Annotated in this window: 47 protein-coding genes (1 of these 47 running past the window's edge); 18 read left to right on the forward strand and 29 right to left on the reverse strand. The window is 73.0% G+C overall.

The window, feature by feature from the left end; translation table 11 throughout:
* Nucleotides 1-383: 383 nt before the first annotated feature.
* Nucleotides 384-2,693 carry a DNA helicase PcrA gene (gene pcrA / locus ABZ249_RS15020; RefSeq protein WP_355262463.1) on the reverse strand — a complete coding sequence of 770 codons (2,310 nt, stop codon included), beginning with the start codon at nucleotides 2,691-2,693 and terminating at the stop codon, nucleotides 384-386.
* 150 nt (nucleotides 2,694-2,843) lie between these two features.
* On the opposite strand from pcrA, the gene ABZ249_RS15025 reads away from it, so the two are divergent.
* Nucleotides 2,844-3,773, forward strand: a complete 930-nt coding sequence (locus tag ABZ249_RS15025; RefSeq protein WP_355262466.1) for a nucleoside hydrolase — start codon at nucleotides 2,844-2,846, stop codon at nucleotides 3,771-3,773.
* Nucleotides 3,774-3,805: 32 nt separating this feature from the next.
* Here ABZ249_RS15025 and ABZ249_RS15030 read toward each other — a convergent pair whose 3' ends face one another.
* Nucleotides 3,806-4,480, reverse strand: a complete 675-nt coding sequence (locus ABZ249_RS15030) for a response regulator transcription factor (protein ID WP_220563287.1) — start codon at nucleotides 4,478-4,480, stop codon at nucleotides 3,806-3,808.
* 82 nt (nucleotides 4,481-4,562) lie between these two features.
* On the reverse strand, nucleotides 4,563-5,792 hold the full coding sequence (locus ABZ249_RS15035) for a PspC domain-containing protein (RefSeq protein WP_355262469.1): 1,230 nt from the start codon (nucleotides 5,790-5,792) through the stop codon (nucleotides 4,563-4,565).
* Nucleotides 5,793-6,001: 209 nt separating this feature from the next.
* Here ABZ249_RS15035 and ABZ249_RS15040 point away from each other — a divergent pair, with 209 nt between their 5' ends.
* Nucleotides 6,002-7,387, forward strand: coding sequence for a PspC domain-containing protein (locus ABZ249_RS15040; RefSeq protein ID WP_355262472.1), 1,386 nt, complete (start codon nucleotides 6,002-6,004; stop codon nucleotides 7,385-7,387).
* Nucleotides 7,374-7,652, forward strand: coding sequence for a hypothetical protein (locus tag ABZ249_RS15045; RefSeq protein WP_355262475.1), 279 nt, complete (start codon nucleotides 7,374-7,376; stop codon nucleotides 7,650-7,652). Before ABZ249_RS15040 ends, ABZ249_RS15045 begins: the two co-directional genes overlap by 14 nt.
* Before the next feature lie 58 nt (nucleotides 7,653-7,710).
* Here ABZ249_RS15045 and rsmA read toward each other — a convergent pair whose 3' ends face one another.
* Nucleotides 7,711-8,598, reverse strand: coding sequence for a 16S rRNA (adenine(1518)-N(6)/adenine(1519)-N(6))-dimethyltransferase RsmA (gene rsmA, locus ABZ249_RS15050; RefSeq protein WP_355262478.1), 888 nt, complete (start codon nucleotides 8,596-8,598; stop codon nucleotides 7,711-7,713).
* A 46-nt stretch (nucleotides 8,599-8,644) separates the two neighbouring features.
* Complete coding sequence (locus ABZ249_RS15055) at nucleotides 8,645-9,808, reverse strand: ubiquitin-like domain-containing protein (RefSeq protein ID WP_355262481.1); 1,164 nt, start codon at nucleotides 9,806-9,808, stop codon at nucleotides 8,645-8,647.
* Nucleotides 9,809-10,139: 331 nt separating this feature from the next.
* Here ABZ249_RS15055 and ABZ249_RS15060 point away from each other — a divergent pair, with 331 nt between their 5' ends.
* The 3 genes from ABZ249_RS15060 to ABZ249_RS15070 all read left to right on the forward strand — a co-directional run bounded on the left by ABZ249_RS15060 (nucleotide 10,140) and on the right by ABZ249_RS15070 (nucleotide 14,632).
* A complete protein-coding gene (locus ABZ249_RS15060) occupies nucleotides 10,140-11,234 on the forward strand; it encodes a CaiB/BaiF CoA-transferase family protein (RefSeq protein WP_355262484.1) in 1,095 nt (364 codons plus the stop codon).
* A 246-nt stretch (nucleotides 11,235-11,480) separates the two neighbouring features.
* Nucleotides 11,481-13,718, forward strand: a complete 2,238-nt coding sequence (locus ABZ249_RS15065; RefSeq protein ID WP_355262487.1) for a hypothetical protein — start codon at nucleotides 11,481-11,483, stop codon at nucleotides 13,716-13,718.
* Between the two features lie 554 nt (nucleotides 13,719-14,272).
* On the forward strand, nucleotides 14,273-14,632 hold the full coding sequence (locus ABZ249_RS15070) for an STAS domain-containing protein (RefSeq protein WP_220563294.1): 360 nt from the start codon (nucleotides 14,273-14,275) through the stop codon (nucleotides 14,630-14,632).
* A 96-nt stretch (nucleotides 14,633-14,728) separates the two neighbouring features.
* Here the strand turns inward: ABZ249_RS15070 and ABZ249_RS15075 are convergent, their stop codons facing one another.
* Nucleotides 14,729-15,439: a M50 family metallopeptidase gene (locus ABZ249_RS15075; RefSeq protein ID WP_355262491.1), complete on the reverse strand. Its 711-nt coding sequence runs from the start codon at nucleotides 15,437-15,439 to the stop codon at nucleotides 14,729-14,731.
* 299 nt (nucleotides 15,440-15,738) lie between these two features.
* On the opposite strand from ABZ249_RS15075, the gene ABZ249_RS15080 reads away from it, so the two are divergent.
* Nucleotides 15,739-16,011, forward strand: coding sequence for a hypothetical protein (locus tag ABZ249_RS15080; RefSeq protein WP_355262494.1), 273 nt, complete (start codon nucleotides 15,739-15,741; stop codon nucleotides 16,009-16,011).
* A gap of 56 nt (nucleotides 16,012-16,067) precedes the next feature.
* Here the strand turns inward: ABZ249_RS15080 and ABZ249_RS15085 are convergent, their stop codons facing one another.
* The 11 genes from ABZ249_RS15085 to ectA all read right to left on the reverse strand — a co-directional run bounded on the left by ABZ249_RS15085 (nucleotide 16,068) and on the right by ectA (nucleotide 26,760).
* A complete protein-coding gene (locus ABZ249_RS15085) occupies nucleotides 16,068-16,505 on the reverse strand; it encodes an SRPBCC family protein (RefSeq protein ID WP_355262497.1) in 438 nt (145 codons plus the stop codon).
* Nucleotides 16,506-16,560: 55 nt separating this feature from the next.
* Nucleotides 16,561-17,550: an NUDIX hydrolase gene (locus ABZ249_RS15090; RefSeq protein WP_355262500.1), complete on the reverse strand. Its 990-nt coding sequence runs from the start codon at nucleotides 17,548-17,550 to the stop codon at nucleotides 16,561-16,563.
* On the reverse strand, nucleotides 17,547-19,661 hold the full coding sequence (locus ABZ249_RS15095) for an RNA degradosome polyphosphate kinase (protein WP_355262503.1): 2,115 nt from the start codon (nucleotides 19,659-19,661) through the stop codon (nucleotides 17,547-17,549). Before ABZ249_RS15095 ends, ABZ249_RS15090 begins: the two co-directional genes overlap by 4 nt.
* Nucleotides 19,662-19,909: 248 nt before the next feature.
* Complete coding sequence (locus ABZ249_RS15100) at nucleotides 19,910-20,839, reverse strand: CPBP family intramembrane glutamic endopeptidase (RefSeq protein ID WP_355262506.1); 930 nt, start codon at nucleotides 20,837-20,839, stop codon at nucleotides 19,910-19,912.
* Between the two features lie 146 nt (nucleotides 20,840-20,985).
* Nucleotides 20,986-21,777 carry an ectoine/hydroxyectoine ABC transporter ATP-binding protein EhuA gene (ehuA, locus tag ABZ249_RS15105; RefSeq protein WP_355262509.1) on the reverse strand — a complete coding sequence of 264 codons (792 nt, stop codon included), beginning with the start codon at nucleotides 21,775-21,777 and terminating at the stop codon, nucleotides 20,986-20,988.
* Nucleotides 21,764-22,402 carry an ectoine/hydroxyectoine ABC transporter permease subunit EhuD gene (gene ehuD / locus ABZ249_RS15110; protein WP_220563302.1) on the reverse strand — a complete coding sequence of 213 codons (639 nt, stop codon included), beginning with the start codon at nucleotides 22,400-22,402 and terminating at the stop codon, nucleotides 21,764-21,766. The genes ehuA and ehuD overlap by 14 nt, the downstream gene beginning before the upstream one ends.
* Complete coding sequence (gene ehuC, locus ABZ249_RS15115; RefSeq protein WP_355262513.1) at nucleotides 22,403-23,128, reverse strand: ectoine/hydroxyectoine ABC transporter permease subunit EhuC; 726 nt, start codon at nucleotides 23,126-23,128, stop codon at nucleotides 22,403-22,405.
* 6 nt (nucleotides 23,129-23,134) lie between these two features.
* Nucleotides 23,135-24,001 (reverse strand): ectoine/hydroxyectoine ABC transporter substrate-binding protein EhuB, encoded by an 867-nt coding sequence (ehuB, locus tag ABZ249_RS15120; protein ID WP_355262938.1) that lies wholly within the window; start codon nucleotides 23,999-24,001, stop codon nucleotides 23,135-23,137.
* A 394-nt stretch (nucleotides 24,002-24,395) separates the two neighbouring features.
* Nucleotides 24,396-24,788 (reverse strand): ectoine synthase, encoded by a 393-nt coding sequence (locus tag ABZ249_RS15125; RefSeq protein ID WP_220563305.1) that lies wholly within the window; start codon nucleotides 24,786-24,788, stop codon nucleotides 24,396-24,398.
* Between the two features lie 113 nt (nucleotides 24,789-24,901).
* Nucleotides 24,902-26,167: a diaminobutyrate--2-oxoglutarate transaminase gene (gene ectB, locus ABZ249_RS15130; protein ID WP_355262517.1), complete on the reverse strand. Its 1,266-nt coding sequence runs from the start codon at nucleotides 26,165-26,167 to the stop codon at nucleotides 24,902-24,904.
* Between the two features lie 86 nt (nucleotides 26,168-26,253).
* Nucleotides 26,254-26,760, reverse strand: coding sequence for a diaminobutyrate acetyltransferase (gene ectA, locus ABZ249_RS15135; RefSeq protein WP_355262520.1), 507 nt, complete (start codon nucleotides 26,758-26,760; stop codon nucleotides 26,254-26,256).
* An 870-nt stretch (nucleotides 26,761-27,630) separates the two neighbouring features.
* On the opposite strand from ectA, the gene ABZ249_RS15140 reads away from it, so the two are divergent.
* From ABZ249_RS15140 to ABZ249_RS15150, 3 genes are all read left to right on the forward strand, one after another.
* Nucleotides 27,631-27,894, forward strand: coding sequence for a WhiB family transcriptional regulator (locus ABZ249_RS15140; RefSeq protein WP_220563308.1), 264 nt, complete (start codon nucleotides 27,631-27,633; stop codon nucleotides 27,892-27,894).
* A 120-nt stretch (nucleotides 27,895-28,014) separates the two neighbouring features.
* Nucleotides 28,015-28,629 (forward strand): copper resistance protein, encoded by a 615-nt coding sequence (locus ABZ249_RS15145; RefSeq protein ID WP_355262524.1) that lies wholly within the window; start codon nucleotides 28,015-28,017, stop codon nucleotides 28,627-28,629.
* 70 nt (nucleotides 28,630-28,699) lie between these two features.
* Nucleotides 28,700-29,329 (forward strand): copper resistance CopC family protein, encoded by a 630-nt coding sequence (locus ABZ249_RS15150; protein WP_355262527.1) that lies wholly within the window; start codon nucleotides 28,700-28,702, stop codon nucleotides 29,327-29,329.
* Between the two features lie 77 nt (nucleotides 29,330-29,406).
* Here ABZ249_RS15150 and ABZ249_RS15155 read toward each other — a convergent pair whose 3' ends face one another.
* On the reverse strand, nucleotides 29,407-30,168 hold the full coding sequence (locus tag ABZ249_RS15155; protein ID WP_220563310.1) for a protein phosphatase 2C domain-containing protein: 762 nt from the start codon (nucleotides 30,166-30,168) through the stop codon (nucleotides 29,407-29,409).
* A gap of 707 nt (nucleotides 30,169-30,875) precedes the next feature.
* Between ABZ249_RS15155 and ABZ249_RS15160 the strand changes: the two genes are divergently transcribed.
* Nucleotides 30,876-32,150 carry a glycosyltransferase gene (locus tag ABZ249_RS15160; protein WP_220563311.1) on the forward strand — a complete coding sequence of 425 codons (1,275 nt, stop codon included), beginning with the start codon at nucleotides 30,876-30,878 and terminating at the stop codon, nucleotides 32,148-32,150.
* A gap of 136 nt (nucleotides 32,151-32,286) precedes the next feature.
* Nucleotides 32,287-33,255, forward strand: a complete 969-nt coding sequence (locus ABZ249_RS15165) for an anti-sigma factor RsbA family regulatory protein (protein ID WP_355262531.1) — start codon at nucleotides 32,287-32,289, stop codon at nucleotides 33,253-33,255.
* Nucleotides 33,256-33,264: 9 nt separating this feature from the next.
* On the opposite strand, the gene ABZ249_RS15170 is transcribed toward ABZ249_RS15165, so the two are convergent.
* The gene (locus ABZ249_RS15170) at nucleotides 33,265-33,615 is read right to left on the reverse strand and encodes an STAS domain-containing protein (RefSeq protein WP_355262534.1); all 351 of its coding nucleotides are present in this window, start codon (nucleotides 33,613-33,615) and stop codon (nucleotides 33,265-33,267) included.
* Between the two features lie 131 nt (nucleotides 33,616-33,746).
* On the reverse strand, nucleotides 33,747-34,511 hold the full coding sequence (locus ABZ249_RS15175) for an ANTAR domain-containing protein (RefSeq protein WP_355262537.1): 765 nt from the start codon (nucleotides 34,509-34,511) through the stop codon (nucleotides 33,747-33,749).
* 188 nt (nucleotides 34,512-34,699) lie between these two features.
* On the opposite strand from ABZ249_RS15175, the gene ABZ249_RS15180 reads away from it, so the two are divergent.
* The gene (locus tag ABZ249_RS15180; protein ID WP_355262941.1) at nucleotides 34,700-35,785 is read left to right on the forward strand and encodes a GAF domain-containing protein; all 1,086 of its coding nucleotides are present in this window, start codon (nucleotides 34,700-34,702) and stop codon (nucleotides 35,783-35,785) included.
* Nucleotides 35,786-35,803: 18 nt separating this feature from the next.
* Here ABZ249_RS15180 and ABZ249_RS15185 read toward each other — a convergent pair whose 3' ends face one another.
* Together ABZ249_RS15185 and ABZ249_RS15190 are read right to left on the reverse strand one after the other, a co-directional pair.
* A complete protein-coding gene (locus tag ABZ249_RS15185; protein ID WP_220565350.1) occupies nucleotides 35,804-36,445 on the reverse strand; it encodes a response regulator in 642 nt (213 codons plus the stop codon).
* Between the two features lie 5 nt (nucleotides 36,446-36,450).
* Nucleotides 36,451-40,836, reverse strand: a complete 4,386-nt coding sequence (locus ABZ249_RS15190; RefSeq protein ID WP_355262540.1) for a HAMP domain-containing protein — start codon at nucleotides 40,834-40,836, stop codon at nucleotides 36,451-36,453.
* Between the two features lie 262 nt (nucleotides 40,837-41,098).
* On the opposite strand from ABZ249_RS15190, the gene ABZ249_RS15195 reads away from it, so the two are divergent.
* Complete coding sequence (locus tag ABZ249_RS15195; protein WP_355262543.1) at nucleotides 41,099-43,279, forward strand: SpoIIE family protein phosphatase; 2,181 nt, start codon at nucleotides 41,099-41,101, stop codon at nucleotides 43,277-43,279.
* 51 nt (nucleotides 43,280-43,330) lie between these two features.
* Here the strand turns inward: ABZ249_RS15195 and ABZ249_RS15200 are convergent, their stop codons facing one another.
* Nucleotides 43,331-43,936 carry a response regulator transcription factor gene (locus tag ABZ249_RS15200; RefSeq protein WP_220563318.1) on the reverse strand — a complete coding sequence of 202 codons (606 nt, stop codon included), beginning with the start codon at nucleotides 43,934-43,936 and terminating at the stop codon, nucleotides 43,331-43,333.
* Between the two features lie 233 nt (nucleotides 43,937-44,169).
* Here ABZ249_RS15200 and ABZ249_RS15205 point away from each other — a divergent pair, with 233 nt between their 5' ends.
* Both ABZ249_RS15205 and ABZ249_RS15210 read left to right on the forward strand, forming a co-directional pair.
* Nucleotides 44,170-45,846, forward strand: coding sequence for a trypsin-like peptidase domain-containing protein (locus ABZ249_RS15205; protein WP_355262546.1), 1,677 nt, complete (start codon nucleotides 44,170-44,172; stop codon nucleotides 45,844-45,846).
* A gap of 443 nt (nucleotides 45,847-46,289) precedes the next feature.
* Nucleotides 46,290-47,570, forward strand: coding sequence for a glycosyltransferase (locus ABZ249_RS15210; protein ID WP_355262549.1), 1,281 nt, complete (start codon nucleotides 46,290-46,292; stop codon nucleotides 47,568-47,570).
* Here the strand turns inward: ABZ249_RS15210 and ABZ249_RS15215 are convergent.
* From ABZ249_RS15215 to ABZ249_RS15225, 3 genes are all read right to left on the reverse strand, one after another.
* Complete coding sequence (locus ABZ249_RS15215) at nucleotides 47,560-49,047, reverse strand: ATP-binding protein (protein WP_355262552.1); 1,488 nt, start codon at nucleotides 49,045-49,047, stop codon at nucleotides 47,560-47,562. The two genes, ABZ249_RS15210 and ABZ249_RS15215, sit on opposite strands and share 11 nt — an antisense overlap.
* Nucleotides 49,048-49,079: 32 nt before the next feature.
* A complete protein-coding gene (locus ABZ249_RS15220; protein ID WP_220563322.1) occupies nucleotides 49,080-49,778 on the reverse strand; it encodes a response regulator transcription factor in 699 nt (232 codons plus the stop codon).
* A gap of 139 nt (nucleotides 49,779-49,917) precedes the next feature.
* Nucleotides 49,918-50,865 carry a CoA ester lyase gene (locus tag ABZ249_RS15225; RefSeq protein ID WP_355262555.1) on the reverse strand — a complete coding sequence of 316 codons (948 nt, stop codon included), beginning with the start codon at nucleotides 50,863-50,865 and terminating at the stop codon, nucleotides 49,918-49,920.
* 115 nt (nucleotides 50,866-50,980) lie between these two features.
* Here ABZ249_RS15225 and ABZ249_RS15230 point away from each other — a divergent pair, with 115 nt between their 5' ends.
* Entirely contained in the window at nucleotides 50,981-53,308 is a 2,328-nt protein-coding gene (locus ABZ249_RS15230) for a molybdopterin-dependent oxidoreductase (protein ID WP_355262558.1), read from the forward strand.
* Between the two features lie 69 nt (nucleotides 53,309-53,377).
* Nucleotides 53,378-53,914, forward strand: a complete 537-nt coding sequence (locus ABZ249_RS15235) for a GNAT family N-acetyltransferase (protein ID WP_355262561.1) — start codon at nucleotides 53,378-53,380, stop codon at nucleotides 53,912-53,914.
* Nucleotides 53,915-53,999: 85 nt separating this feature from the next.
* Here the strand turns inward: ABZ249_RS15235 and ABZ249_RS15240 are convergent, their stop codons facing one another.
* The 3 genes from ABZ249_RS15240 to ABZ249_RS15250 form a co-directional block, all read right to left on the reverse strand.
* On the reverse strand, nucleotides 54,000-55,049 hold the full coding sequence (locus ABZ249_RS15240; RefSeq protein WP_355262564.1) for an acyl-CoA desaturase: 1,050 nt from the start codon (nucleotides 55,047-55,049) through the stop codon (nucleotides 54,000-54,002).
* The gene (locus tag ABZ249_RS15245) at nucleotides 55,046-55,927 is read right to left on the reverse strand and encodes an STAS domain-containing protein (RefSeq protein ID WP_355262567.1); all 882 of its coding nucleotides are present in this window, start codon (nucleotides 55,925-55,927) and stop codon (nucleotides 55,046-55,048) included. Before ABZ249_RS15245 ends, ABZ249_RS15240 begins: the two co-directional genes overlap by 4 nt.
* 280 nt (nucleotides 55,928-56,207) lie before the next feature.
* A protein-coding gene (locus tag ABZ249_RS15250; protein ID WP_355262570.1) for a PrsW family intramembrane metalloprotease crosses the window boundary here: on the reverse strand, nucleotides 56,208-57,671 show its 3' portion. It continues 687 nt past the right edge of the window; only the last 1,464 of its 2,151 coding nucleotides appear in the window; its start codon lies off the right edge, out of view; it ends in the stop codon at nucleotides 56,208-56,210.

Consider the following 57,671-nt stretch of genomic DNA (forward strand, 5'->3'; position numbering starts at 1 on the left):
CGTGGAAGGCGTCTGCGTTTCCGCTTTGTTGTGTCTTCACTTTATCAGTGTTCCCGTTCCCCGCCAAATCGGCGTTTTCCGGGTCCTTCTGATTTGGGTGAAGGCGTGTGCCTCTTTCGAGGCGACCCGACCGAGTTTACATGGTCGAAGCAGTGCTTCGAACTGCTCACTTCGGAAGGGAGGTTTCGACCGGCCCGTCCGCCCTGATCCCTGGGGATCGGCGTCCGTCTCGCTCGGTCTTGGACAACACTACCCCCGTCCGGGAGTGCTCGTGACGTGTTTGCCGATCCTTGCCCGTGTCGTGTCTTACAGGCGACGGACAAAAACGACGAAGGCCCACAGAACACCGTCTGTGGGCCCTCCGGGCCGGTGTCAGGTCGCGGTCACAGCTTCTCGATCGGCGCGTACTTGACCATCAGGTCCTTCTCCCCGATGTCCGCGCCGAAGTCGATGCGGGCCTTGGTGCGGTCGCCCGTCCCGTCGACCAGTTGGACGCGGCCCATGCCGAACTTGTCGTGGTTGACCAGGTCCCCCACGCTCAGGGTCGGCGCCTCGGCCTTCTGCCGGCTCCGGCCGAAGGTGCCGCCGAAGCCCTCGCCGCCGAAGGAGCGGCCCGACGGGCCGCGGCGCAGGGCGGGCGGGGCGCTCAGTACCGGGGACTCCCCGCGGCGCCAGTCGACGAGGGACGAGGGGACCTCGTCCAGGAAGCGGGAGGGCGGGTTGTACGACGGGCTCCCCCACGCGCTGCGCACCGCGGCGCGGCTCACGTAGAGCAGGCGCTCGGCGCGGGTCAGCCCCACGTACGCCAGCCGGCGCTCCTCCTCCAGCTGGGTCTTGTCGCCCAGGGTGCGCATGTGCGGGAACACCCCGTCCTCCAGCCCCGTCAGGAACACCACCGGGAACTCCAGCCCCTTCGCCGAGTGCAGGGTCATCAGCGTGACCACCCCGCCCTCGTCGTCGGCGTCCGGGAGCTGGTCGGTGTCGGCGACCAGGGAGATCCGCTCCAGGAAGTCCACCAGCGTGGGCTCGGCGCCCTCCTCGACGACCTCCTCCCCCTCCAGGGCCGCCTCGTCCTCCAGCAGGGCCGTGAAGGTGTTCTCGAACTCCCGCGCCACGTCCACGAACTCCTCCAGGTTCTCCACCCGGCTCTCGTCCTGGATGTCCTTGGACTCGGCGAGCTCGGACAGGTACCCGGTCTTGTCGAGGACGGCCTCCACCAGCTGCGACGGGCTGGACGCCTCCACCAGCGCCGCCAGCTCGTCGAGCAGGGCGGTGAAGTTGCGGACGGCGTTCACCGAGCGGGTCGCCATCGCCGGGACCTCGTCGACCCGGCGCAGCGCCTGGGCGAACGTGATGCGCTCGCGGGCGGCGAACAGCTCCAGGGACTCCTCGGCCCGGGCTCCGATACCGCGCTTGGGCACGTTGATGATGCGCCGCAGGCTGACGGTGTCCTCGGGGTTGGCGAGCACGCGCAGGTAGGCCAGGACGTCGCGGATCTCCTTGCGCTCGTAGAAGCGCACCCCGCCGACGATCTTGTACGGCAGGCCCATCCGGATGAACACGTCCTCGAACACCCGGGACTGGGCGTTGGTCCGGTAGAACACCGCCACCTCGCCCGGGGTGATCGCCCCGTCGTCGGTGAGCTTGTCGATCTCCCCCACCACGAACGCGGCCTCGTCGTGCTCGTTGTCGGCGACGTAGCCGACGATGGGCGTCCCCTCGCCCTGCTCCGACCACAGGTTCTTGGCGGGCCGGCCCTCGTTGCGCTCGATGACGGCGTTGGCGGCCGACAGGATCGTCTGGGTGGAGCGGTAGTTCTGCTCCAGCAGGATCGTGCGCGCGTCGGGGAAGTCGCGCTCGAACTCCAGGATGTTGCGGATGGTCGCGCCGCGGAACGCGTAGATGGACTGGTCGGCGTCGCCGACCACGCACAGCTCCGAGGGCGGGACGACCGGCGCCTCCTGCTCCGCCCCGACGAGTTCGCGGATGAACACGTACTGGGCGTGGTTGGTGTCCTGGTACTCGTCGACCATGACGTGCCGGAAGCGGCGCCGGTAGTGCTCCGCGACGTCGGGGAACATCTGGAGCAGGTTGACGGTGACCATGATCAGGTCGTCGAAGTCCATGGCGCCGGCCTCGTGCAGGCGGCGCTGGTACAGCCGGTACGCCTCGGCGAGCTTCTTCTCCTGCTCGGTCTGGGCCTGCTCGGCGAACGTGTCGTAGTCGACCAGCTCGTTCTTGAGGTTGGAGATCTGGGCGGAGAAGGACTTGGGCGGGAACCGCTTGGGGTCCAGGTCCATCTCCTTGCAGACCAGCTGCATGAGCCGTGCGGAGTCGGCGGAGTCGTAGATGGTGAAGCCGCTCGGGTACCCGAGGCGGTGGGCCTCCCGTCGCAGGATGCGCACGCACGCCGAGTGGAACGTCATGATCCACATGCTGGCGGCGGCGCGCGCGCCGAGCAGGGCCTGGATGCGTTCGCGCATCTCGGCGGCGGCCTTGTTGGTGAACGTGATCGCGAGGATCTCCCCGGGGCGCACCCCCCGCGCGGCCATCAGGTACGCGATGCGGTGGGTGAGGACACGGGTCTTGCCCGAACCGGCTCCCGCGACGATGAGGAGCGGGCCGCCGCCGTGGGTGACCGCCTCGCGCTGGGGACCGTTCAGACCTTCGAGAAGCTGCTCTTGGGAGGACACGGATCCAGGTTACGGCCGGTCGGAGACAGGGCCCGCCGGGCGCGGTGCTTCACAACCCGATCGGATGTTCGTCCCGTTTAGGCTGTTCCTCTGATGACTCTGGGCCTCCGCACGGGCGGGGGCCGTCGCTCGTGTTCGGGGGTTCTTGTCATGCGCGTGTTCGTCGACTGCGATCCGGGGATCGACGACGCGGTCGCGCTCGCCTATCTGGCGGCGCGGCCGGAGGTGGAGATCGTCGGGGTCGGCGCGGTCTTCGGCAACGGCGGTGTGGACGTGACGGCGGACAACGCCCTGCGTCTGCTGGAGCTGTACGGGCGGCCGGAGGTGCCCGTGGCGGTGGGCGCGTCCCGGCCGCTGGTGCAGGAGCCGAGGCTGGCCCCGCACGTCCACGGCGACAACGGGCTGGGCGGGGTGGAGCTGCCCGAGCCGGCCGGGGCCCCGGTGGACGGGAGCGCCGCGGAGCTGCTGGTGCGGCTGGCCCGCGAGTACCCCGGCGAGCTGGACGTGCTGGCGGTGGGCCCGCTGACCAACCTGGCGATCGCCCTGGGCCTGGAGCCGCGGCTGCCGGAGCTGGTGCGCAGACTCGTGGTGATGGGCGGCGCGGTGCGGGTGCCGGGCAACGTGTCCTCGCACGCCGAGGCCAACATCAACAACGACCCGGAGGCGGCCGAGGCCGTGTTCGGCGCCGGGTTCGACCTGGACCTGGTGGCGCTGGACATCACCATGGAGACGGTGGCCACCGGCGGGTGGCTGGAGGAGCTGAAGGCGGTGCCGGGTGTGCGGGCCGCGCGCACCTCGGAGTTCCTGGACTTCTACGCCGACTTCTACAAGGGCATCTTCGGGGTGCGCCAGTGCGCGATGCACGACCCGCTGGCGGCGGCGGTGCTGGTGGACCCGCACCTGGTGACGGAGGCCGTCGAGGTGCCGGTGCGGGTGGAGCTGTCCGGGTCGCTGACCCGCGGCATGACGGTGGCGGACCTGCGGCTGCGCCCCGGCGGGGACGGCCGGCGGCCGGTGCGGGTGGTCACGGCCGTGGCCGGCGAGGAGTTCCTCGGCCGGATGCTCGACGCGCTGCGCTGATCCCGCCCCCGGGTCCGCCGGGCCCGGGGGCGTCAGACGAGCCGGCGGGCGGTGGCCCAGCGGCTGAGCTCGTGCCGGTTGGAGAGCTGGAGCTTGCGCAGCACCGACGACACGTGGGTCTCCACGGTCTTGACGGAGATGAACAGCTCCTTGGCGACCTCCTTGTAGGCGTAGCCCCGGGCGATGTGCCGCAGCACCTCGCGTTCGCGCTGGGTGAGGCGGTCCAGCTCGGGGTCCACGGGCGGGGCGTCGGTCGCCGAGAAGGCGTCCAGGACGAACCCGGCCAGGCGCGGGGAGAACACGGCGTCGCCGTCGGCGACGCGCACGATGGCGTCGGCGAGCTCCTTGCCGGAGATGGTCTTGGTGACGTAGCCGCGGGCTCCGCCGCGGACCACGCCGATCACGTCCTCGGCGGCGTCGGACACCGACAGCGCCAGGAAGCGGATCTGCGGGTGGCGGGCCAGGACGCGGCGCAGGACCTCCACACCGCCGCCGCCGGGCAGGTGGACGTCGAGCAGGACGAGGTCGGGCTGCGCCCGCTCGATCACCTGCACGGCGGAGTCCACGTCGCCCGCCTCGCCGACCACGTCGACGGCGTCGCCGAGTTCTCCCCGGACCCCGCTGCGGAACAGGCGGTGGTCGTCCACGATCACGACGCGGGGTGGCGCGCCGCCGTCACTGAAGGTCGTGCTGCTGTCGTCTCCCACAACGGGAACTCTACCCACGGCCCGGCCCGCTCCACATCCCGGTCCCTCCTCCGCCGTGCCTTTCCGGTGCGTCCGCAACGCCCTACACCTCGGGGATGCGCGGCATGCGCAGCTGGACCTCGGTGCCCTCGCCCGGGGCGGTGCGGATGCGCGCGGAGCCGCCGTGGCGGTCCATGCGGCCCAGGATGGAGCCGCGCACGCCCATGCGGTCCTCGGGGATGGAGTCGAGGTCGAACCCGGCGCCCCGGTCGCGCACGAACACCAGCACCTCCTCGGGCTCGACCTCCCCGAACACGGAGATGGCGTCGGTGCCCGCGTACTTGGACGCGTTGACCATGGCCTCGCGGGCGGAGCGCAGCATGGCGTGCAGGCCGTCGTCCACCGGGCAGTCGCCGACGCAGACCACCTCGATGGGGATGCCGTGCTCCTCCTCGACCTCGGCGGCGACGCGCTCCAGGGCCGGGGAGACGGTGGTCTCGGCGTCGGCGGGGCGCTGGTAGAGCCAGCTGCGCAGGGCGCGCTCCTGCACCCGGGCCAGGCGCTGCACCTCGCGGGGGTCCTCGGCGCGGCGCTGGATGAGGGTGAGGGTGTGCAGCACGGAGTCGTGGATGTGGGCGGCAAGTTCGGCGCGCTCGGCGTTGCGGATGCGCTCGCGGCGCTCGGCGTCGCGTTCGCGGACCAGGCCGACGATCCACGGGGCGACGATCAGTGCGACGCCCGCGAGCAGGGTGAACGCGAAGGTCAGCCCGGCGCGGGCGTTCTGGAGCTGCTCCTGGAAGACGAGGAACCCGATGACCCCGACGACGACCAGGAGGACGCCGGCCAGGGCGCGCATGAGCCCCTTGCCGCGGCCGACCGTGCTGGTCATCCACTCGTCGCGCTGGCCGGGGTTGGCCTGCTGCCACAGGATGACGGCGCCCAGGGTGCCGAACACCACGAACCACAGCAACGGGTCGAAGACGCCGCCGAACAGCAGGAACAGGAAGCCGAGTCCGGCGGCCAGGCCGACGTAGGCGACGAGCTGGGAGATGTCGCGGCCCTTGCGGCGGCCGTCGGCGGCGCGCGCCTCGTCGTCCTCCCCGCGTCCGGTGTCCTCGGCGGGGACGAAGAAGAAGAGGGCGACGTACACGGCGATCCCGATGCCGCCGACGGAGAGCGCCATGAAGGCGAGGCGGACCACGACGGGGTCCACCCCCAGGTGGCGGGCGAGCCCCGCGGCGACACCGCCCAGCAGTCTCCCGTCGGCCGCCCGGGTGAGCCTGGGGGTGTCGTCCGCGACCGGTGTCACCCGGTCGCCGCTTGCTTTGTCCATGTCTTCCGTCCGTGCGCGTTGCCGGTCCGGGGCGCACGGGTGCCCCCCGTCGACTCCAGCATGCACCGGGCCGCGGGCATCGGGCATCGGGGTGGAGCCCCCGGATGTGCCGGGGCGGGCGGTCAGGGTGGGGTCAGGGTCGTCCCGGATTCCCCTGATCACCGCCGGCGGGTGACCATGGGTGTGTGAGGAGAGTGCGGTGAGCGACCATGAGTGAGGATTCGGCCCCCACGGGATCCGACGCGCCCGCGGCCGGGACGGTTCCCGTCCCGGAACGGGAGCTGCGCAAGGCGGACGACGACCGGGTCCTGGCCGGCGTGTGCTCCGGGCTGGGGCGCTACACGCGGACCGACCCGGTGGTGTGGCGGGCGGCCTTCGCGCTGACCTCGTTCGCCGGGGGCACCGGACTGCTGCTGTACCTGGTCGCGTGGATGCTCATGCGGGACGCGCGGGGCGGGCCGGCGACGATCGAGCAGATGCTGAACCGGAGCATCCCGCCGCGGACGGTGCTGAAGCTGCTCGCGGTGGGGCTGGCGGTGGCGACGGCGTTCAGCCTGGTCGGTGGTTTCGGCTGGTCGACTCTGGTGCTGGCGGTGCCGCTGGTGCTGGGGGTGCTGGCCGCGCGCGGCCGCGGGGTGGACCTGCGGTCCGCGTTCACCGGTCTGGGCGAGGAGCTGCGGGCCAAGGCGCCGCCGCCGGAGACGCCGGTCGCGGGTCCGAGCCCGAGCTACTACAACCCGGCGCAGCCGTGGGCGTCGGCCCCCACCGGGCCGGTGGACCTGGCGGTGGTGGCCGAGCGGACGATGGGCGGCGACCGCTCGGACGGCGGGGACGGGGACGAGGGCCCCGGCCACGGGGACCATGACGGCGGGGACCGCGGTCCCGGCGGGGGCCGTGGGAAGGCGAAGTCCCGGCGCGGGGCGCCGTTGGCGGTCATGGCGCTGTGGACGCTGCTGGCCGTCGCGGTGGTGGCGCCGGTCGTGGCGTTCGGCGGGGACTCGTCGGTGTGGAGCGCCGACACGGCGCGGCTGCTGCTGGGCCCCGAGACCGGCGTGTACTTCCTGGCCGGCGCGCTGGGGCTGGTCGGGCTGCTCGCGGTGGTGGGCACCTGGGCGGGGAACCCGCGGGGGCTGGGCTTCCTGGGCCTGGTGCTGACAATGGCCCTGGTGCTGGTGTCCGCGGTGGACGTGACCCGGGTGCGGATCGGCGAGGACGTGTGGCGGCCGACCACGGTCGCGCAGGCGGAGGCCGGGGGCGCCCCCCGGTTCACGGTGGGCGACCTCACGGTGGACCTGACCGCGATCGGGGACCTGGAGCCCGGGGAGGCCGTGGACGTGCGGGCGGGGATCGGCCGGGGGAGGCTGGTCCTGCTGCTGCCCGAACAGGCCCGGGCCCAGGTGCGGGCGGACGTCGGCCTCGGGGCCCTGGTACCGCTCGGCGGGAACGGGGAGAAGGAGGAGCAGTTCGGCATCACCCGGGAGTTGAGCGAGGTGTTCGAGCCGGTCGGCGGGGCCGGGGACGACGAGGTCCCCCTGATCAGAGTGGACACCGACATCCGCGTCGGGACTGTGGAGGTACGGCATGGCGAAGCGTAGAACGGACTGGGGGTCGCTGGTCGCGGGGCTGCTGTTCCTCGGACTCGCCGTCGCGTTCGTCGTGCGGGGCACCGGGGAGTGGGAGTTCGGTGTCTGGTGGGCGGTGCCGGTGGTGCTGGCGGGGCTGGTGCTGGCCGGGGTGGTCCGCGCGGTACAGCGTTCGCGGGCCCGCGCCAGGGAACGGGCCCGGGACCGCGCCGAGGCGGCCGGGACGGCCGTCTCCGACGGGGGCGGGGACAGGGACGACGGCCCGCCCCGGGGGTGAGGCCGGGGACAACGAGGGGGCGCGGCGGATGCCGCGCCCCCTCGTGCGTGTCCGCCGGTCAGCCGTCCGCGGCCGGGCGGTGCTCGGCGATGGCCGCGAAGTCCTCCACCCGCAGGGACTCCCCGCGGGCGCCGGGGTCGACCCCGGCGGCGCGCAGCGCCCGCTCGGCGGCCGGGGCCGAGCCGGCCCAGCCGGCCAGGGCGGCGCGCAGGGTCTTGCGGCGCTGGGCGAAGGCCGCGTCGATCACCCGGAAGACCTCCTCGCGGGTGGCCCGCGTCTCGGGCGGGGTGCGGCGGACCAGCTCCACCAGCCCGGAGTCGACGTTGGGGGCGGGCCAGAACACGTTGCGGCCCACCGCCCCGGCCCGGCGGGCCGCGGCGTACCAGGCGACCTTGGCCGAGGGCACCCCGTAGATGCGGCCGCCCGGGGCGGCGGTGATCCGGTCGGCGACCTCCGACTGGACCATCACCAGGACCCGTTCCAGGCTCGGCAGCAGTTCGAGCAGGTGGAGCAGGACGGGGACGGACACGTTGTAGGGCAGGTTGGCGACCAGCGCGGTGGGGGCCGGACCGGGCACCTCGGCGACGCGCATCGCGTCGTCGCGGACGACCGTGAGCCGGTCGGCGAGCCCGGGCGCGTGCTCGGCGACGGTGCCGGGCAGCGCCTCGGCGAGCACCGGGTCGATCTCGATGGCGGTGACACGGCGCACGTGCGGGAGCAGCGCCAGGGTCAGGGAGCCCAGGCCCGGCCCGACCTCGACCACGACGTCGTCCTCGCCGACCCCCGCGACCCGGACGATGCGGCGCACGGTGCCGTGGTCGATCACGAAGTTCTGCCCGAGGGTCTTGGTGGGCCGGACTCCGAGCCGCTCGGCGAGGACCCGCACGTCGGCGGGGGTGAGCAGGCGGGATCGGTCATCGGGTGCGGGTGTCTGTGTCACCCCCACATCTTGCCAGCCCGGCGGGGGTGGGGGCCGCGGCCGCGGGGCCCGCTCACTCGAAGAGGTGGACGCCGCAGTGCGGCCACTGGCTCTGCCAGTTCCCCCCGACCGCGTCGTAGAGCCGCTGGGCGCGCTGTGTCTGCTCCTGGGCGCTGGCCTCGGAGGGCAGCCCGGTGCCGCCGACCGAGTTCCAGGTCGGGACGCTGAACTGGTAGAGGCCGTAGTAGCCGCCCGCGGAGTTGACGGCGGCCGGGTTCCCGCCGGACTCGCACTGGGCGAGGCCGGCCCAGTTGAGGCCGGCGGCCGCGCCGCCGCCCGCCGGGGCGGGGTCCTCGGGCGCCTTGGTGCCGATCTCCACCACTCCCTCGACGGGCTCGGTGACGACCTCCTCCTCCAGGACCTTCTCGACCTCCTCTCCGTGGTGCAGGACGGTGGCGGTGGTCACCCGTTTGACGCCGTCCTCGGGCTCGGTGACGACCTCGCGCTCCCCCTCGGGCAGGTCGGGGTTCTCGCGTTCGGTGGTCCCGGCCTCGATGGGGACCTCCTCGGTGACGGGTTCGCCGATGACCGGGGTGATCCGGACGGTCATGTCGGGGACGGCGGGCTCGTCGGGGGCCGGGGAGACGAGGTCGTGCTCGCCGGGGTCGACCCCGGCGGCGGCCAGGACGTCGGCGACGGTCTCACCGGTGGAACGGGTCTCGGTGCGGACGGTGTCGCGCAGGACGACCATGCGCGGGGCGCGTTCGGCGGTGACGGTGAGCCCGTCGGCGGGGATGGGGGTGTCGTGCCCTGCGGAGAGGGAGACCCCGTCGGGGTCGAGGCCGAGCTGGTGCAGGGCCTCGCCCAGGGTGGCGGCGTTGACGCTGCGGGCCAGCGGGTGGCCGTCGAGTTCGACGGTGATGTCGCGCGGGGAGCGGACCAGGACGTGCTCGCCGGAGGCGACGGGGGCGTCCGGCGCGGGGGCCACGAGGTCGCCGTCGGCGAGGGTGACGCCCGCGGCGTCGAGGGCGTCGGCGACGGTGCCTCCGAAGGTGTGGACGGTGCGCTCGGTGCCGTTGACGTCCACGACGACGGCCCGGTGGGCGGCCAGGGCGGTGCCGCCCGCGGTGAGGGCGAGGAGTCCGGCGGCGGCCGCGGCGAGCAGGGGCAGCGGGGCCCGGCGCCGCGCGCGGCGCCGGCCGCGGGAACGGCGGGGGGAGGTGGTCCTACGGGGCATGGCGGTTCCTGGGATCACACGGAGGAAAGGGGATGCCCGGGGCGCGGTCGGGCACTCCCCGCTTTTCCGGCACCGGCATAGCGGCAGGTCGCCGCGGGTGCGCGGCCCGTCGGGCATCGGACACATTAGCACCGGGCCATTGTTCAATTTTTGGACTCGCCGAAAAAGGAGGTATCCGAAAACGGAAAGGCGGTCTTTTTCCGCATTATCCTTTTCGACCCGCGAGCACCCCGGGCACCGCCCCCGGAGCGCCGCCCTGGTGCCGCACCGCCCGACCCGGCACAATGAACCCGAACGTCGTTCTAATCCACCCCTCCTGGAGGCCTTGCACATGGGACCCCTCAACGGAATCCGCGTCGTCGAGTTCACCGGCATCGGGCCGGCGCCGATGGCCGCCATGCTCCTGGCCGACCTGGGCGCCGACGTCGTCCGCCTCGACCGCCCGCAGGCCGCCGAGGCGATGAACGCCGGGCTCCCCGGCCCGCACATGAGCGAGGGCCGCACCGTGCTGGGCGCCGACCTGAAGTCCGAGGAGGGCCGCGCCCTGGCCCGCGACCTCGTCGAGCGCGCCGACGTCCTGCTGGAGGGATTCCGCCCCGGGGTCATGGAGCGGCTGGGCCTGGGCCCCGACACGTGCCTGGAGCTCAACCCCCGGCTGGTCTACGCCCGCGTCACCGGCTGGGGCCAGGACGGCCCCCTGGCGAGGACCGCCGGGCACGACATGAACTACATCTCCGTCAACGGCGCCCTGCACGCCATCGGCCGCGCGGACGGCCCGCCGGTACCGCCGGCCAACCTGCTCGGGGACTTCGCGGGCGGCACCATGTTCACGGTCACCGGCATCCTGGCCGCCCTGGTGGAGCGCGGCGCCTCCGGGCGCGGACAGGTCGTGGACGCCGCCATGGTCGACGGGTCGGCGCTGCTGATGTCGATGATCCACGAGGACCGGGCGCGCGGGTCCTGGAGCGACGAGCGCGGCACCAACTACCTGGACACCGGCGCCCCCTGGTACGACGTCTACGAGTGCGCCGACGGCCGGTACGTGTCCGTGGGCTGCATCGAGCCGCAGTTCTACGCCGCCTTCCTGGCGGGCACCGGCCTCGACGGGGAGGACCTGCCCGATCAGTGGGACCGCTCGGGCTGGCCGGTGCTGCGGGAGCGGTTCGCCGAGGTGCTGCGCACCCGCGGCCGCGACGAGTGGGCGGCGGTGTTCGAGGGTGTGGACGCCTGCGTGATGCCGGTCCTGTCCCTGGAGGAGGCGCCCGACCACCCGCACGTGCGCGCGCGGGGCACGCTGGTCCGCGAGGGCGGCCGCGTGGTCCCGGGCCCGGCGCCCCGCTTCTCGCGCACCCCGGGCGGGGTGACCCGGGGGCGGCCGCAGCCGGACACCGCCGAGGTCCTCAAGGGATGGGGCCTGGGCACCTGAACCGGTCCGTCCGATACCCGGCTCCCGGGCCCGCGGGAACGGAGATCCGAAGGGGGATCCCCGGACGGATTCGGACGGGTCGGGCGAGTATCCCCCGATGGGCGCTCCGGGGTCGCTAGGGTGGCGAGCTCAGGTCGAGCGCGCGACGGGGGGTCCGCGATGCCACGACGGTTCGTCAGTGCGGTATCGGCGCTTCGGGGGGCGGCCGGAGCCGCGGGGGCGGCGCACCGGAGGGCGGCCGGCACGGTGCCGGCGCGCTGGTGCGCAGTGGTGGTGGCGGTCGCCGCCCTGCTGTGCGCCGCCCCGTCCTCGTGGGCGGACCCGGGCCCGACCGGCTCGGGGGCGCCCGTCCGGCAGCCGGACGTGCCGGTCCCGGCCGGGGAGCCCCTGGTGCTGGTCGGGGTGCCGGGCCTGCTGTGGGAGGACATCACCCCCGGGCACACGCCCACCCTGTGGGAGATGGCGGAGCGGTCGGCCATCGGGAACATGTCGATCCGCACCGCGACCTCGCGCACCTGCCCCACCGACGGATGGCTGTCGGTGTCGGCGGGCGACCGCGCCCTGGCCGCACGGGAGGACTTCGGGGTCTGCGAGCCCGCGCCCCGGCCCGAGCGCACCGGGTCCGGCGCCGTCGTCCCCGGGTTCGACTCGTACGTGCGCCAGAACGCCGAGTCGCAGTTCGCGGCGCGGGTGGGGCTGCTCGGCGACACCGTGCAGCGGTACGGCGGGTCCACGCTGGCCGTGGGCCCGGGGGCGGCGCTGGGCGTCGCCGACGGTCAGGGGCGGGTCGACCACTACCTGGCGGGGGTGGGCGACCTCGACACCGAACGCCTGGAGGGCGTGGCCCTGGCCGCGGTGGAGCTGCCCGACCTCACCCGCCTGTACCCCGAGGACGACCCCTTCTCGACCGACCCCGACGGCCCCGACCGGGACGACGTCCCGCAGGTGGACCGCGAGGAGGCGCTGGAGATGCTGGACGGGCGGCTGCGCACGCTCGTCTCGATGCTGCCCACCGGGTCCTCGCTCATGGTGGTGGGCGTGTCCATGGACAGCGCGCCCTCCCAGCTCACCGCGGCGCTGAGCGCGCAGGTGGCGCAGGAGGGCCCGGCCGGGCCCATCGGGTTCCTGGCCTCGGAGTCGACCCGGCGGCGGGGGCTGGTGGTGCTCACCGACGTCACCGCCACCGTCCTGGCCGAACTGCGGATGGACCCGCAGGCGGCGGTCGCCGGGCGGGCCTGGCACGTGACGAACCGCCCCGCGGACACCGGGGAGTCCGTGCAGCGGCTGATGGACTTCAACACGGCCGCCGTGGTGGTCGGGGCGGCCATCCCCGGATTCTTCAGCGGGCTGGTGGCGGTCCAGCTGCTGATCTACGCGGCCGCCGCCTACGCCCTGCACCGCTACTCCGACGGGCAGCGCGGCAAGCGGGTCCTCGTGCTGTCGGTGACCCGGATCGTGGCCCTGGCCGGGGCGGCGTTCCCGGTCGCCAGCTACCTGGCCAACCTCATCCCGTGGTGGGCGGCCGAATCACCGCCCACGGCGCTGCTGCTGTGCGTGCTGGCGGCGGACGCGCTGGTGGTGGTGCTGGCGGTGGCCGGCCCCTGGCGGCGCACGGTCCTGGGACCGATGACGGTGGTGGCGGGGGCGACCACGGCGGTGCTGTTCCTCGACCTGTGCTTCGGCGCGCACCTGCAGATGAACTCGCCCACCGGGTACTCGCCGATCGTCGGCGGCCGGTTCTACGGGATCGGCAACATCGCCTTCGCCACCTTCGCCACCGGCATGCTCATGGCGGTGGCCGGGATCGCCCACGGGCTCATCGTGCGGGGGCGCCGGCGCGCCGCCGTGGCGGTGGCCCTGGTGGTGGGGGCGGCGTCGGTGGCGATCATCGGCTGGCCCGGCCTGGGCACCGACTTCGGCGGGGTGATCGCGCTGGTGCCGGGCCTGGCGGTGACGACGATGATGATCGCCGGGGTGCGGGTGACGTTCCTGCGGCTGTCGGCCGTGGTCGCGGCGGCGGTCGCGGCGATCACGCTGCTGTCGTGGCTGGACTACCTGCGCCCGCCCCAGGAGCGCAGCCACTTCGGGGCGTTCGCCGCCCAGGTGCTCAACGGGGAGGCGGGCACGGTGGTGGCCCGCAAGCTCGGGGCGATGCTGGGCACGCTCGGCAACTGGCAGCTGACCCTGCTCGCGGCCTGCGCCCTGGTGTTCCTGTTCGCGGTGCTCTACCGGCCCACCAACTGGCGGATCGGCGCGCTCCAGCGGGCCTACGAGTACGCGCCGACGCTGCGGGCCGGCCTGACCGGGTCCCTGGTGACCGCGCTGGTGGGGTTCGCCGTCAACGACTCGGGCGTGGCGATCCCGGCGATCGCGCTGACGGTCGCGGTACCGCTCACGCTGTCGGCGTGCGTGTGGGCGCTCGAGCAGGAGGACGAGGCCCCGGCGCCGGACCCCGAACCCACCGAGAACGCCCACTGCCTGTGACGCTTACCTCATCGACGCCACGCGGTGCAAACGGCAACGAACACGACCTTGCGTCGCTCACGTCACGAAACGGCCACGGCACTGTGGTAAAGTCCGAGGCTGAGCGGCTGATGCGAGGGACAGCCGGGACCCCGAGGGGGCCGGGCGGTCACCGTCTCCCGAAGATCCCGGCCACCGATCCGGCCGCCGCACCTCCCCCAGGGAGGGAATGACCGCCCCCAGGGGCGGGTTCTTGTTGTCGTGAAGGGTGCGGGAGTCACCCGGCACGGCACGCCGCCGATCTCCGGTCCCGGTGACCCGCGGACCGCCGGGGAACTTCCGACCCGCACTCGGACGTTCCCAGGGTGGCCGCGCTCCGCGCAGGCCCCGTTGCGGAGGAGAAGGCGTCACATCCCCGGCCCCGTACCACCGGGGCGGCACGCGAGGACATGATGAACCATCAGCTTGGCTACCGCGGTAACGCACTGAACGTACCGGTCGACGCCCGCGCCCGGCGCGGGATGCGGCCCGCCTCGCCTGCGCGGCGGGCACGTCCCGACTACGCCGGAGTCGCCATGCCCGCACTCACCATCTCGTCCACCCTGCACGACAGCGGCCGGGTGCTGGCGCTGGACGGCGAGATCGACCTGGCCACCGAGGGCCGGTTCCAGGACGCGGTCACCGAGGCGCTCGTCACGCAGCCGCGCGGGCGCGTCGTCCTGGACTGCACCGACCTGCGCTTCATCGACTCCAGCGGGCTGCGCGTGCTCATCCGCGCGCACAAGACCGCCCGGGAGCAGCGCGCGGTGCTGGCGATCGCCGCGCCGGCCCAGCGGATCATGCAGACCCTGCGGATCACCGCGCTGGACACCCGCATCCCGGTGTTCGGCACCGTCCCCGAGGCGCTGGCCGCGCCCCGGGCCGACAACGGCTGAGGCCGCGGGCCGGGCACGGCCACGACGGACACAAGGAAGGGGCGCGACCGCACGGGTCGCGCCCCTTCTTCCGTGCGCCGGGGGCCGGGGGCGGCGTCAGGCCAGGAGCAGCATCCACACGCCCAGGCCGGTGACGGCGAGGTTGACCAGGCCGAACACGACCACCCACAGGGTGCCGGGCAGGCCGGTGAGCCGGGCCAGCTGGTCGGCGTCGGAGTGCGGGGAGGGCTGGCGCACGCGCTGGCGCTGGAGCTCGAACACCGGGCGGATGCCGGCGAACAGCAGGAACCAGATGAACAGGTAGGCGAAGGCCGCCTGGACCTCGCTGGGGGTGAACCAGCTGATCCCGAACACGACCGCGCCGGTGCCCACCACCGAGAGCACGCCGTAGAGGTTGCGGATCATCAGGAGCATCGCGGCCAGCACCACCAGGCTCAGCCACAGCAGCGCGGTGATGTGGTCGGTCATGAGCACGACGATGCCGAGCAGGCCGATGACCGACGAGGCGACGTACCCGGCGAAGACCGTCAGGATCATGCCGACGCCGGTCGGCTTGCCGCGCGAGACGGTGACACCCGAGGTGTCGGAGTGCAGGCGGATCGCCGTGAGCTGGCGTCCGCTGAGCAGCGCCACCAGGGCGTGGCCGCCCTCGTGGGCGATGGTGACGACGTTGCGGGCCACCCGCCACACGGGGTTGAACAGCACGGCCGCCAGGGCGAGCACCGCGGCGCCGATGACGATCCACTGCTCCGGCTCGGGTTGGGTGGTCAGCACCTCCTGCCAGACGTCACCGAAGGTCGTTTCCACCAGTGGTCCCCCAACTGCGTCTCGACGGCTCTCCCGGCCCGGACGGGCCGGGGCACTGCCCGAACTCTAGCGATCCGCCGGGACGGGCCCGAACGGCGCGGATCGGTGCGGAATGTGAGACGACCGCGGCGGGTCGGCGGTTCGTCCGGACGCCCGAAAGCGGCGGACGGGAACGGACGCGTGCCACGCTTCGTCGGAGATGTGTCCCGAACCGGGGCGATGAACTGGCCAAACCACTCCGCGCGACCTACAGTCGCAACCGTTGGCTATTGACCAACTACTAAGAGTGAGGATCTTCCGTGAAACGGATCGCTGGAATCGCCCTGATGACGCTCACCGCCGGTGCGGCCCTCGGCCTCGCCGCGGCGCCCGCCTCGGCCGGCGGCCACGACGGCTACGGGTACGACCACGAGCGTCCCGCCCTGGTCCAGGGCCACGAGGGCTACGGCTACGACCTCGAGCGCCCCGCCCGGGCCCAGGGCCACGGCCACGAGGGCTACCCCGGCTACGGCGACATGCGTCCCGCCCTGCTCCAGGGCCACGGCCACGAGGGCTACCCCGGCTACTACTAGCCGCACCGGTGGCAGAAGGCGCGGCCCGGCTCCGGCCGGGACCGCGCCCCCTCCGGTCATCCGCGCTCGGCCAGGTCCTTCAGGCGCACCAGGGTCGCCTCGATGCCCCGGGCGTTGCGCGCGGGCATCCCGCCCAGCACGTAGAACAGCGGGAACCCCCTGGAGTAGTCGAAGGTCTCGGTCACCCGCGTCCCGCCCCCGGGCAGCTCCTCCAGCTCGTAGCGCCACCGGTGCGGGCCGAAGTGCCGCCAGGCGATGAGGCGGTCCTTCTCGTACTCCACCACCCGGTTGGTCATCCTGTACGGCAGGCCGAACATCTTCATGTCCATGCCGAACCGCGCGTCCTGGACCAGCTCCGGCGGACCGAAGAGGCTGCCGCGCACGGTCCCCGATCCGTCGATCTCCGGGTGCCGGGCGGGCGACGCGAGGATCTCGAAGATCCGGGCGGCGGGAGCGTCGACCACCACGCTCCGGGAAACCTTGTATTCAGCCATGCGGCCATCATGGCAGCACGCCCTGAAGGGATCCTTCCCGCCTCCCGGGCCACACCTATCCCCGGACCGCGTGCCTCTCCACGCCGGCCAGCTCCCCGGCGGCCACGTGGACCACCCAGAACGACCCCTTGCGCAGTCCCAGCTGCTGGGTGATCGGCGCCCCCAGCCGGGTGAGCGCCTCCTCCATCAGGTCCGGGATCAGCTCCCCGTGCGTGCACACCACCGTGGGCCGTCCGGCTCCGAGGATCTCGGCGAACGCCTCGCGGGCGCCCTTGACGTCGTAGGGCGGGGTGCCCTCCCGGACCGTGAAGGCCCGTTCGGTGCGCATCTGCACGTCCGCCTCCACCGTGTACGGCAGCATCGACTCGGTGCAGCGGGCCGCCGCCGACGACACCACTTCGGGCCGCCCGTAGGCGCTCAGCACCCGCGGCAGGGCCAGGGCGTCGGCCCGGCCGACCTCGTCCAGGGGGCGCAGCAGGTCGCTGTCGTCCCAGGTGCGCTTCTCCCCCGCCGACAGGTGCCGGAGCAGGATGACCGGGAAGGTCGCCGCGGGTCCGGCCCGGAAGTTGTCCAGGACCTCCACGTCGTGGTCGTAGGTGAGGCGTTCGCGCGCCTCCCCCACCGGGACCCACTCGACCCGGTCGACCTCCTCGTTGGCCTGGTAGTCGATGGCCCCGCCGGCTTCGGCGGGGGTCGCCGCCCACCACTCGACCTGCTTGGGCCAGCCGTCCTTGAGGTAGCGCTGCGGGGGCAGGCGGCGGCCCAGCACGGGGTTCAGGCCGGTCTCCTCCTGCACCTCGCGGACCGCGCCGATGATGGGGTGCTCGCCGTTCTTGAGCTTGCCCTTGGGCAGGGTCCAGTCGTCGCGGGCGGGCCGCCGGATGAGGACGACCTCGGTCCCGGCCTCCCCCTCGCGCCACAGCAGGGTGCCGCCCGCCCGGATGGGCTCCAGGTAGCCGCCGACCGCCGCGGTGCGGGGCGGGAAGGCGCTGGTCACCCTGACCTCGCCGGCCCCCTCCGCGGGGGTGTCGCCCTCCGCGCTCATCCGCCCTCCACCACTCGCAGGTGGCGGTCGCCGCGCAGGCTGTCCTGGAGGTCCACCAGGGGCTGCCCGTCGGGGGCGTGGGTGACCCGGTCCCAGATGCCGTCGGGCTGCAGGCGCCACGAGGACGTGTCGTCGGACATCGCCAGGTCCATCAGGCCGATGAGCCTGCGGCACTGCTCCCCGTCGGAGATGCGGACCAGCGCCTCCACCCGGCGGTCGAGGTTGCGGGGCATGAGGTCGGCGCTGCCGATCCACACCTGGGGGCGCCAGCCGTTGGCGAACACGAAGATCCGCGAGTGCTCCAGGAAGCGGCCCAGGATGCTGCGGACCCGGATGTTGTCCGAGAGGCCGGGCACCCCGGCGCGCAGGACGCAGCTGCCGCGCACCCACAGGTCGACGCTGACCCCGGCCTGGGAGGCGCGGTAGAGGGCGTCGATGATCTCCTCGTCGACCAGCGAGTTGACCTTGATGCGGATGTGCGCGGGCTCGCCCTTGAGGGCGTTGTCGGTCTCGACGGAGATCTGCTGGAGCAGGCCCTCGCGCAGGGCCGCGGGCGCCACCAGCAGCCTGCGGTAGTGCTTCTTGCGGGAGAACCCGGTGAGGCTGTTGAACAGGTCGCTGACGTCCTCGCCCACCTCGGAGGAGGCGCTGAACAGGCCGAAGTCCTCGTAGATGCGGGCGGTGCTGGGGTTGTAGTTGCCGGTGCCGACGTGGCAGTAGCGGCGCAGCAGCCCGTCGTCGTCCTTGCGGATGACCATGGACAGCTTGCAGTGGGTCTTGAGGCCGACCACGCCGTAGACGACGTGGCAGCCCGCGTGTTCGAGCTTGCGGGCCCACTGGATGTTGTTCTGCTCGTCGAAGCGGGCCTTGATCTCGACCAGGACCACGACCTCCTTGCCCTCGCGGGCCGCCTCGATGAGCGACTCCACGATGGGCGAGTCGCCGCTGGTGCGGTAGAGGGTCTGCTTGATCGCGACGACCTTGGGGTCGCCGGCGGCCAGGGCGAGGAACCGCTCCGTGGTGGTGGCGAAGGACTCGTAGGGGTGGTGGACCAGCACCTCGCGCTCGCGGATGGTGGCGAACAGGTCCCCGGAGGTGAGCGCGCGCGGCTCGACCGGGACCATCGGCGTGTAGTGCAGCTCGGGGCGGTCCAGGTCGGCGATCTGGGCCAGGCCCGCCAGGTTCAGCGGGCCGGGGACCCGGTAGATCTCCTCCTCCTCGGCGCCCAGTTCCTCGACGAGGATCGCCAGCGTGTCGTCGCTGATGTCCTCCTCGACCTCCAGGCGCACCAGCGGCCCGAAGCGGCGGCGCAGCAGCTCGTTCTCCAGGGAGGTGACGAGGTCGTCGGTCTCGTCCTCGTCGACCTCCAGGTCGGAGTTGCGGGTGACCCGGAAGGCGTGGTGGTCCACGACCTCCATGCCCTCGAAGAGCTGGGGCAGGTGGGCGGCGATGATGTCCTCGACCGGCACGAAGCGGCCGCCGCCCTTGGTGCTCAGCTCGATGAACCGGGGCAGCGAGCCGGGCACCTTGACGCGGGCGAACATGCGGCGCTCGTCGCGCGGGTCGCGGACGGTCACGGCCAGGTTGAGCGACCGGCCGGAGATGTAGGGGAAGGGGTGGGCCGAGTCCACCGCGAACGGCGTGACCAGCGGGTAGATGGAGCGGCGGAAGTACCCGTGCAGGTACTCGCGTTCGGCGGCGTCGAGGTCGTTCCAGCGCACGATGCGGATCCCGACCTCGCGCAGGGCGGGGGCGACGCTGTTCTGGAAGCAGGCGGTCTGCCGCAGCATGAGGTCGTGGGTGAACTCGGAGATCCGTTCGAGCAGGTCGCGGGGGTGGTGTCCGCTCGACGAGGCGACGGAGAGCCCGGTGGCGAGCCGGCGCTTGAGGCCGGCGACGCGGACCATGAAGAACTCGTCGAGGTTGCTGGAGAAGATGGCCAGGAAGCGGGCGCGCTCCAGCAGGGGGATGTCCTTGTCCTCCGCCAGTTCGAGGACCCGCTGGTTGAAGCGGAGCCAACCCTCCTCGCGGTCCATGAAACGATCGGCGGGGAGGCCTCGGGGCTCGGTGGTGCTGGGACCGGCTGGCGTCGATACGGGTTCCGTGCTCACAGCTGGCAGACTCCCCCCTTTTCATGACCGGCCGGTGACATCCCCGTGAGGGGGAAATGACCGCGACACGACCGCTATGGACCTTCTGTACCCAGATGCACACGAACACCTGCACTTACCGAGCATAGATTGCGCAGGTTTCGGCCCATGCACGTGACAACGGCCGGAATAGGGAAGAAAAGGCGAGCCGACACACCGGACCGCCGACCGGGCATTCGGACTTTTCAGACCTCAGGGGTGATTTCGCCCTACACCATCATGGGCTCCAAGTCGGGGGGCGTGAGGATGAGGAACACGCCGATCCGCAGCAGCACGTTGAGCCAGGTGTTGCGGAAGCACAGCCACAGGTAGCCGTAGAGCAGGCTCGCCGTGCCGTAGGTGAGCAGGGCCAGGCCCAGGTCGTAGACCAGGCCGTCCCCGGGGAGCTGGGCCACCGGGTCGTAGGGCTGGATGATCGCGTACATGAGGGCGAAGAGGATCGAGGTGGCCACGATCCCTCCCCACGGCCCCATGATGATCTCCAGCCTCGTCTGCACCATCCCGCGGAAGAAGATCTCCTCGCACACGGAGATCAGCGCGAACGCCAGCACGAACCCGAAGAGCGGGAACGACGGCTCGGGCAGGCCGTTGGCGGGCACCAGGATGTAGCCGACCAGCGCCAGCACGAGGACGACCGGGACCAGGCCCAGCCACCGCCAGGGCTGCTCGACCTTGAGGGCGATGGAGGGCATGGCGGTCCCGCGGCCGTCCAGGACCACCCCCGAACGGTCCATGACCAGCAACGGCAGCGTGAACAGGAACAGCAGCCGCGACACCAGGGACGACGACATCTCGAGGTCGGCCCCGATCTCCGACCCGTACAGGTGCAGGATGGTGCTGAGCACGACCATGCACAGCACGAACCCCACCAGGAAGAGGGCCAGCCAGCCGAGTTCGCGGTTGATGGGGTGGGTCTGCATGGCGGCGGCGATGCGCCGGTCCAGTTCCGCCCGCCGGCCGAACGCCCCGACCAGCCCCCAGGCCACCAGGCCCCCCAGGAGCATCGGCCCCCAGGAGATCAGGAACACGACCGGGGTTCCGAAGGTGTCGTGGCGCAGGCCGGGGTCGACGGCCATGGTCACCGCGATGACCAGGAGGGCCGCCGCCGTCCACCCGGCCAGCCCCCATCTTCGCACCATGGTCACAAGAGTCCCCCCTGCCTCAGAACACCCATTCTGCCCAGGAGGAAACTAAAAGCTACTTTACGACTACGGTATGTCGCCATCGAAGACCCCGGGGGCGGGCGGGCCCGCGGCCCGCCCGCCCCCGGGGAACGGCGCTCCGGTCAGTGCCCGTTGTCCAGCACCGAACGGAGGAACTCCTTGGTGCGGTCCTCCCTGGGGTCGCCGAAGATCTCGTCCGGCGTCCCCTCCTCGGCGATCCGGCCCTTGTCGAACATGAGCACCCGGTGCGACACGTCCCGCGCGAACCCCATCTCGTGGGTCACGCACAGCATCGTGATGTCCGTGGTCTCGGCGACCGTGCGCAGCACGTCGAGCACCCCGGCCACCAGCTCCGGGTCCAGCGCCGAGGTCACCTCGTCCAGCAGCAGGATCTCCGGCCGCATCGCCAGCGCGCGGGCGATCGCCACCCGCTGCTGCTGGCCGCCGGAGAGCTGGGAGGGGTGGGCGTCGATCTTGTCCGAGAGCCCCACCAGGTCCAGCAGCTCCTCGGCCCGGGCGTCCGCCTCCCCTCGGGACAGGCCCAGCACGTGGACCGGGGCCTCGGTGAGGTTCTTGCGGACCGTCATGTTCGGGAACAGGTTGAACTGCTGGAACACCATCCCGATCCGCTTGCGGCGCGGGCGCAGGTAGGCCTCGTTGGCCGGGACCAGCCGGCCCCCGCGGGACATGTGGCTGAACGGCTCGCCGTCCACCTCGATCAGGCCGTCGGTCACCTTCTCCAGGGTCATGAGCAGGCGCAGGATGGTCGTCTTCCCCGAGCCGCTCGGCCCGATCAGGGTGACCCTCTCGCCGGGGGCGACCGAGAAGTCCAGGTGGTCCAGCACGGTGAGGTCGCCGAAGCGCTTGACCACCTGGTCGAAGTTGATCAGCGCCGAAGTGTCAGACGGCGGCATAACGTCGCTCCAGTCGTCGGATGATGATCGCGGAGGGGATGCTGACCAGGAGGAACAGGAACCCGACCACGGTGTAGGCCTCCACGATGCGGAAGTCCGCGCTGCCGACCTGGCGCGCGGTGGCGAGCAGCTCGACCACGGTGATCGCCAGCAGCAGCGGGGTGTCCTTGAACATGGCGATGAGGTAGTTGCCCAGCGCCGGGATGACCTTGCGGATCGCCTGGGGCAGCACCACCGCGCCCCAGGTGCGCGAGGCGGGCAGGCTGAGCGCCCGGGCCGCCTCCCACTGGCCCTTGGCCACGCCCTCGATCCCGGAGCGGTACACCTCGGCGGTGTAGGCCGCGTAGTGCACGCCCAGTACCACGATGCCCACGGTCAGCGCCGACACCGTGGAGGGCGCCAGCGCGAACACGAACACCAGCTGGACCAGCAGCGGGGTGGTGCGGACGAACTCCATGACGGCGTGCACGGCGGTCCCGACCACCGGCACCCGGCGGACCATCGCGATGGCCAGCCCCAGCACCAGGGCGATGAGGTAGCCCAGCAGGGTCGCCTGGACGGTGACCGCCAGGCCCCGCATGAGGTCGGGCAGGACCCGGAAGGTCCATTCGAAGTCCCAGAACATCTACTTCGCACCCCCCGACGCGGTCAGCGCGGGCGGCCGCAGCAGGCCCAGGACCCCCCGGCCACCCGGCGGGACGCGCCCCAGCCGGTGGTTGGCCCGGCGCTCCAGCAGGCGCACGCCGAAGATGAGCACCTGGGCGATGAGGAAGTACAGGACCAGCGCGCCGCTGAAGGCGAGCACCGTCTCCCCCGTCGCCTGGCGCATCCGCTCGGCGATGGCGCTGATGTCGGCGACACCGATGAGGTAGGACACGGCGGTGGCCTTCATCAGCTCGATGGACAGGTTGCCGAAGGTCGGCAGCATCTGCGCCCAGGCCTGCGGCAGGATCACCAGGCGCATGCGCTGGAACCAGGTCATGTCCAGGGCGACGGTCGCCTCGAACTGGGCCTTGGGCACGGCCTTGATCGCACCGCGCACGACCTCGGCGCCGTAGGCGCCGACGTTGAGGCCCACCGCGACGATCGCCGCGAACCGGCCGTCCAGCTGGTAGCCGGTGAGGACGGGCAGCGCGTACGCCATCCAGAACATCAGCACCAGCGCGGAGACCCCGCGGAAGACCTCGACGTAGGTCGTGGCCACGGCCCGCGGCAGCCACTCGGGGCGGGTGCCCAGGATGCCGAAGAACATGGCGAGGACGAACGCCAGCGCGATTCCGCCGGCGGTCAGCTGGATGGTGACCCAGGCGCCGTCCAGGTAGATCGGCAACCGCTCGATGAGGAAATCCACGAGGGATCAGCCCTCACAGAGCTCGGCGGTGGTGGTGCCGTCGGGCAGGTCGGCCTCGGTGAAGCCCCACTCCTCGCCCAGCTCCAGCAGGCGGCCGCTCTCGGTGAACTCGGCGATGACCCGGTTCATCTCCTCCAGCAGCCCCTGCTCGGCGGGGCGCACGCACAGGCCGCCCCAGCCCTTCTCCTCGCGGCCGTCGATCTCCGGGAAGAAGGGCTCGGTGACGTCGAAGTCGCCGCCCCGGTCCTGGAGCAGGTAGTGGTGGGAGACGCTCAGCATGGAGACGGCGTCGACCCGGCCCGACTCCAGCAGCTCGTAGCCGGTGGTCTGGTCGGGGATCAGCTCCATCTGGCCCGCCGGGACGCCGAAGTGCTCCGCGTAGCCCTGCTCCACCGAGGCGTTGAGCACCGCGAGCCGCAGGTCGGAGTTGTCCACGAAGTCCGTGAAGTGGCTGATGTCGTGCGGGTTGCCGGACTCCACCATGAACGCCTCGGGCGAGGTGGCGGTGGGCTCGGTGAAGGCGACCTGTTCGCAGCGCTCCGGGGTGATGAACATGCCCGCGGCGATCACGTCGAACTGGCTGGCCTGGAGGCCCGGGATGAGCCCGTCCCAGGCGACCGGGTTGGCCCGGATCTCGGGGACGCCCAGCTCCTCGAAGACCGCCTGGGCGACCGCCGGGGACTGGCCCGCCGGGTTGTTGTCGCCGTCCACGAAGCCGAACGGGATCTCGTTGGCCAGCCCGACGTTGACGAAGCCCTGCTCGCGCAGCCTGTCCAGGAGTCCGGTGTCGGCCTGTCCGCCGCCGCCGGCGCCCCCTCCTCCGCCGTTCTCGACGCGTGTGCACGCGGCGAGCCCGAGGGTGATCGCCCCCACGCCGGCCAGGCGGAACGCGTCCCGGCGCCCGGGGGCCCGTCGACTGTTCGCTGATACCTGCATCTTCACTCTCACTCCTCGCATCGCTCGCGCGGTCCGTCGCGCTCCGCGGGTGGTCCCGCTCGGCGCCGCGCCGTGGAGTCGCGGCCCCGCCGCTGGTCGGCGGCCGGACCGGCTCCGGTACGGGGGTCTCCCTCCCCGAGGCCCTCCGGAGGTAACGACCCCCGGGTGGTCCGTTATGTACTGGTTATTCAATGGGCGGTACAACGATCGCGGATGCACCGGTATCTACCCCGTCGCAGCACACCCGTCACCCCGGGTGACGGAAAGCGGGAGCGGTCCCGGGCGGACCCGGGACCGCTCCCGCGGGGGCCTCCCTGCCGGGAGGGCCCGGTCAGTCCGTTTCCACGACCAGCGGGTAGACGCCGTTCTCATCGTGAACCTCGCGGCCGGTCACCGGCGGGTTGAACACGCACAGCACCCGGAAGTCGGTCTTGGGGCGAACGGTGTGCCGCTCGTGGCCGTTGAGGAGGTAGAGGGTGCCGGGGGTGATGATGTGCTTCTCCCCCGTCTCCTCGTTGGTCAGCTCGGCCTCGCCCTCGATGCAGTGGACCAGCTCGACGTGGTTGGCGTACCAGAACGTCGACTCGGTACCGGCGTAGAGCACGGTCTCGTGGAAGGAGAAGCCGACCTTTTCCTTGGCCAGGACGATGCGGCGACTGCGCCAGTTCTCCGTCTTGATGTCCGCCTCGGTGTCGGTGATCTCGTCCAGGCTGCGAACGATCACGGGATTCTCCTCCTCATCGGTGCGCTCGTGTGCGCACATGGCTGTCGTGTACGGCACGGGGCCGGTCGGCCACCCCCACGGGCGGCCGACCGGCCCCGAGCGGTGTCCGTGTGTCAGGCGGGCTGGGCGACCTTGACGGCGGCGCGCGCCGCGTCGGCCATGATGTCCAGGCCCGCCGTCAGCTCCTCCTCCGTCATGGTGAGCGGGGGCAGGAGCTTGGCGACCTCGTCCTCGGGACCGGAGGTCTCCAGCAGCAGGCCGCGCTCGAAGGACTCGGCGGCGACCCGCTTGGCCACGGAGGTGTCGGTGAACGCCAGCCCCCGGGCCAGGCCCCGGCCGCGCACGTGCGCGCCCAGGTCGACGTGCTCGGCGGCCATCTCGTCCAGGCGGGCGGCCACGAGGTCGCCCTTGGCCTTGGTCGCGGCGCTGAAGGCGTCGTCCGTCCAGAAGCGGCGCAGCGCCTCGGTGCCGGTGACCATGGCCGGGTTGAAGCCGCGGAAGGTGCCGTTGTGCTCCCCGGGCTCCCAGACGTCGAGCTCGCGCTTGAACAGCGTCAGGGCCATGGGGAGACCGTAACCGCTGATGGACTTCGACAGGGTGACGATGTCCGGAACGATGCCGGCCTCTTCGAAGCTGAAGAAGTCGCCGGTGCGCCCGCAGCCCATCTGGATGTCGTCGACGATCATGAGCATGTCGTGCTCGCGGCACAGCTCCGAGAGCTCGCGCAGCCACTGGGCGCCGGCCACGTTGATGCCGCCCTCGCCCTGGACGGTCTCGACGATCACCGCGGCGGGCTTGTCCAGGCCGCTGCCGCTGTCCTCCAGCAGGCTGCGCAACCACAGGAAGTCCGGGGTGCGCCCGTCCATGTAGTTGTCGAACGGCATGGTGGCCACGTGGCCCAGCGGCACGCCCGCGCCGCCGCGCTTCATCGAGTTCCCGGTGACGGCCAGGGCCCCCAGGGTCATGCCGTGGAAGCCGTTGGTGAAGTTGACGATCGTCTCGCGGCCGGTGTACTTGCGGGCCAGCTTGAGCGCGGCCTCGACGGCGTTGTTGCCCGCCGGGCCGGGGAACTGGACCTTGTAGTCCAGGCCGCGCGGCCGGAGGACGACCTCCTCGAAGGTCGCGAGGAAGTCGCGTTTGGCGACGCTGTAGGCGTCCAGGCTGTGGACGATGCGGTCCTCGGTCAGGTAGCGGATGAGCGCGGTCTTCAGCTCCGGGTTGTTGTGCCCGTAGTTGAGCGATCCGGCTCCCGCGAAGAAGTCCAGGTAGGGACGGCCCGACTCGTCGTAGACATGGCTTCCGACGGCCCGGTCGAAGACCGCCGGCCAGTTCCGGCAGTATCCGCGGACTTCGGATTCCAGGCGCTCGAAGGTCTCCATCGTGGGTTCCTCGGTTCCTTTCCCCAGGTTCGTGGGCTCATGGCGTGGCCGCTCGATGGGTTGGTCGACGCGGTGCGGATGGCCGGTCACACGTGTGCTTCGTCGGGGAGACCCAGGGGTCCGATGCGCACGAGGTCTTCGGGCTCGTGTGAGTCTCCATTCTCCTTCGGGAAGTGCTCCTCGGAGAAGAGTGCGGACCATGTGATCCGGGCCCGGCGGTCGCGCGCGAACGATGCGAAGAGCGCTCGCGACGCGGTGTTGTCCGGGGTGACGGTCGCCTCCAGGTGGTCGATGCCCCGTTCGACGATCCGGTCACCGATGAAGTCGAGCATGAGTCGGGCCAGTCGGCGGCCCCGGTGGGCCGGGTCCACGGCGACCTGCCACAGGAAGTAGGTGTCCGGGCTGTCAGGTCGCACGTAACCGGTGACGTAGGCGATGGGACGACCGGCCTCGTCGCGGGCGACGACGCTGGTCGCGGCGAAATCCCGGCACCAGAGGGCGTAGGCGTACGGGGAGTTGACGTCCATCCCCGCCTCCCGCGCCAGGGCCCACATGTGCGGGCCGTCCTCGGGGCCGGGATGTGCCAGGCGCACGTCCCCACGGCCCGCGGCCCCGGCGCTCTGCGCGGAGCCGTGGGCTCCCTCGTCGGTTCGGTCGCGGGCTTGGAGATTCGTTCGTAGATGCGGCACGTCGATTGAAACTAGCGAACGAAAGTCAATGGGATGACGAGATGGTCCGCCGCGGATGTTTCATCGAAAGGCGACCGGGTAGGGCTTGTTTCTTTAACCCGATTCCAAGGCCGTGACCAGGGCTTTCGCGGACCGCGCGATGGAGCGCGCAAAGTCGGCGCACACGCCGCCCAGCAGGGGATTCGGTACCACCTCCGCGCGGCGGCCGCGTGTCGGCGCCGTGCCGGGGCGCCGCGGGCGGAAGAATGCGCGTGGTGGTCGTCAGGGTCAAACATAGAGCCTGGACGAGCAATATTAAGCGTGCGTTAAGTCACATCAATTCGGTGGAAACCTCGCGACATAACGTCTTCCCGGCGCGGGGGAGGCGACGCCCGGATGTCACGCCCCCGTAACGCGGATGTCACGGAGACCGCCCCGGGTTCGGCGAAAGCCGCTCTGCGCAGGGGGTTCGCCCCGGCGCGGGAACGGGGCCGCCGCGCCCCGGCCGTGACCCTGACCCGGCCGCCGCCGGGCCCCGTGCGCCCCGGAATCCGACCAAGGTCCCTGGAGAAAAGGCGGAGTTCCAGGAAGACCCCCTGTAGTACGACCCGATGTAGTACTACACTTAGTCGCATCGCTTCGCCGCAGTTCCGGAGCGGCCGGACACCCTACGGCCGTCCCCGGTGCTCCGACCTTCGGAGCCGCGGCACGGCGCGAGACTTCCGCCGACCCGGCCGTGGAGGACACGGCGCGGGCCGCCGGCCACGGACCGACAGCCACGGATCGGAGGCGCCCGTGAACCGCCTGTACCACGAGAGCGAGGACTGGGTCACGCAGGGACGTTGCCGTGCGTACGACCCCGAGATCTTCTTCCCGGTGAGCTCCACCGGTATCGGCAGGGCCGATACCGAGCAGGCCCTCGCCGTCTGCCGCAGCTGTACTGTTCGCCCGGAATGCCTGCGGTGGGCGCTGCGATCCGGGGAGGCCCACGGAGTCTGGGGTGGGACCACCCCGGAGGAGCGGCGCTACATGCGCCGCGAGTTGGCCCCCGCGGTCTGAGACCGGCCCGGGAAGAAGGACCCGTCCCACGACGGGGAGGCCGCCGGATGCGCGGGGGATCGCATCCGGCGGCCCGTCGTGCCCTTGCGGGCGAATCGGACAGGATCTAGGTTTTCTCACGTGCGACCCGCCCATGGCACACTCCGTCTGCTGCGCACGGCCTCCCTGGCCGGTGCGTGCACGGGGCTCGCCTGGGTCGGGCACAACCTGTGGGCCGCCGAGCCCGCGGGGGCGGCCGGGTTCGCCCTGGCGACCGCCTTCCTCACCCCCGTGCTGTGGCACTTCACCCGCATGATGCGCGGCTTCGGCGAGATCCTCGCCGTCATGGCCTGCGCCCAGGTCGTCCTGCACCTGATCCTCCAGGGGTCGGCCGACCCCGCCTTCGCGACCTTCGACACCGGCGCCGACCATTCCGGCCACGGGGTGCTCGCGCACGCCTTCGGCCTCGCCCCCGGCATGCTGCTGGCGCACCTGTGGGCGGCGCTGCTGGCATCGGCGCTGCTGGCGCGCGGGGAGGCGGCGCTGTGGTTCCTGGCCGCCCTGCTCTCGCGCGCGCTGCCCCCGGCGAGCGCCCGCGACCTCTCCCTTCCTCCCGCTCCCGCGGCCGTCGCACCCGTCCCCGCGGCGGCGCCGGCCGCACCCGCGCTCACGGCGCACCCGCCGCGCGGCCCGCCCGCCCCTCCCCCGCCGCACGAGTCCCGGGGTCCCGCGTCCCGCGGGCTCCGGGCGGCATAGGAGACGAGACCGGGAGGCGCCGCCGCGCGGCCGCCCCGGTGCGGAACGAGCCCGAGAGAAGAAGAGAAGAATGACCCGCAACCACACCTCCCCCCTGCGGCGCGCCCTGGTCCCGGCCGCCGTGCTGGCCGCCGCCCTGGTCGCGGCGCCCGCGCCCGCGCTGGCCCACGACGTTCTGACCGGGTCGAACCCGGAGGACGGCGCGACCCTGGACACCGCTCCCGAGGAGGTCGTGCTCTCGTTCAACAACGCGCCCATGGAGGGCGGCTCCGGCAGCGCCGTGGTCGTCACCGGCCCGGACGGGGAGACCACCTACGAGGACGGCGACCTGGTGTTCGACGGGCTGGACGTGTCCGTGGGCCTGTCGCCGCTGGACGAGGCGGGCGAGTACACGATCGGGTACCGGGTGGTGTCCTCCGACGGCCACCCGATCCAGGGCAGCCTGACCTTCACGGCGACCGAGGAGGCCGTCGCGGCCGCCGCCCCGGCCGAGGAGTCCGCGGAGCCGACCGAGGACGCCGGCGCGTCCGCCGCGGAGGAGTCCCCCGCCGAGGTCGAGGCCTCCGAGGCCGCGGCCGAGGACGAGGGCGGGAGCTCCCTGCCGGTGGGCCTCATCGCCATCGTCGCGGTGGGAGTGATCGCGATCGCCGCCGTCGCGGTGGTCGCCCTGCGCCTGCGCAAGGGCTCCTCCTCCCAGTAGGGGTCGGAACCGGAAGGGCCCGCACACCGGTCGGTGTGCGGGCCCTTCCGGCGTTGCGGGATACGGGGCGGCGGCCGTCAGACGCGGCGGGCGAGCAGGATGCTGATGTTGTCCTTGCCGCCCGCCTCCATGGCGGCCTGCCACAGGGCGTGGACGGCGGCCTCGTCGCTGCCGGCCTCGGCGATCATCCGCTCCATCTCCTCCGGGAGCACCAGGTCGGAGAGGCCGTCGCTGCACATCAGCCAGGCGCTGGGGTCGGCGGCGTCGTCGCGGCCCACGTGCGGGACCATGCTGCCGCCCGAGCTCCCGCCCAGGGACTGGGTGATGAAGTTGGTGGTGACGGGGCGGCCGTCCTCGGAGGGGGGCAGCGCCGGGGAGTCGTCCTCGGAGAGCTGCACCAGGCGGCGCCCGTCCAGGCGGTAGGTGCGGGAGTCGCCGACGTTGAACCAGAAGTTGCCGTCGCTGTTGAGCAGCACGCCCGCGACGGTGGTCCCCATCCCGGCGAACTCGGTGTGCTGGAGCGCGTGGTCCTTGATCTCCTCGTCGATGTTGCTCAGCAGCTGGGCGATCTCGTCCGGGCCGCCGAGCCGCGGCCCCATCTCCGCCATGCGGTGCACGGCGTGCTCGGAGGCGATCTCACCGGCCGCCTGGCCGCCGATGCCGTCGGCGACCGCCAGGATGACGGGTTCGCTCACCGGCAGCACGCAGCGGACCGGAGAGGTCATGTTCGCACTGGCGACGGTCAGGGCCCCCATGACGATGGCGTCCTCGTTGGCGGGACGGATAGCGCCCCGGTGCGTGAGGGCCGTGACGATGACTTCCCCACCAGCGACACCCATACGCCCTTCCTCCCGTTTCGTCGGCCGTGGCCGCTGCCCGACTCGTGCGCCGGACCCTTGGTCGAATCCCGTTCAACGTCTGGATTCTGCAACCGTACCGAGCCACTGCCGGGGTAGGTCAAAATCCGGGTACATCATGACGGAAAACACCCGGATATGCAGTTCCAGCACGGGATTCGAGTGCCGAAAGCGCTGCCCGGAGTACGTGTTGCTCCGCATTGACAGTAGCGGCCGCGGCGGGTGTCCGGCAGGGCCCCCCGTACCCTGCTTCACGGGCGGCCGCGATCCTTCGGTTCGCGGTGTCCGACAGCGGCCGGGAGCCCTCCTCCGGTTGTCCCCGGCGGCGGAGTCTGGCACAATGACCTCGTTGGGTGTCTAAGACGCAGACACACACGACCACCACTGTGCATCCACATACGGTCACGCACGGTGGCGAACGGTATCCCTTCGAACAGGTCGTCTGGTGTGGTTCCCGTGCGTCTGCCCTTCTCCTTCCTTTCTCTTTTCCCCCTCCCCTTCGACGGGTGCCCCGCACCCGTCCCCCGGGCCGTCGGGCATCCACCGCCGGGCGCCCTCCTTCGGCGTGCCCGCCGACGGTGAGCCGACCGCCCTTCGAACCATCCGCCCGTCCCGGGGGACTCCGACCCCGCTCCGGAGTCCCCCGGGCATCCCGACGGGCACCCGCCCTCGCCTAGGAGTTCAGCCTCGTGAAGATCGCGATGATCGCCGAACACGCCAATCCTCTCCCCGCCCACCGGGGCGAACCGGCCTGCCCCGCGAGCCTGCACCTGTGCGCCCTCACCCGACAGCTGGCCAAACGCGGCCACAAGGTCACCGTCTACGTCCGCCGCAGCGACCCGGACCAGCCCGAGGGGCGCACCCGGATGGCGCGCGGCGTCTCCGTGACCCACCTCGACGCGGGCCCGGCCAGGCCGCTGCACGAGCAGGAGCACGCCGAGCACACCGGCGCGTTCGGGACCGCCCTCGCCGCCGTCCTCGACGAGGACCGTCCCGACGTCCTGCACGCCATCGGCTGGACCAGCGGCCTGGCCGCCCTGCACGCCCAGGCGCACAGCGAGCGCGACCAGAGCTCGATCCCCCTGGTGCAGACCTTCCACTCGCTCAACGCCGGGGAGCAGCGCTCCGGCCTGGACAGCGACCCCCAGCGCGCCCGGATGGAGTCCATCCTGGCGTCCCGCGCCGACCGTGTGCTGGTCGGCTCCACCGACCAGCAGAACGAGCTGGCCCGCCTGGGCGTGCCCCGCCACCACGTGAGCGTCGTGCCGTTCGGCGTGGACACCGACCACTTCACCGTGGAGGGCGGCACCTCCTCCGAGCACTGGCGGTCCTCGCGCGGCGAGCGCCCCCGCCTGGTGGCGGTCACCTCCCCGGACCGCGCCGGCGGAGCCGAGCGCCTGGTGGACTCCCTGCTGCGGCTCCCCGAGGCCGAGCTGCTGCTGGTCTCCACCACCGCCCACACGAACGTCTCCCTGGACGAGGACGCCCGACGACTCGAACTCCGGGCCAAGGAGGCGGGCGTCGACGACCGCCTGCACCTGGTCGGCCCGGTGGAGCGCAAGGAGCTCCCGCGCCTGCTGCGCTCGGCGGACGTGTACGTGTCCGCCTCCTCCTACGACCCCTACGGAGGGGCCGTCCTGGAGGCCATGGCGTGCGGCCTGCCCGTGGTGGCCACCGCGACCGGAGCCGTCCCCGGCGCGGTCCTGCACCGCACCAGCGGCGTACTGATGCGGTTCGGCCACCCCGACGAGGTCGCCCGGGCCGTGCGCTCGGTGCTCGGCACCCCCACCATGAGCACCGCGTACGGCATCGCCGCGGTGGACCGAGCCCGTTCCCGGTTCACCTGGCAACGGATCGCGATCGAGACCGAGATCGCCTACGACCGCGCCCGGCCCCGTCCTGCCGAGCGCGACGAACTCGACGGGGAAGCGGACGGCCTCGTGCTGTCCGCCGCCGCGCACTGACCCTCGTGGCCCGCCTCGCTCCGCGTCCGCGTTACCGGCCCCCCGGTGTTCTCCCCGGGGGGCCGCAGCGGGTACATCTCGGACGGCGGTTCCCGCGCCCGGGAGCCGTGACCCCCGACCCGCCGACCACGGACCCATGACCTTCGAACACCAGGGCCTCCTCTTCCGCCGCGACCGGTGGTTCCGCGAAACGGTGACCGGGCTGCTCCGCGACGCCGGGGACGCCCGCACCCTCCTCGCCGTCTCCGACGAGCGCGCCGACGCGCTGCTGTCCGCGCTGCCGGAGGACGCCCGCGCGCGCGTGCGCGCCGTGGACCGCGCCCGCCTGTACGCCTCCCCCGGGCGCGCCCTGGCGGCGCTGCACCGGCTCGCCTCGGCGCACCCGGAGGGCGTCCTCGTCATCGCCGAGCCCCCGGCCGTCCACGGGGCCCTGGAGACCCGCGAGTGGCGGCGCTGGGAGTCGGTGCTGTGCACGGCCCTGGCCCCCGTGCGGATGCGCCTGGTGTGCGCGCACGACGAGCGCGCGCTGACGCCACGCGACCGGGCCGCGGTGCTCGCCACCCACCCGGTGCTCATCGGCGCCGACGGGCCGTACCCGAACCCGTCGTACCAGGGGACGGCCGCGTTCGGCACGCGGCCGCGCGCCCCGGAGCCGCTCCCGGTGCACGGGGCCGTCCACCGGCTGGAGATCGGCCCGTCGCTGCCGCGCCTGCGCCGGGAGCTGGCCGCGCTGGGCGAGGCCGAGGGGATGGACGCCGACCAGGTGGAGCGCCTGGTGACGGCGGTCAACGAGCTGGCCGCGAACGTGCTGGAGCACGGCGCGGGCAAGGGCGGCGTGCGGGTGTGGCGGACCGGGGACCGCTGGGTGTGCGACGTCTCCGACGAACGCGGCGGGCCGACCGACCCGCTGACCGGCTACCGGCCCTCGGACGGGCTGCGCCCCCGGGGCTACGGGCTGTGGATCACCCGGCAGATCTGCGACTTCCTGGAGATCACCGGCCGCGGCGAGGGGTCGTCGGTGCGCCTGCACTTCCTGGACCGCCGGGTGGAGGACGTCCCGCTCGACGGGGCGTGGGGGGAGAAGGACCGCGAGGGCGTCCGCTGAGGGCGGTCCTCAGTCCTGGAGGTCCTCGACGGCCCCGCCGACGGTCTCGGCGATCGGGATGACCTGGTCGATCCCGGCGATCATGAACAGGCGCATCACCTGGCGCTGCGGTTCGGCGACCACCAGGCCCAGCCCCAGGTCGCGGGCCTGGCGGTAGGCGGCGACCAGGACTCCGATGCACCGGGAGTCGCAGAACCCGACCTTGGTGAAGTCGACGACCACGCCGTGCGGCGGGTCCGGCGACAGGATCCCGTCCAGCACCTCGGCGAGCGCGGGCGAGGTCACCGCGTCCATCTCCCCCACGGGGGTCACGACGACGATCCCGTCCTCGCGACGGATCGAGATGTCTGATGACGTCACGCTCGCCACTCCTTGCCGTCGGATCGGCCGGTCACGGCACCCGGCCCCTGCCCATCATGGCGTCTTTCGATCACGCTCGGGACTCGTCCGCCCCCGCGGAGGGTTCGGGACACCGCTCCGGGTCCCCCGGCTCACTCACCCGAGGGGGCGGAGGGCCTGGCGCCCGCGTTCTCGGCGACGAGGTCGCGGGCGACGTCCACGACCCGCTTGCGGTTGCGCTGGGCGACCTCGCGCAGCGCCGCGAAAGCGGTGTCGGCGTCGCAGCCCCGGGCGTGCATGATGATGCCCTTGGCCTGGTCGATGACGGTGCGCGCGGACATGGCGCGGCGCATGTGCGCGCTCTGGCGCGCCTCGTCGGTACGCCGCCCCACGTTGGCCAGCGACGCGGCGGCGTGCTCGGCGAGCAGCGCGGTCAGCGGGGCGACCACCCCCTCGTCGAAGGCGTCCGGGCGCACGGAGTGCACCCCGAACGTGACCACCCGGTCCGCGTCGGCGCCGTCTCCGGGCAGCGGGCTGGGCAGGGTGAGGGAGGAGCGGTCCCCGCACTGCACGGCCATGCTGGTGTAGTGCGGCCAGCGGTGGGACTCGCGCAGCACGTCGCCCACCCGCACCTGGCGCATCTCGCGCACCGCCTCCACGGCCGGCCCCTGGTCGGTGGTGTACTGGTGCTCGAAGGCCGCGGCCAGGTCGGCGTGGGAGGCGCCGTAGTCGACGACGACGTGGCGCACCGAGCCGTCGGGCCCCGCCACCTCCCGCCAGACCACCACCAGCGCCGCCGAGCACCCGGGCACGCCGAGCGCGGCGGACCGGCCCATCTGGTCCAGAGCGCGTTCGAGGGTCGTGCCCTCGCTGTGCCCCAGCGCGCCGATGTCGCGGGCCAGGCGCTCGATCCACACGATCCGGCCTCCTTGCTTCTCCCAGGACCACGGTAGCCCCGTGCCGCCGCGGGAGGGCACATCCGTTAGCGTCGTGATGGTCATGGCCGACCGCGACGACAGGGAGTGCCCGCGTGCACCTGGCGGAGCTGCAACGAGAGATCACCGCTCTGGGCGAGCGCATCGCGGCCCTGCGCGATACGCACACCATGTACCCGGACGACGGGCAGAGCACGGCCGAGGCCGCGCTCGCCGAGCTGGAGTACGCCGAGCGCCTGCTCGGCGAGGCCGGCGGCCGACTGGCGCAGGCGCACGCCGAACCGCCCGAACAGCGCCGCCAGGGCGACGACGGCGACCGGGCGCTGCTGCGGGCCATGTTCACCGAGCTGAGCGTGCCGGTCGTGCTGCTCGACCACGAGGGGTACATCCGGCGGATCAACCACGCCGGCGCGACCCGGCTGGGCAGCGGCCCCGGGTACCTGACCGGCAAGCCGTTCGTGCACTTCGTGGACCTGCGGCGGCGGGCCGCGATGCGGTCGTGGCTGGCGGCGGTGGTGCGCGGGGACGGCGACGCCGACCTGGAGTCCCGGCTGGCCCAGCGCGGCTGGGCCGAGGACGTGCACCTCACCCTGACCCGGGTGGAGCTGCCCACCGAGCCGAACCCGCTGGTCCTGGTGGCGATGTCGCCGCCGATGAACGGAGGCGAGGAGGAGGGCCCCGCCCCGCTGGAGCCGGAGGTGGAGGACCAGGTGGTGGTGCTGGCCGCGCGCCGGCTGGACGTGCTCACCCGGATGACCCGGCTGCTGCTGCGCTCGGCCGGCCCGGGCGGGGCCGGGAAGCCGCTGGCGCTGGCCGACGCCGCCGAGCTGCTCGCCGACTCCTACGCCGACTGGGTGATCGTGGACGTGTGCGACCTGCCGGACCCGCGGGCGGCGCGCCGCGCCGTGGTGGCCGGCCCGCCCGACGCCACCGACGAGCAGCGGGAGGAGGTGTCCGGGGCGGTGCCGGAGGACGCCGACATCCCCGGCGAGGTGCTGGGGCGGGGCCAGTCGCTGCTGTTCCCCCTGATCGAGGAGGAGGGCGTGCTGGGCCGCGCCTCCTCGGGGGCGCCGCTGCTGTCGGTGCTCGGCGCCGGCTCGCTGCTGTCGGTGCCGCTGCGCGGCAGCCGGGGCGTGCGCGGGGCGCTCACCCTGATCCGGCGCAGCAACCGGGGCAGCTTCCGCCTGGCCGACCTCGGCCTGATCGAGGAGATCGGCGAGCACATCGGCCTGGCGCTCCCGCCCCGGCCGCGGTAGCCCGGCGCCGGGCCGGGGTCAGTCCTCGGGGCCGTGGAGGGTGTCGATGAGGGTGGACAGGCGGGAGAACGCGCGGTCCACCCGGCGCACCCCGTCCACCAGCGGCTGGTCGGTGTCCTGGTAGGCGTCGACGATGTGGCGGCGCAGCTCGGCCAGTTCCTCCTGCACCTGCCCGGAGCGCTGGGCGAGCTGCTCGGCCAGGACCTTGCCGGGCTCCCCGGTCTCCTGGCCCAGGTCGCGCTGGAGGGTGCGGGCCTGCTCGCGCATCTGCGCCTTGAGCTGGTGCAGCTCGACGAACACCTCCACCTTGGAGCGCAGCACCCACGGGTCGAACGGCTTGAGCAGGAAGTCGACCGCGCGCGAGGCGTAGCCGCGGAAGACCTGGTGCCGGTCGATCTCCTGGGCCGTCAGGAAGATGATCGGCACGTCCTTGGTCTTCTCGCGCTGCTTGATGTGCGCGGCCGTCTCGAAGCCGTCCATCCCCGGCATGACCACGTCCAGCAGGATGACCGCGAAGTCCGTGCCCAGAAGGTGTTTGAGCGCCTCCTCCCCGGATCCGGCGCGGATCAGGTTCTGGTCCAGGGACGTGAGGGCCGCCTCCAGCGCGATGAGGTTCTCGTCGCGGTCGTCCACGAGGAGGATGTTGGCCTTCTGGGTCACGGCGGTCACTCCAGGTCTTCGGTCGGGTCGTTGCCGGTGTTCCCCGTGGGGCCGGTGTCATCCCCGAGACTGCTGCGGCTGCTGTCTCCTTCCGCGCCATTGTGCCGGTTCACGGCGCCCACCGCCGCCGCGGCCCCGGGGTCGGTGGCGGATCCGGGCGTGCTGTCCGCCGGGTCGACGGTCAGCCAGTGCCGCATGACGTCCAGCAGGTGGTCCAGGTCCACGGGCTTGGTGACGTAGTCGGAGGCGCCCGCCTCCAGGCTGCGCTCGCGGTCGCCCTGCATGGCCTTGGCCGTCAGCGAGATGATCGGCAGGTCCGCGAACTGGGGCATCTGCCGGATGCGCTCGGTGGTCTGGTTGCCGTCCAGGTCGGGCATCATCACGTCCATGAGGACGAGGGAGATGTCCTCGTTGGCCTCCAGCTTGGCGATGCCCTCGTGGCCGTTGTCGGCGTACAGGACCTCCAGGCCCTGGGCCTCCAGGGCGCTGGTCAGCGCGAACACGTTGCGCACGTCGTCGTCGACGATGAGGACCCGGCGGCCGGCCAGCACGGCGCGGCGCTCGGGATCGGTGCGGGGCTCGCCCTGCCGCTCCGACTCGGACCCGCCGGAGGCCGCCTGCGACTCCGCGGCGGGTTCGGGCGCCTTGAGCACGGGCACGGCGGGCAGCGCCTCGGTGCCCGGGTCGGTCAGCGCCGCCACCGCCGCGTCGAACTCCTCCGGGGGCATCCCGAAGTCGTCGTCGCGGCCGGACTCCAGGGCGGGCACCGAGTCCAGCCCGGTGTCCTCCCCGGCGCGCTCGGCGGCGTCCTCGGGCAGCCGCACCGGCAGCAGCAGGGTGAAGGTCGAGCCCTGGTTGGGGACGCTCTGCACCCGGATCTCGCCGCCGAGCAGGCGGGCGAAGTTGCGGCTGATGGACAGGCCCAGCCCGGTGCCGCCGAACCGGCGGGAGGTGCCGCCGTCGCCCTGGTGGAACGCCTCGAAGATCACCTGGAGCTTGTCCTCGGCGATCCCGATGCCGGTGTCGGCGACGGTGAACGCGATGATCTCCTCGTTCTCGACGAACATCTCCAGGTCGGCGTCGTCCAGCGCCCACGCGGGCTCGATGAGCAGCCGCACCTCGCCCTGCGGGGTGAACTTGACCGCGTTCGACAGCAGGTTGCGCAGGATCTGCTGGAGCCGCTGCTCGTCGGTCCACAGGACGTCGGGGATGTCCGGGGAGACGTCCACCGCGAACGCCAGCCCCTGGTCGCTGGTGACCGGCCGGAACGTCGCCTCCACGTAGTCGACGAGCTGGTCGATGGAGACCTCGCTGGGCGAGACCTCGGCCCGGCCCGCCTCGACCTTGGACAGGTCGAGGATCTCGTCGATGAGCAGCAGCAGGTCGCTGCCCGCCTTGTGGATGGTCTGGGCGAACTCCACCTGCTTGGGGGTGAGGTTCTGCTCGGCGTTGTCGGCCAGCAGCCGGGCCAGGATCAGCAGGCTGTTGAGCGGCGTGCGCAGCTCGTGCGACATGTTCGCCAGGAACTCCGACTTGTACTTGGAGGAGACCTGGAGCTGGTGGGCGCGCTCCTCCAGGGCGTTGCGGGAGCGCTGGATCTGCTGGTTCTGGAGCTCGATGGCCCGGTTCTGGTTGGCCAGCTGGGTGGCCTTCTGGCGCAGCTCGGCGTTCTTGTTGCGCAGCTCCTCCTGCTGGCGCTGCAGCTCGTTGGAGCGCTCGCGCAGCTGGTTGGTGAGCTGCTGGGACTGCTCCAGCAGGTCCTCGGTGCGCTTGTTGGCCAGGATCGTGTTGATCGTGGTGCCCAGCAGGGCGACCAGCTGGCGCAGGAAGTTCTTGTGGATCTCGCGGAACTCGTCGTAGGAGGCGAACTCCAGGACGCCCAGCGCCCGCTCCTCCGACACGATCGGCAGGATGTACAGGTGGCGCGGCTGCGCGCCGCCCAGGCCGGAGTCGATGGTGACGTAGCCGTCGGGGATGTTGCCGACCTCGAGCTCGATCTGCTGGTCCAGGGCCTCCCCCGCCAGGCCGACGCCCTTGCGGATGCGGCGGCGCGCCTCGGAGGGCTCGAACCCGAACCCGGCGTAGAACAGGAACGCCTCCTGGTCGTCCATGTCCTCGGGCAGGTAGCAGGCGGCGTGCTGGGCGTTCATCAGCGGCGTCACCTCGGTCATGATGAGGCGGGCCAGCTCGTGCAGGTCGCGGTGCCCCTGGATGTGGCCGGAGATGCGGGCCAGGTTGGACTTGAGCCAGTCGGCGTCGCGCTGGGTGGCGGTGGTCTCGCGCAGGTTGGACACCATCAGGTTGATGTTGTCCTTGAGCTGCTCCATCTCGCCGCGGGCGTCGACCTGGATGTTGCGGGTCAGGTCGCCCTTGGCGACGGCGTTGGCGACCTCGGCGATGGCGCGCACCTGGGTGGTGAGGTTGCCGGCCAGCCCGTTGACGCTGTCGGTGAGCTGCATCCACGTGCCCGAGACGCCCTCGACCTTGGCCTGGCCGCCCAGCTGGCCCTGGCTGCCCACCTCGTGGGCCACGCGGGTGACCTCGGTGGCGAACGCAGACAGCTGGTCCACCATCGTGTTGACCGTCGTCTTCACCTCCAGGATCTCGCCCTGGGCGTTGACGTCGATCTTCTTGGTGAGGTCGCCGGCCGCGACCGCGGTGGTGACCTCGGAGATGTTGCGCACCTGCGTGGTGAGGTTGTGCGACATCGAGTTGACGTTCTCGGTGAGGTCCTTCCACATGCCCGAGACGCCCTTGACGTCGGCGCGGCCGCCCAGCTTGCCCTCGGTGCCCACCTCGCGGGCCACGCGCGTGACCTCGTCGGCGAACGCCGACAGCTGGTCGACCATCACGTTGATGGTCTCCTTGAGCTCCAGGATCTCGCCCTTGGCGTTGACCGTGACCTTCTTGGTGAGGTCGCCGGCCGCGACGGCGCGGGTGACCATGGAGATCTGCCGCACCTGGTAGGTGAGGTTGTTGGCCATGGAGTTGACGTTGTCGGTCAGGTCCTTCCAGACCCCGGACACGTCGCGCACGTGCGCCTGGCCGGCCAGCTTGCCCTCGGTGCCCACCTCGCGGGCCACACGGGTCACCTCGTCGGCGAACGCGGACAGCTGGTCCACCATCTTGTTGATGGTGTCCTTCAGCTCCAGCATCTCGCCCTGGGCGTCCACGGTGATCTTCTTGGTGAGGTCGCCGGCCGCCACCGCCGTCGTCACCTGCGAGATGTTGCGCACCTGGTAGGTGAGGCTGTTGGCCATGGAGTTGACGTTGTCGGTCAGGTCCTTCCAGATGCCCGACACGCCCTTGACGTTCGCGCGGCCGCCCAGCTTGCCCTCGCTGCCGACCTCGCGGGCCACGCGGGTGACCTCGTCGGCGAAGGAGTCGAGCTGGTCGACCATGGTGTTCACGGTGTTCTTGAGGGCGAGCATCTCGCCCTGGACGTCCACCTGGACCTTCTGGGTGAGGTCGCCGCGGGCCACCGACGTCGTCACCTGGGAGATGTCCCGCACCTGGTTGGTGAGGTTGTCCGCCATGGAGTTGACGTTGTCGGTCAGGTCCTTCCAGATGCCCTGGACGCCGCGCACGTTGGCCCGGCCGCCGAGCTTGCCCTCGGTGCCCACCTCGCGGGCCACGCGCGTGACCTCGTCGGCGAACGTGGAGAGCTGGTCCACCATCGTGTTGACGGTGTCCTTCAGCTCCAGCATCTCGCCCTGGACGTCGATGGTGATCTTCTTGCTGAGGTCGCCGCGGGCGACCGCGGTGGTGACCTCCGAGATGTCGCGCACCTGCACGGTGAGGCGGGAGGCCATCTGGTTGACCGCCTCGGTGACCTCGCGCCAGGAGCCGGAGACGCCCTCGACGCGGGCGCTGCCGCCGAGCTTGCCCTCGGTGCCCACCTCGCGGGCCACACGGGTGACCTCCTGGGTGAAGCCGCTCATCTGGTCGGCCATCCGGTTCACGGTGGTGGCCAGGCGCAGCAGGTCGCCCTTGAGGTCGCCCCGCCTGCCCTGGGTGGAGGCGCGCATGGTCAGCTGGCCGGCGGCGACCGCGTCCAGGACCCGGGCTACGTCGGTGACCGGCTCGGCCACCTCGTCCAGGAGGGTGTTGAGGGCGGTGGCGCTCTCCGCCCACGCGCCCCGGGAGGGGTTGACGTTGATGCGCTCGTTGAGCCTGCCCTCGTTGCGGACGACCCCGCCGACCCGCTTGAGCTCGCTGCTGAGCTGTTCGCTGTGGTCGACGACCTCGTTGAACACCGAGGCGATCTCCCGGATCGTCCCGCTGCCGCGTTTGCGCAGACGCACACTGAAGTCCCCGTCGCGCATCCGGTAGAGAGCGCGCAGGATCTCGTCCAGCTGGTCGTCGGCCACTGCACCGACCGCCTCGGGCATCGAACCCCTCCTCCGTGACCCTGGCATCGGCCACCATCGGGCTGTGAGCGGACGTATCGACTTACACTAACCGCCCGAGTCGACCCGCACAGGAGGGTTCGCCATGTCGATCCCGCCACGGACCTGCCCGGGTACGGGGCCGTACGGACCGGCCCGGGCGGCCGGGTCCGCGTATCGTGTCAGTGTCCACCCCTCTCCCGAGTCCGTATCCAGCGACGAATCCAGCGATGAAGGACCTGACGGTTTGCCGGCACATGACACCTTGAAGGTCGCTCGACGGGAGTTCCCGCCCGCGCCCGAGACCGCGGCGGCGGCCCGCGAGTTCGTCCACGACACCCTGCTGTCCTGGGGGGTGCCCCATCCGTTCGACGACGTGATCCTGTTGGTCAGCGAGCTGGTGACCAACGCGGTCATCCATGCCCGCTCGTCCCTGGAGGTGACGGTGCGCCGCCTGGAGGGCACCGTCGAGGTGATGGTGACCGACTCCGCGCCCGAGCGCGCGGTACCCCAGGCCGGCCCCCTCGCCGTGGACGCCTCCCCCTCCCGCGGCGAGGAGCGCAGCGGCGGGCTGGGACTGGCCCTGGCCTCGGCGATCGCGTCCAGCTGGGGCGTGAGCTACGGGCGCACGGACAAGGCGGTGTGGTTCCGCATCGACGACGCGGGCGACGGGGTGTCGGCCCTGGAGGCCCCGGCCGCGGTGCGCCGCACCCCCAGCCGCCCCACCCGGCCCGCGCCGTGGTCGTCGCTGGACGCCGCGCTGGGCTCCCGGCTGAGCCTTCCCCAGCTGCTGGAGCGGACGGTCGAGTACGCCGCGACGGCGCTGGGCGGCGACGCCGCCTACATCGCGCTGGCCACCTCCGACGAGACCATGTGGGAGGTGCGCTCCGCGGTGGGGCTCACCTCCGGCGGCGCGCCGTGGCGGCCGCTGCGCATCCGCACCGAGGAGGCGTTCCCGTCGGCCGCGCCCGAGCCCGGCGCGGTGATCAACGACGACCTGATGATCGCCCGCGCCCACCGGGGCCGGCTGTCGCGGGCCGGGATGCGGTCGCTGGTGACCGCCCCGCTCATCGTGGACGGCCGGGTCACCGGTCTGCTCGGGGTGGCCTCGCGGCGGGCCCGGCACTTCGCCGCGGCCGCCGCCAAGCGGCTCCAGGAGGGCGCCGACCTGATCGCCCTGCCCGTGGAGCGCGCCCGGCTGGCCGAGGTGGAGCTCAACCGGCGGGCCTCGCTCAGCTTCCTGGCCGAGGCCAGCGACCTGCTGGCGGGCACCCTGGACGAGCGGATGACGGGGGCTCTGGCCGCGCAGCTGATCACGTCCCGGCTGGGCCGCTGGTGCGCCATCCACACCATCAACGAGCTGGGCGTGCCGCGGCTGACGCACGTCATGCACGGCAACGAGAACTACAACGACGTCCTGCGCGAGCTGCTCGCCGGTGAGCCGCCGCGCGAGCAGCGCGACCCGCACCCGCTGTGGGGCCCGGCCGACTTCACCGGCACGGACGGCGAGGAGATCGACGACGGGCTGGTGCGCGAGCTGGTGCGCGGCCCGGCGATCAGCATCCCGCTGGTGGCGCACGGGCGCGAGCTGGGCCGGATGACCATCGGCAAGAACGAGTCGGACGACTTCACCCGCGAGGAGGTGGACGTCGCCGACGACCTGAGCCGCCGGGTGGCCTCCGCGATGGAGAACGCCCGCCTGCACGAGCGGCAGGCCTCCATGAGCGTGGCGCTGCAGCGCAGCCTGCTGCCCGCCAAGGAGAAGGAGCCGACGATCCCGCACGTGGACCACGCGGTGTTCTACCGTCCGGCGGACGAGAAGAACGTGGTCGGCGGCGACTTCTACGACGTGTTCGCGGCCAGCGGCCGGTGGTGCTTCGCCATCGGCGACGTGTGCGGGACCGGCCCGGAGGCCGCGGCGGTGACCGGCCTGGCCCGGCACACGCTGCGCGCGCTGGCCAAGGAGGGGTTCACCCCCTCGCACATCATGCAGCGGCTGAACATGGCGATCCTGGACGAGAACACCTCGACCCGGTTCCTGACGATGCTGTACGGGGAGATGACCCCGGCCACCGACGGCGGGGGCGGGATGCGGGTGCGCATGGTGTGCGCCGGGCACCCGCTGCCGCTGCGGCTCAACCCCAAGGGCGAGGTGGAGCAGTTCGGCACCTCGCAGCCGCTGCTGGGGGCGTTCGAGGACGTCGGTTTCACCACCGAGAACGTGGACATCCGCCCGGGCGAGGTGGTGCTGGCGGTCACCGACGGTGTGACCGAGCGCCGCAGCAACTCCGACATGCTCGGCGACACCGGCCTGGAGCGGATCTTCTCCGGCTGCTCGGGACTGTCGGCCCAGGCGGTCATCAGCCGCATCGACCGGGAGCTGGAGGAGTACGCCCCCGGCGGCCACACCGACGACACCGCCATGCTGGTCCTGCGCTTCCTCTGAGGGCCCCGGCCCCGGCCCGGTGCCCCGGGCGGGGCCCGGGCGGGCGCGCCCTCAGAGCCAGCCCATGTCCTGCGCGGTGCGGATGGCGGCCATGCGGTTGTCGGCGCCGACCTTGCCTATGGCGTTGGAGAGGTAGTTGCGGACGGTGCCCTCGCTGAGGTGGAGGGCGGCGGCGATGCGGGCGACGGTGGCGCCGTCGGCGGCGGCGCGCAGCACCTCGGTCTCGCGCTCGGTGAGGGGGCTCTCGCCGCCGACCATGGCGGCGGCGGCCAGGTCGGTGTCGATGTAGCGGCCGCCCTCGTGGACGCGGCGGATCGCCCCGGCGAGCTGGTCGACGGGCGCGTCCTTGGCGAGGAACCCGCGGGCGCCCGCGGACAGCGCGCGGCGCAGGTAGCCGGGCCGGCCGAAGCTGGTGAGGATGACGACGCCGCAGCCGGGGGCGGACTCCTTGAGCCGGGCGGCGACCTCCAGCCCGGTGGCCCCGGGCATCTCGATGTCCAGCACGGCGACGTCGGCGCCGTGCTCGCCGACGGCCCCGGCGACGAGGTCGCCCCGCCCGACCTCGGCGACGACCTCCAGGTCGTCCTCCAGGCTCAGCAGGGCGGCGATCGCCCCTCTGACCAGGTGCTCGTCATCGGCCAGCACGATCTTGATCAAGGTCGGCCCTTCGGTCTGTGTCGGTTCGGTCGCGGCGCGGTAGTGTTCCGGACATCTCGGTGCATAGGCCACAGGGGCCACCGATCCGGGCAAGGGGGTGTCCTCTTCGAGGGCTCTCCGGAGGAGAACGGACTCGAAACCCCGGTATATCGGGCTCTCACCCTGTTCTAACCCATGCGCCGCATGATGGAGCACAAGAGATCGGAACATCGTCCCGCCAGCCGGAGGATGAGTTGAACCCCAACGAACCCACACCAGGTACCGAACCCGACGCCTCGGAGAACCTGCCCGGGACCGACGCCGCCGGGCCGGTGGGGGACGCCTCGGGCGAGCACGGGACCTCCGGTCCGCAGGGGCCGGAGCCCTCCGACGGCCGGGGCGCGGGGGCCCCCGGACCTGCGGAGGGCACCGGCCCCAGGTTCGCGCCGCACGACGTGCCGCAGGACCGGACGCCGCGCTGGGCCACCGGCCCCAACGAGGCCGACCGGGTCGCCTTCTCCTTCCCGCCCGAGGGCGGGGAGGGCGTGCGGCCGGGCGGGCCCGAGCCCGGCCCGGTGCCGCACGCCGCCGCCCAGGGGGGGTTCGCGGCTCCCGGCGGGCAGGCTCCGCAGGGGCCGCCCGCGCAGGGGCGGGCGCCGCACGGCCTGCCGCCGCAGGCCCCGCACGGGCACGCTCCGCACGGCCAGGGCCCGCAGGGCCCCGGCGGACCCCAGGGCCCCGGCGGGCCGCAGGGTCCGTTCGGCTCCCCGCACTTCCCCGGCGGGCAGCCGCCCTACGGCGGGCACGGCGCCGCTCCGGCCGCGCCGCAGCCCGAGCGCAAGAAGGGCTCGGGCCGGGTCGTCGGCATCGCCGCGGTCACGGCCCTGGTCACCAGCCTCATCGTCGGACCGGCCGCCGCGCTGGGCACCGCCGCGCTCTTCCCCGACGGCCTGAGCGGCCCGGTCAGCTCCCTCACCGGTGAGCAGGGCGGGACCGCCACCGAGGGGGAGGTCGGCGAGGTCGCCGAGACGGTGCTGCCGAGCGTGGTGTCCATCCAGACCGCCAACGGCGGCGGCAGCGGTGTGGTCATCTCGTCCGACGGCCAGATCCTCACCAACGCGCACGTGGTGGACGCCGCCCAGGGCGGGCCGCTGGAGGTGCTGTTCAACGACGGCACCTCGGCGCCGGCCGAGATCCTGGGCTCGGACCCGGTGTCCGACATCGCCATCGTCCAGGCCGAGGGCGCCAGTGGACTCCAGCCCGCCGTGCTGGGCGACTCCGACCAGGTCGGGGTGGGCGCCGACGTGGTCGCGATCGGCTCCCCGCTGGGGCTGTCCGGCACCGTGACCACGGGTGTGGTCAGCGCGCTGAACCGGCCGGTCAACACCGGGGCCACCGAGAGCGGCAACGGGCAGACCTCGACGGTGATCAACGCCATCCAGACCGACGCGGCGATCAACCCCGGCAACTCGGGCGGCCCGTTGGTGAACATGGCGGGCGAGGTCATCGGCATCAACACCGCGATCGCCGGCCTGTCCCAGGAGAGCGGTTCGGTGGGCCTGGGCTTCGCCATCCCGATCAACCAGGCCAAGCCGATCGCCGAGCAGCTGGTCGCCGAGGGCAGCGCGAGCTACCCGGCGATCGAGGCCACCATCACCAACAGCCCCGACGGCGGCGCCGCCATCGTCGAGGTGACCGAGGGCGGCGCGGCCGACGAGGCCGGGCTGCGCGCGGACGACGTGGTCGTGTCCGTCGACGGGACGCAGGTCACGACGCCGGACCAGCTCATCGCGCAGATCCGCTCGCACCGCCCGGGCGACGAGATCACGCTGGGTGTGCGGCCCGGGGGCACCGGGCAGCCGCGGGAGGTCACGGTGACCCTGGGCGAGCAGAGCTCGGCCTCGGTCGAGCAGGAGGCCGAGGAGGACTGACCCCGGAGGGAGGGGTTCTCTGGAAGGACACGGACACGGGAAGACCGCGGGGCGGGGCCGTACGGCCCCGCCCCGCCGTGTGTCCGGGCCCGGAGTGGGGATGGCACCACCGCCGGGGGCGGGGCAGCGCCACCGCGGCCGTGGTGTGCGCCTCCTCGTACCGCGCGGCGGGCCGGATTACCGTCGGTCGTGACAGGTGGGGACCGCGCCGCGGTCGTCCGAGGGGGCGGGACGGCCGGCGGGAGGAGGACCGGCGGGATCACCGGTCGGCAACGGCGCGGTGATGAAGAGTACACAGAAGATCACTCAGGGTATCGTTCCCTGCGTCGTGTGCTCGTCCGTCGCCACTCCGTCACCCGGAGGTCGGCGGTGGTCAACGCGGGTGCCCCACACTCGTGCGTACACGGCGACCCGATGTGCACCGGCTCAGGAGACACCCCGATATGACCACCTCGTTCCTTCCCGAATCCCCTCCGGCGGCCGAGGTCCGGACGGCCGCCGCGGGGCACCGCACGACCGTGCTCATCGGCACGGACACCTACCCGCCCGACGTGAACGGCGCCGCCTACTTCACCGCCCGGCTGGCCAGGGGCCTGGTGCGGCGCGGGGTGGCCGTGCACGTGGTGTGCGCCTCCCCCGACGGACGCCCGCACGTGGTGGAGCGCGGCGGGGTGGTCGAGCACCGGCTGCGGTCGATGTCGTCCCTGGTCCACGACAGCGTCCGGCTGGCCCTGCCGCTGGGGGTGCGCGGCCACCTGGACCGGCTGCTGGAGCGGCTGCGCCCCGACGCCGTCCACATCCAGAACCACTTCCTCATCGGGCGGATGCTGGCCTCCGCGGCCCGGGCGCACGGCGTCCCGGTGGTGGCCACCAACCACTTCATGCCGGAGAACCTCTTCGACTACGTGCACGTCCCCGGCCCGCTGCGCCCGTACGCCGCCCGGATGGCCTGGCGGGACCTGGGCGCGGTGCTGTCCCGGGTGGGCCACGTCACCACGCCGACCCCCGCGGCCGCCCGGCTGCTGTGGGAGCAGGGGTTCACCCGTCCGGTGGAACCCGTCTCCTGCGGGATAGACCTGGCGCGGTTCAGGCCCGTGGAGGGCGGGGAGGAGCGGCGCGAGCGCATCCGGGCCCGGCTGGGCGTACCCGACCGGACCACGGTGGTGTTCGTGGGCCGGTTGGACGAGGAGAAGCGGGCGGACGAGCTGATCCGGGCCGTGGCGCGGACCGAGGCGGACGTCCAGCTGGTGCTGGCCGGGCACGGCGCCTACCGCAGGAGGCTGGAGGACCTGGCCGCGGCCGAGGGGGTCGCCGACCGGGTGGTGTTCCTGGGGTTCGTCGCCCACGAGGACCTGCCGGACGTGTACCGGGCCGCCGACGTGTTCGCCATCGCGGGCATCGCCGAGCTCCAGAGCATCGCCACCCTGGAGGCCATGGCCTCCGGGCTGCCGGTGGTGGCCGCCGACGCCATGGCCCTGCCCCACCTGGTGGAGGAGGGCGCCAACGGGTTCCTGTACCCGCCGGGATCGCCGGAGGCGCTGGCCGCCCGGCTGGACGAGGTGGTCGCCGACGAGACGCGGCGGCGCGCCATGGGCGCGCACAGCAGGGAGATGGCCTCCGCGCACCGGCTGGAGGACTCCCTGGCCCGGTTCGAGCGGATCTACCGGGAGGCGGCCGCCGAGGGCGTGTCCCTGCCCGTGGGCGGGCTCGCCGTCAGCCGGTAGGCGGTCCGGCCGGCCCGGGTGGTCCCGGCGGCCCGGCCGGCCCCGGGGGCGGCGGTGCGGCGGGTGGCGGTGCCGCGGGTGCGATCACCGGGAGCGTGAAGCCGATGGCGGCCCCGCCGCCCTCCCGGTTGCGGGCGAACACGTCGCCGCCGTGGGCGCGGGCGATCTCCCGGACCATGGACAGCCCCAGGCCCGAGCCCGGCAGCCCGCGGGCCGAGGTGGCCCGGTAGAAGCGCTCGAAGATCCGCCCCGTCTCGGCCGGGTCGATGCCCGGCCCCCGGTCCAGCACCTCCACGGTGCCGTTGCGGATGCGGATCGCGATGGGCGCGGAGCCGTCGGGATCGAACTTCGCCGAGTTCTCCACCGGGTTGGCCATCGCACGTTCCAGCGCGCTCGGGCGCCCGTGCACGGTGCTGTCGTCGGCGTCCACGACGATCTCCCGGCCGGTGCGCCGCCGGGTGCGGGCCGCCACCTTCTCCGCCACGTCGGCCAGGCGCACCGGGCTCGGTGTCTCGTCCTCGTGGTCGCCGGTGGCCAGCCCCACCAGCTCGTTGACCAGGGTCGTCAGCTCCCGGGTCTCCCCGCGCAGGTCGTCGATGAGGCTGGAGCGCGCCTCCGGCGTGAGCCGGTCGGCCCTGCCCAGCACCTGGATGTTGGTGTAGAGGCTGGTCAGCGGTGTGCGCAGCTCGTGGGCGGCGTCCTGGACCAGGCGCCGCTGCTCCTCCTGGGAGCGGGCCAGCCGGGCCAGCATCGCGTTGAAGGCGTCGCCGAGGCGGTCCACCTCGTCGTGCCCGCCCTCCCCCGCGGAGGAGTCGCGGTGCCCGGCCAGCGGGTCGAGGCGGCCGGTGGAGCTGACGTATTCGGCTGTGTCGGTGAGCCGGGCCAGGCGGCCGGTGGTGCGGTGGCCGATCAGCCACCCCGCGCAGGCCGCGAACAGGGCGACGAGCAGGCCCACCCACAGGATCTGGGTGGCCAGGCGGTCGAGCATCCGCTCGGTGGGCGACATCTGCTGGATGACCTGGAGGGCGCCCGCGCCCTGGCCCAGGGACACCGTCGCCACCCGGTAGGCCTGGCCGTTCACGGCCTGCTCGCGGGTGGCCACCTCGCCGGGGCCGTCGGCCATGACCATTTCCATGTCCTCGTCGCTGGGAGCGAAGAGCACCACCTCGGAGGTGGCCGACACCTCGACCTGGCGTCCGCCGTCCGGGGTCAGCAGGTGGATCTGGAGGTCCTTGCCCGCCAGGATCGGACTGCTGACCGACGCGGCGGCACCGGTCCGGCTCTCGCGCAGCGAGACGATCTGGTCGGACAGGGCGGTGACGACCCGGTCGAACTCGTCGCGGACGTCGGCGCGGATGAGGGCGGCCGCCGTGGTGTAGGCCAGGGTGCCGACCAGGGCGATGGTGACCGCCACGACCAGCGCGAACATCACGGCGAACCGGGTGCCCAGGCGCCAGCCGCTCGGGTGGAGGAGCATGCGGGGCGGGGTCCGGCCCTCGGACACGGCCCTCACCCCTGCGGACGCAGCGTGTACCCGACACCGCGCACGGTCTGGATGAGCGGCGGCCCGCCGTCCTCCAGCTTGCGGCGCAGGTAGCTGATGTAGACGGCGAGGTTCTTGGACTCCGGACCGAAGTCGTAGCCCCAGATGCGGTCGTAGATGGTGGCGTGGTCCAGCACGATGCCCGCGTTGCGGACCAGCAGTTCGAGCAGGTCGAACTCGGTCTTGGACAGCTCGATCTCGCGGTCGCCCCGCCACACCCGGCGGGCGCGCGGGTCCAGGGCCAGCTCGCCGACGCGCAGCGTCCCGCCCTCCGGGTCGCCCGGGACCGGGGCGGCGCGGCGCAGCAGCGCGCGCAGCCGGGCCAGCAGCTCGTCCAGCTCGAAGGGCTTGGCCAGGTAGTCGTCGGCGCCCGCGTCCAGGCCCGCGACCCGGTCGGGGGTCTCCACGCGGGCGGTGAGCATGAGGATCGGGGTGCGGTCGTGCTCGGCCCGCAGCACCCGGGCCACGCCCAGCCCGTCCACGCCCGGCATCATCACGTCGAGGATGAGCAGGTCGACGGGGTCGGAGTGGACGGCGGCGAGCGCCTGGACCCCGTCGGCGACGGTCCGGACCGTGTAGCCCTCCAGCTGGAGCGCGCGCTCCAGCGACTCCCTGATGGCGCGGTCGTCGTCGGCGACCAGCACGGTGGCGGTGGTGGCGTCCATGGGCCTCATGCTGCCGTATCCGGGTGAGAGGCCGGTAAGAGGCGGTTCGGGCGCGTGTCAGAGCCGCGGCCGCGTCCTCCCCGGCCGGGCGCCGTGCCCTCCCGGCCGGGCTCCGGCCCGGGGCCGGTTCGGGCGCGTGTCAGGCGGGCGGGGTGAAGGAGCGGGTGCGGGCGAGCCCCGCGGCCCGGCCCTTGCCCGCGATGACCAGGGCCATCTTGCGGGACGCCTCGTCCAGCATCTCCTCGCCGAGCATGACGGCGCCGCGCCGCTCCACCTCGGTGGCGTGGGCGTAGGCGTCCAGGATGAGCTCGGCGTGGTCGTAGTCCTCCTGGGAGGGGGCGAAGGCCTCGTTCGCGGCCTCGACCTGGAGCGGGTGCAGCACCCACTTGCCGTCGAAGCCCAGGGCCGCGGTGCGCCCGGCGGCGCGGCGGAACGCGTCCACGTCGCGGATCTGGAGGTAGGGCCCGTCGATGGCCTGCAACCCGTGGGCGCGGGCGGCGGTGAGGATGCGCATGAGGACGTAGTGGTAGGCGTCACCGGTGTCGTAGCCCGGCGGCTGCTCGCCCACGACCAGGGTCTTCATGTTGAGGGAGGCCATGAAGTCGGCCGGCCCGTACACCAGGGTCTCCAGGCGCGGGGAGGCGGCGGCGATCTCCTCCACACGGGTCAGGCCGCCCGCGTCCTCGATCTGGGCCTCGATGCCGATCCGCCCCACCGGCAGGCCGACGGCGCGCTCGATCTGGGTGAGGAGGGTGTCCAGCCACTGGACGTCGCGGGCGGCGGTGACCTTGGGCAGCACCAGGGCGTCCAGGTTCGCGCCCGCGCCCTCCACCACCTCGATGACGTCGCGGTAGGCCCAGGCGGTGGTGGCGTCGTTGACCCGCACCGTGCGGACCCTGTCCCCCCAGCCGCCGTCGTTGAGGGCGGCGACCACGGTGGCGCGGGCGGCCTCCTTCTCGGCGGGGGCGACCGCGTCCTCCAGGTCGAGGAAGAAGGCGTCCGTGTCCAGGCCGCGCGCCTTCTCCACGAACCGGGGGTTGGACCCCGGCACCGCGAGCACCGACCGTCGCGCCCTGAGCCCGCCCATACCGCTCCCCCTGTCGTCCCGCACGTCCCACCTGGTGCCGGGCCCATCATGGCATCACCGCGTGCATAGAGTGGGACGGGGCCCCGTGGGTCCCCAGAACCGGGAGGAGCCGCCGATGTCCACCACGTCGTACCCGACCAGCGCCCACTGGGGCAGCTACCGGGTCCTGGTCCGCGACGACCGGGTGGTGGGGGTACGGCCGGACCCGGACGACCCGGCGCCGTCCCCCGTCATGGAGAACACGCCCGCCGCCCAGCACCACGGGTCGCGCGTGGCCCGGCCCGCCGTGCGGCGGCGCTGGCTGGAGCACGGGCCCGGGCCCGACCCGCGCCGGGGCGACCCCGACGACGAGTACGTCGAGTTGGGCTGGGACCGGGTGCTGGACCTGCTCGCCGGGGAGCTGGACCGGGTGCGCACCGCGCACGGGAACGCGGCGATCTACGGCGGTTCCTACGGCTGGGGCAGCTCCGGGCGGGTGCACCACGCGCAGAGCCAGCTGCACCGGTTCCTCAACAGCATCGGCGGGTACACGCGCTCGCGCACGACCTACAGCCACGGCGCGGTGGAGACCCTGTTCCCGCGCATCATCGGCACCCCGGCCGCCAACCGGCTGCTGCACCGGGCCCCCTCGTGGGAGGTCATCCGGGAGCACACCGACCTGGTGGTGACCTTCGGCGGGCTGCGGGTCTCCAACATGTGGATGACCTCGGGCGGGCGGGCCGCGCAGACCGCCGGGCCGTCGATGCGGGCGGCCTCCGACGCGGGGGTGGGGTTCGTGTCGCTGTCGCCGCTGCGCGACGACACCCCCGACGACGTGAAGGCCGAGTGGGTGCCGCTGCGGCCGGGCACCGACACGGCGGTGCTGCTGGCGCTCATGCACGTGCTGTTCACCGAGGGCCTCGCCGACACGGCGTTCCTGGACCGGTACACCGAGGGCGCCGACGTGGTGCGCTCCTACGTGCTGGGCGGGCGCGACGAGCGCGGGAACCGCCCCGGCCTGCCCCGCACCCCCGAGTGGGCGGAGCGGATCAGCGGGGTGCCCGCCGACGACATCCGGGATCTGGCCCGGCGGATGGCGCGGGGCCGGACCCTGGTCAACGTGGGCTGGTCGGTGCAGCGCGCGCGGTACGGCGAGCAGCCGCTGTGGGCGGGGCTGGCGCTGGCCTGCTGCCTGGGCCAGGTGGGCCTGCCGGGCGCCGGGTTCGCGTCCGGGTACGGGTCCATGGGCAACTACGGCGGCGGGTCGACGCCGCTGGGGCTGCCGGTGATGCCGCAGGGCGACAACGCGGTCAAGGACTTCATCCCGGTGGCGCGCGTGTCGGACATGCTGCTGAACCCGGGCGGGACCTACCACTACGACGGCGAGGAGCGCCGCTACCCGGACATCCGGCTCGTCTACTGGGCGGGCGGCAACCCGTTCCACCACCACCAGGACCTGGCCCGGCTGACCCGGGCGTTCGGGCGGCCGGAGACCGTGGTGGTGCACGAGACGCACTGGACGGCGACCGCCCGGCACGCCGACATCGTCATCCCGTCCACGACGGTGCTGGAGCGCGACGACCTGACCGCCAGCCGGGGCGACCTCAGCCTGCGGGCGATGCCCCGCGCGGTGCCGCCGCACGGGGAGGCGCGCGACGAGTACGACACCTACGCCGACCTGGCCGAGCGCCTGGGCGTGCGGGAGGAGTTCACGGAGGGCCGCACCTCGGCCGACTGGATGCGGGAGATCTACCGGCGGTGGCGGTCGCTGGTGACGCGGCGCGGGATCGAGGTCCCGGACTTCGACGCGTTCTGGGCGGCGGGCCGGGTGGCGATGCCGGGCCGGGTCGAGGACGAGGCGCTGCTGGGCGGGTTCCGCGCCGACCCGGAGAAGAACGCGCTGCGCACGCCGAGCGGGCGGATCGAGCTGTACTCGGAGACGATCGCGTCGTTCGGGTACGAGGACTGCCCGGGTCACCCGGTGTGGCTGCCCGGCCCGGTGCTGTCGGACCGCGGCGGCGAGTTCCCGCTGGTGCTGGTGGCCAACCAGCCGACCGGGCGCCTGCACGGGCAGCAGGACATGGGCGCGCACAGCATGCGCGAGAAGGTCGGCGGCCGCGCGCCCGTCCGCCTGCACCCGGCCGACGCCGCCGCTCTGGGGATCACCGGCGGCGACCTCGTGCGCGTGGTCGGCCCGCGCGGCTCCTGCCTGGCCGGCGCGGTGCTCAGCGATGCGCTGATGCCGGGGGTGGTCCAGCTGTCGACGGGCGCCTGGTACGACCCGTCCTCGGCGGAGGCGACCTGCGTCCACGGCAACCCGAACGCCCTCATCGCCGACGAGGGCACCTCGTCCCTGAGCCAGGGCTGCACGGGGCAGCTGGCCCGGGTCCGGGTGGAGCGCTTCGACGGCACCCCGCCGCCGGTCCGCGCCTTCGTCCCGCCCCGCGGCACCACCCCGGCCTGACGGGGGGCGGGCCGGGCGCCCCGGCGATACGGGTGGACGCCCGGCCCGCCCCCGTCTAGGGTTCCTGGGATGAAGCTCAGACCAGGCGGTCCCGACGACCTCTCCACCGTTCTCGGCATGCTGGACGGCGCCGTCGAATGGCTCGTCGCCCACGGACGCACCGGGCAGTGGGGCACCGAGCCCTGGTCCTCCCGGCCCCGGTCCGTCGAACGGATCAGGAAGATGCTCACCGAGGCCGAGCCCTGGATCGCCGAGGCCGACGGCGGGCCCGCGGGCGCCCTCGTGCTCGACGGCGCCCCCGGCCCCGAGCTCCCGCCCGCCGACGAGCCCGAGGTCTACGTGCGGCTCCTGGTCACCGACCGGCGCTTCGCCGGCCGCGGCGTGGGCGCCGCCCTCCTGGAGCACGCCGCCGAGGAGGCCCGCCGCCGGGACGTCTCCCTCCTGCGCGTGGACTGCTTCGCGGGTGGCGGGGGCCGCCTGGTCGCCTACTACACCGGCCAGGGCTTCACCCCCACCGAGACCTTCACCGTCGGCGACTGGCAGGGCCAGGTCCTCGCCAGGCGCGTCGGACCGCACCCGGCCGGGGAGGCCCCGGCCGGCCGGTAGCCGACGCCCGGCGGAGGCGTCCGCCCCGCGAGGGCGCGGCGGGCGCCCTCGCGGGGCGGCGGCTCCGCGGACGGGTCGGCGGGGCTCAGTACTCGAGCTCCGGCCGCAGCGGCCCGCCCACCCGGTGCAGGTGGCGCAGCACCTCGGCGTAGGAGCGCAACAGCCCCGTCTCGTGGTACTCCAGCCCGAACCGCCCGCACGCGGCCCGCACCAGCGGCCGCACACGGCGCAGGTTGGGCCGGGGCATGGACGGGAACAGGTGGTGCTCGATCTGGTAGTTCAGCCCGCCCATCAGCAGGTCGACCACCGGGCCTCCCCGGATGTTCCGCGAGGTGAGGACCTGGCGGCGCAGGAACCCCGACCTCGTCCCCTCCGCGATCACCGGCATCCCCTTGTGGTTCGGGGCGAAGGAACACCCCATGTACAGCCCGAACACCCCCTGGTGCACCAGCACGAAGCACAGCGCCTGCAACGGGGTGAGCGTCGTCAGCACGACCGCCAGGTACCCGCCGAAGTGCACCGCCAGCAGCGCTCCCTCGACGGCCCGGGTCCGCGGCGGCAGGCCGGTGCGCCGCGCGACCCCGGCGACCGAGGCGAAGTGCAGGTGGAAGGCCTCCAGGAGCAGCATCGGGAAGAACAGCCACGCCTGGCTCCGGGCGAGCCACCTCCCCGGCCACCGGCGGCGCCTCAGGGCCTGCTCGCGGCTGAACGCCAGGGCCGCCCCCGCGATGTCGGGGTCCCTGCCCTCGTGGTTGGGGTGGGCGTGGTGCCGGTCGTGCTTGTCGACCCACCACCCGTACGCCAGCCCCACCAGCAGGTCCCCGTGGATCCACCCGATGACCCGGTTGGCCCGCTCGCCCTCGGCGATCTGGCCGTGCCCCGCGTCGTGCCCGATGAAGGCCGTCTGGGTGAAGAGCAGGCCGAGCACCACCGCCGTGACCAGCTGCCACCACGACGGCCCGACCAGCACGAAGACCGCCCACGCCGCCAGCAGCAGGGACAGCGTGACGGTGATCCGCACCGCGTAGTGTCCTCGGCGCCTGCGCAGCAGCCCGTGTTCGCCCACCTCCCGGGACAGGACCGCGAAGTCGCTCCCCCTGCGCTGTCCGGGGAGGACCCCGTCGGCCCGGCTCATCCGGCCATCGCCTCCTCCACCGTCGCGTGGAAGGGCGGGAGGCCGTGCGTTCCGGTGAGCTCGATGAGCCTGGTGATCCGGTCCGGGGGCGCGGCCAGGCGGAGGTCGGTCCCCGCCCGTTCGGCCCGGGCCCGGACCTCGGCCAGGAGGGAGAGCCCGGCGGCCCCGAAGAAGGTCACCCCGGACAGGTCGACGACCACCCTGTCGCCGCTGTCGCCGCGGGCGCGCAGCACCTCGAACAGCCGTGTCCGGTACCCCGGGGCCGTGACCAGGTCGATGTCGCCGGAGATCCGGACGAGTGTCCCGCGGGGGTTCCTCCGCCACGACACCGCGCCGCGGTGTGAGACGTGAACGGTCCCCTCGGCCTTTTCGTAGAGTCCGCCCCCCTCGGACTCCCAGTCCGTTTCCGGGGGCGTGCGGGGCGGCGGCGCGAGCAGGGAGGCCACGTCCATGATCTCGGCGGCCTGTTTCGTGTTCGTGGACAGGATGGCCAGGTCGAGCGCGGACCAGGCGGAGAACGCCGTCACACCGGGCGGTACGACCAGCAGGCGGGTGCGCGCACCGTTCTCGCCGACCGCGACCAGGAGGTCCGGCGGGGTCTCCAGCGACCAGGAGAGGCGGACCGCGCGACCGGCCACCGCGAGGAGCCCGGGCCGGCGCGACCAGCCGGTGACGCCGAGTTCGACCAGGTGGACCGGGCCCCGCCGGTCGTCGATGGCCAGGATGAGCCCGGGCAGTTCGGCGACGGGGTCGCCCGACCTGGGCCACCACCCGCCGTCCAGGACTGCGCCGTGGTGCGGGATGGGATTGAGCCTCAGCCGGGGGACCGACGGAGGGGTGTCGGAGACGGCGGGCGGGTGAGGTGTGAAGAAGGCCATGGTGGACTGCTCTGCGATCCCCGGCCCGGGGAGTCCTGCTCGTCCCGGTCCGGATGGGAGCGCGGCGCGGAGAGCGCGCCGCGCGCGGCGGGAGAGGGACAGGTTCCAGACCTGCACCGAAGTGGCACGGCGACGCGGAACGGAGGTTCCGGGTCCTGCCCTGTCGTCACGCCCTCGTCCCGGCGTACCGGGCTCTCTCGGAACGGGACGTTGTCCCCGTTCCCCTCCAGTCTACGCCCCCGTCCGCCGCCGTGCAGGGTGTCCGCTCCCGCCCGCCGGCTCAGCGGACGAGGAGGCGGTCGGCGGACCGGGGCAGCAGCAGGCCCGCGAGGCCGACGGCCGCGTACACCACCTGCCCCGGCGCGAGCATGCCCAGGACCGCCCCGCCGTTGGCCGAGGGCGAGCGCAGGAAGTCCCGCATGTCCGGGTGGGCGCGCGGCACCCCGTTCCCCGACACCAGCAGGAGCAGCACCGCGCACAGCAGCACCGCCGCCCACACCGCGTCGAACGCCGACAGCCCCCCGAACCAGGTCTGGAACCGCTCCAGCGCCAGCAGCGCGTACCCCGGCTCCCCCGCCGGGACACCCGGCGCGGCCACCGGGACCACGGCGACCGCCACCGCCGCCGCGCCCGCCATCGCCGTGACCCCGCCCGTGGCCGCCAGCCCCAGGCGCCGCGCCAGCTCCCGCGCGGTCCGGGTCAGGTCCTCCTGCGACGGGTGGTGCCGCCACGGCCGCCCCGCCGACCGGGCCTCCCCCATGGCGTTCGCCCGCCGCTGCCGCAGGAACCTCCAGTTGTCCCCCAGCACGGCCGGCCCGCGCCGCGCCGCGATGGTGCACGCCGCCAGCTCGTGCACGATCATCGCCAGCGTCGTCGTCAGCGTGACCGGCAGCTCCGCCCAGGCCAGCGCCGCCCGGCGGAACCCCGTCGCGATGTCCCCCGGCACCCGCACCCGCGTCGCCACCGCGCGTCCGCGCGCACGCCGGCGCAGCCCCGCCAGCGGCGGCAGCCCCGGCAGCGGCGGGGTGCTCTCCGCCGCCGTCGCGATGAGCCGGTAGTCCAGCGCCACCGCGCACAGCACCAGTACCACCAGGAGGAACGGCGTCAGCCTCCCCCCGCCGAGCAGCCCCAGCACCACGCCCGACGCCGGGTGCAGCGCCGCGCCGGCCAGGACCGCGTTCAGGTTCAGGTGCTCCAGGAACGCCAGCAGCACCGCCAGCGGGGGCAGCGCCCACAGCCACCGCCCCCGTCCCACGACCGCCAGCCCCAGCGCCGCCCCGACCAGGCCCGTGGTCACCGCGTGCCCGGAGAACACCGCGACCACGGCCCCGGTCCCCCGGTCCACGAGCTCGCTGCCGCCCGGCAGGAACCACCCGCCGCCGCCGGAGCCGCCGACCGCGAGCGCGGTGACCAGGTGCTCGGCCAGCTGGAACCCCGCCCCCGACGCGGCCGCCAGCAGCGCGAAGTCCACCGCCGCGAGCCTGCGCGCCCGGCGCGGCGCCACCAGCGGCAGCAGGAGCAGCGGCAGCAGCTTGCCGACCTCCTCCACCGTCACCGCCACGTAGGTGTACGGGACCACGTCGTAGGTGTCCGCGCCCAGCGCCCCCGCGACCGCCCGCTCGGCCAGCCCCATCGGCCACAGCAGCAGCGCCCCCAGCGCCGCGACCCGCAGCAGGGAGGCGAAGGCCACCGTGCGGGACCGCGCGAGCAGCGCCAGCTGGAACAGCACGGCGAAGAGCGTGAC

The sequence above is a fragment of the Nocardiopsis sp. NPDC006139 genome (assembly GCF_040614155.1).
GTDB lineage: Bacteria > Actinomycetota > Actinomycetes > Streptosporangiales > Streptosporangiaceae > Nocardiopsis > Nocardiopsis changdeensis.

Coding starts and splice junctions, on each gene's coding strand:
- ehuD (WP_220563302.1), bottom strand. CDS start 22,402: ATGTTCTGGGACTTCGAATGGACCTTCCGGGTCCTGCCCGACCTCATG.
- ABZ249_RS15190 (WP_355262540.1), bottom strand. CDS start 40,836: ATGCCCGAGGCGGTCGGTGCAGTGGCCGACGACCAGCTGGACGAGATC.
- ABZ249_RS15085 (WP_355262497.1), bottom strand. CDS start 16,505: ATGGCTGAATACAAGGTTTCCCGGAGCGTGGTGGTCGACGCTCCCGCC.
- ectB (WP_355262517.1), bottom strand. CDS start 26,167: ATGGAGACCTTCGAGCGCCTGGAATCCGAAGTCCGCGGATACTGCCGG.
- ABZ249_RS15070 (WP_220563294.1), top strand. CDS start 14,273: ATGCCCGCACTCACCATCTCGTCCACCCTGCACGACAGCGGCCGGGTG.
- ABZ249_RS15165 (WP_355262531.1), top strand. CDS start 32,287: ATGACCTTCGAACACCAGGGCCTCCTCTTCCGCCGCGACCGGTGGTTC.
- ABZ249_RS15210 (WP_355262549.1), top strand. CDS start 46,290: ATGACCACCTCGTTCCTTCCCGAATCCCCTCCGGCGGCCGAGGTCCGG.
- ABZ249_RS15155 (WP_220563310.1), bottom strand. CDS start 30,168: ATGGGTGTCGCTGGTGGGGAAGTCATCGTCACGGCCCTCACGCACCGG.
- ABZ249_RS15235 (WP_355262561.1), top strand. CDS start 53,378: ATGAAGCTCAGACCAGGCGGTCCCGACGACCTCTCCACCGTTCTCGGC.
- ABZ249_RS15215 (WP_355262552.1), bottom strand. CDS start 49,047: ATGCTCCTCCACCCGAGCGGCTGGCGCCTGGGCACCCGGTTCGCCGTG.
- ABZ249_RS15220 (WP_220563322.1), bottom strand. CDS start 49,778: ATGGACGCCACCACCGCCACCGTGCTGGTCGCCGACGACGACCGCGCC.
- ABZ249_RS15055 (WP_355262481.1), bottom strand. CDS start 9,808: ATGCCCCGTAGGACCACCTCCCCCCGCCGTTCCCGCGGCCGGCGCCGC.
- ehuA (WP_355262509.1), bottom strand. CDS start 21,777: ATGCCGCCGTCTGACACTTCGGCGCTGATCAACTTCGACCAGGTGGTC.
- ABZ249_RS15035 (WP_355262469.1), bottom strand. CDS start 5,792: ATGGACAAAGCAAGCGGCGACCGGGTGACACCGGTCGCGGACGACACC.
- ABZ249_RS15045 (WP_355262475.1), top strand. CDS start 7,374: ATGGCGAAGCGTAGAACGGACTGGGGGTCGCTGGTCGCGGGGCTGCTG.
- ABZ249_RS15025 (WP_355262466.1), top strand. CDS start 2,844: ATGCGCGTGTTCGTCGACTGCGATCCGGGGATCGACGACGCGGTCGCG.
- ABZ249_RS15230 (WP_355262558.1), top strand. CDS start 50,981: ATGTCCACCACGTCGTACCCGACCAGCGCCCACTGGGGCAGCTACCGG.
- ABZ249_RS15225 (WP_355262555.1), bottom strand. CDS start 50,865: ATGGGCGGGCTCAGGGCGCGACGGTCGGTGCTCGCGGTGCCGGGGTCC.
- ABZ249_RS15245 (WP_355262567.1), bottom strand. CDS start 55,927: ATGGCCTTCTTCACACCTCACCCGCCCGCCGTCTCCGACACCCCTCCG.
- ABZ249_RS15100 (WP_355262506.1), bottom strand. CDS start 20,839: ATGGTGCGAAGATGGGGGCTGGCCGGGTGGACGGCGGCGGCCCTCCTG.
- ABZ249_RS15240 (WP_355262564.1), bottom strand. CDS start 55,049: ATGAGCCGGGCCGACGGGGTCCTCCCCGGACAGCGCAGGGGGAGCGAC.
- ABZ249_RS15150 (WP_355262527.1), top strand. CDS start 28,700: ATGACCCGCAACCACACCTCCCCCCTGCGGCGCGCCCTGGTCCCGGCC.
- ABZ249_RS15180 (WP_355262941.1), top strand. CDS start 34,700: ATGTACCCGGACGACGGGCAGAGCACGGCCGAGGCCGCGCTCGCCGAG.
- ABZ249_RS15040 (WP_355262472.1), top strand. CDS start 6,002: ATGAGTGAGGATTCGGCCCCCACGGGATCCGACGCGCCCGCGGCCGGG.
- ABZ249_RS15090 (WP_355262500.1), bottom strand. CDS start 17,550: ATGAGCGCGGAGGGCGACACCCCCGCGGAGGGGGCCGGCGAGGTCAGG.
- ABZ249_RS15060 (WP_355262484.1), top strand. CDS start 10,140: ATGGGACCCCTCAACGGAATCCGCGTCGTCGAGTTCACCGGCATCGGG.